Here is a 57,671-nt window from a genome sequence, read left to right as displayed (position 1 = left end):
TGGGCCATGACGAGAGCCTGATCGTATTTATCGGCCCGGATGACGAGCGCATTGATTTCTATCCGCCGGAATTCAGAACACACGGTTTTCTCAGATTCAGCGTCGGGCTTGAAAGCGCGAACGATCTGATCGCCGATCTGAAGCAAGCCTTTCACACCGCAGGATTGTAAGATTTTCTGTAATCCCGGCCTGGTTTTACTGTTAAACAGAACTTTTGACATAGCCTGTCAGAATTTGTACGATTTACACGATGAAGTTAAATCGTTGAAGGCTGGTGACTGAATTGAAACAGGTAACGATCGGGAAAACGGATATTGACGTCAATCCTCTGGGACTGGGTACGAATAAAATCGGCGGTTATAATCTTTTCCCCAATCTGGATGACGAGACCGGGAAAAAGGTTGTTCAGACAGCGATTGATCATGGTGTCGAGCTGATCGACACGGCGTTCATGTACGGACTGGGCCATTCAGAAGAGCTGATTGGTGAGGTGCTGCAGCATAATGACCGTCATAAAGTGATTCTTGCTTCTAAAGGCGCGCAGCAGTTGGCACCGGACGGTACGGTGACGCTGAACAACACGCCGGAATTTCTGACTCAGGCGGTGGACGAGAGTCTGAAGCGTCTGAAGACAGACTATCTTGATATCTTTTATATTCACTTCCCGGATGAAGCAACACCTAAAGCTGAGGCTGTCGGTGCTTTGCAGAAGCTGAAGGAAGCCGGAAAGATCCGGGCGATCGGTGTATCCAATTTTTCACTGGAACAGGTGAAAGACGCCGATCAGGACGGTTATGTGGATCTGGTAGAGAATCAGTACAATTTGTTTCAGCATTCCGATGCTGAAAAACTCTTTCCATTCTTGAAAGAGCATAAGATTACCTTTGTTCCCTATGAACCTTTTGCGGCAGCGCTGCTGACCGGACGCTATACGGCAAATGACCTGCCTCAGTTTGGTGAGGATGATCATCGTCATGAGATTGATCTTTACGCCCCGGATCAGCTCAAGAATAATGTAGAAAAAGTGGATCGGCTCAGGCCGATTGCCAAAGCAAATCATGCCACTGTCGCGGAGCTTGTTCTCGCATGGTATCTGAAAAATCCGTCGATCGGGCCGGTAATTCCCGGAGCCCGGACACCGGAACAGCTGCTCAGCAACCTCAAGGCTTATGAGGTTGAGCTGAGTGACAGCGACTACCGGTCGGTTGAAAACATTTTTTCCTGATTCCAGGTACATGAGTCGAACGCAGGAGCCCGGGTGAAACAGATCCGGGCTCCTGTTCGTACCTGAGGGGGGTGTTCCGGTGAATCACTTGACATCGACACAAATTTGGCTCAGATTAATTTGAAGGGTAAACTTTTAAGAAAAGATGGTATACGGATGAAGGAGATACGTTCCGGATCTGGAACAAGCAGCGCGAAAATCATACTGATTGGGGAACACTCTGTGGTTTATGGCCAGCCGGCGATTGCCATGCCGGTGCCGGCGGTGAGTGTGACAACCCGTACCGTTTTCAGGCATGGTCCGGTTTATTTAAAATGTGCCTTCTATGAAGGCGAACTCGTTCATGGATCGGAAGAAGTTGCCGGCTTAAAAAAGATCGTTCCGCTCATTCTCAGGCAGCTGAACCAGCCCTGTGCGGACTTACTGCTGACGGTGTCCAGTGACATTCCTGCAGAACGGGGCATGGGCTCAAGTGCGGCAGTGAGTATTTCGGTGGTTCGCAGTCTCTGTGATTACTTCGCTCATCCGATGGACCGCCGGACGATGCTGTCGCTGGTGAATTTGTCCGAGCAGTGCTACCATGGGGCGCCCAGCGGCCTGGATGCCGAAGCGGCGAGCAATTTCCACCCGCTTTATTTTGTGCGCGGCAAAGAAACAGCGCCGATTCATACCCGTATTCATTCGACACTCGTCATCGCCGATACGGGCATCAAGGGGCAGACCAGTAAAGCCGTCGCTGCTTTAAAAAGACGGCTGGAGCAGGACCCGGGTCTGAAGGAAGACCTCAGCAGACTGGGACGGCTGACCGATTCTGCCCGCCGTGCGCTTCAGACCGACCAACCGGAAATGCTGGGACGCGTGATGCTCGAGGCCCACCATGTTTTGAAAGATCTCGGTGTCAGCCATCCCGCGCTGGACCGGCTGGTTGAATTGGCCATGACCGGCGGCGCGCTCGGGGCCAAAATGACCGGCAGCGGATGGGGAGGATGCATCATTGCACTGGTGCGTCATCACGCTCAGGGTGTAACGCTTGCAGACCGGTTGCGTCGGGCCGGCGCTTCAGGCACATGGATTCAGCCGCTGGATGAACAGCCGGAATTTGTGAACCAGTAAACCGGAATGTCAGAATAACAGTTAAAAAAGAGGTATCTGGAAATGTTTGCGGCCGTACGGGCACATACGAATATTGCCCTGGTTAAATATTGGGGAAAAAAGAATGAAGCATTGATTCTGCCGATGACCGGCAGTTTGTCGCTGACACTGGATGCTTTTTTTACAGATACACGTGTGGCCGTGGCGAAGGACTTGACCGAAGACGAGATCGTGATGGACGGCAAACGTCCGGATGATCGCAGCATTGACAAAATCCGGCGGTTCATGGACCTGGTCAGGGAGAAGTCGGGGAATCCGGCGTATGCCCGGATCCGGACCGAGAACCATGTTCCGGTAGCTTCAGGACTGGCTTCTTCCGCTTCGGGATTTGCCGCGCTGGCGGCCGCAGCGTCAAAAGCCTACCGGCTGGACCTGTCCGCCCCGGCGTTGTCACGGCTTGCCCGCCGGGGTTCCGGATCGGCATCCCGTTCGATCGACGGCGGGTTTGTTGTATGGCATAAAGGTCATGATGACGCTTCTTCATACGCCGAACAGATCGATCCGGCAGACTGGGACATTCAAATGATTATTGTTGCTGTCGACCGGCAGCGTAAAAAGATATCCAGCCGTGAAGGCATGAGACGAACCGTCGCTACGTCTCCGTATTACCCGGCATGGGTGGATGCTGCCGAAAGCGACCTGCTGAAGATGGAGCAGGCGGTGCACCGGCACAGTCTTGAAGATGTCGGCCGGATTGCCGAGGCTAATGCGCTGAAGATGCATGCCGCGATGCTCGCCGCCGATCCGCCGCTTTGTTACTGGGAAGCAGGAACAATGACGGCGATGCAGCGTGTCTGGGCGCTCAGAAATGATGGCGTGCCCTGTTTCTTTACCATTGATGCCGGTCCGAATGTTAAAATTATCTGCAGGAAGAAAGATACGGATCGAATCGTCAGTGATCTGTCGGATTATTTTTCAGCCGGAGCACTGACGGTTTCCGGACCGGGTTCAGGAATCCGGTTCCGCGAACATTTCTGAGAGAAGCAGGAGACGAGTTGTGAAATCAGTTGTCAAAACACCGGGAAAACTATACATAGCAGGAGAATATGCGGTCGTCGAAGCAGGTTGTCCTGCGGTGATTATCGCGGTTGATCAGTTTGTAACGGTACGTATTGCCCATCATGAAAAGGAAGGAATTATTTTTTCCCCGGGTATTTCTGAGACACCCTTGAGCTGGACAAGGGAAAATATCCTGCCGCTTATTGCCGCTTCGGAGCCGTTCCGGTTCATTTTATCGGCGATCCGATATGCAGAGGCCTATCTTCTTCAAAAAAACCGGCAGCTGACTTATTATCATCTGGACATTCGCAGTGAACTGAACGGGGAAGACGGCAGGAAATACGGCCTCGGATCAAGTGCGGCGGTGACCGTGGGTACAGTTCAGGCACTGCTTCGTTTCTTCGGCGAGCCGGCCACGAAGCAGACCGTTTTTAAATTGGCCGCCATGGCGCATCTGGCGGTTCAGGGGAATGGTTCATGCGGGGACATTGCAGCCAGTGTATATGGCGGCTGGCTGGCCTATACCTCGTTTGATCATGAATGGCTGAAAGGGCAGAAGCGTTCAGGGAAGAGCTTGTCCGAAATCATCGCTGAGCCGTGGCCGGGACTGTCGGTTGAGCCGCTGACTTTACCGGCATCACTCAATCTGCTGGTCGGCTGGACGGGCCGTCCGGCGTCAACCCGCCGGCTTGTCTGCGATGTGGCGAAAGTGAAAAAGAGCAGGGCGGCGGATTATCAGGATTTTTTGTCCGCAAGTTCGGCATGCGTCAACCGAATGATTGCCGGGTTCAGAAAGCAGCGTCCGGACTGGATCCTTGAGGGAATCCGCAGAAACAGGCGTCTGCTGCATACCTTGTCCGGTCTGAGCGGCGGAACGATTGAAACAGAGCCGCTCCGCCGGCTTTGCGAGATCGCTGAAAGCTATCATGGTGCGGCCAAATCTTCCGGAGCAGGCGGCGGCGACTGCGGCATTGTCCTTTTCAGCCGGAACGTCGCTGCAGACAGCATCCGAAGAGAATGGGAAAAGGCCGGAATTGTGCCTCTGCCGCTTCAGGTATATCACGATCCGGAAGATCAGGAAGGAGGGACGGACGTGAAGGAATCACGTAAAGATGAGCATGTCCGGTTATTCCGGGAAAATGATAGTGTCAATCCGTCCAATGATTTTGATTCTGTCAAGTTCGTTCATCATTCCCTGCCGGGGCTGGACCTTGCGGATATTGATTTAGCCGCAAGGTTGCCGCTCGGCACATGGAAACTGCCGTTTTATATCAATGGAATGACCGGGGGCAGCGAGAAAACAAAGCGAATTAATGAGCAGCTGTCGCGTGCTGCTGCAGCGACCGGGGTAGCGATTGCGTCCGGTTCACAGAAAGCGGCGATTAAGAATCCGGAGCTGCGCGATACTTTTCAGGTGCTGCGGCGTGTGAATCCGGACGGGTTTATTTTTGCGAACATTGGCGCCGAACTGGACGTTGACGACGCCCGGCAGGCTGTCGATATGCTGGAAGCAGACGGTCTCCAGATTCATCTTAATGCCCCGCAGGAAATTGTCATGCCGGAAGGCGACCGGAATTTTTCGCACTGGCTGACTCATGTGGAACATATTGCCGCGGCTCTTGATCTGCCGATTGTTGTCAAGGAAGTCGGCTTCGGAATGAACCGCGATGTCATGCGCCGGCTGATCGACGCGGGAATTCGTTATATTGATGTCAGCGGCCGCGGCGGGACCAATTTTATCACGATTGAAAATATGCGCCGCGGGAAGCATGAATTCGATTATCTGAAAGACTGGGGTCAGTCTGCGGTTGTTTCTCTGCTCGAAGCACAGAAGTATCTTGGGTCAGCTACGCTTCTCGCATCGGGCGGTGTGCGCCATCCGCTCGACGTCCTTAAGGCGCTGTCGCTCGGGGCAGGTGCGGTCGGCGTATCCGGTACATTTCTCCGCGCTGTACTCGACGGCGGTGCGGATCAACTGATCGGAATCATTGAGAGCTGGAAACAGCAGCTCTCGCAGCTGATGCTGATGATGGGCGTCCGTAATCTGGAGCAGCTGCGCCGCCAGGATGTGATTCTGAGCGGGGAACCGTACCATTGGGCGAAGCTCAGAGACATTTCCGCTGAAAAGCTGGCGACGCGGTCATGGACGGAACACTAAAGTATGTATGAGACACCTTTTCAGGTGCCTTTTTCTGTCATCGAATTAATAACAGAAAGCGGTGCCGACAATAATCAGGAGAATGAACAGAACCACAAGCAGTGCAAAACCGGTATTGTGGCCGATGCCTCCGATTCCGCCGACATTTCCTCCGTCGCAGGGAGATCCCATGCAGAACACCTCCTCACCGATTGAATAATCCATTATATGCGTTCAGCAGCACGGCGGTCTGGGCGAACGTCCAGCAAATGATGAAGACCGAAAGACCGCGCCTGAAGACCGAAAAACCAATGATAAAGATCGATGACCCCGTTCAGGCAGTTTGCAGGACAGGGTTCCGGAGAACTGATAAAATAAATGTGAAGAAACGGAAAGAGGAGGCTGACCTTTCATGGCCGAAAAGCGCATATTGATGATTACGAAGCAGATCTGTCCCTATTGTGAACGTGCCAAAAGGGTCCTTAACGACGGTCTGGATGGTAAATATAATCATGAAATTGAAATGTTTGTCCGCGAAGATGATGAAAAACGGTTTAACGCGCTAAAAGAAAAATATCAGTTTCTGACCGTCCCTACATTTATCGACAAAAAGACGGGAAAATTACTGAGCGATTCGCATGAAGAGACGATCACATCATTTTTGAAGCAGGCCGTCGGCTACTGAATTTGTTTCGACGCTGCAGGCAGCTCTTTTTTAATCAAAGAGCTGCTTTTTTGCAGTTTTTCAGAATCCCTTCAGAAAAGTATGGTATCGTCATTTTCTGGAAGCTGAATCGTCCGGTGGGGCTTCCCATTTCATGATGAATTCGTTAGGATAGAAAAAGATCGTTCATTTTAATTCGGTGAAGGGGATTGTTGAATGAATACGCTGTCTTGGGTTATTAATCTGTTCCTGCATATTGATAAATTCCTGCTTCAGATTGTCAATCAGTACGGGGTCTGGACTTACGGAATATTGTTTGTCGTCGTTTTCATCGAAACAGGGCTGGTGATCTGCCCGTTTCTCCCCGGCGACTCACTCCTGTTCGCGGCCGGAGCGATTGCAGCGCACAGCGCCTCAGGCCTGAATCTATTTGCACTGATCCTGCTGATTCTGATTGCTGCGGTCCTAGGTGATACAGTGAATTACTGGATCGGGCGGGAAATTGGGGAGAGCCTGGAAAAGCATCATTTGTTTTCGCGGCTGATTAATGAGGAGAAGATGGACAAGGCACAGGCGTTTTTCAATAAATATGGCGGCTTTGCGGTATTTCTCGGCAGATTTATGCCGTTCATCCGTACCTTTATTCCATTTATCGCCGGCGGCAGCCGGATGCACTATCCCTACTTTTTTCTCTACAACGTCCTGGGCGGTGCCGCGTGGACGCTTCTCGGTCTTCTGGCCGGCTATTTCTTCGGGCAAATTCCGGTGATTAAAGCCCATTTCTCACTGATTATGATTCTGATCGTATTCATTTCGCTGATTCCGATCATTCTTGTCTGGCTAAAGAACATCTTTTCAAAGAAATCGCTCGATTAACAGCAACGGATGACACAGCCTCTCTGCATGAACCGGGGAGGTTTTTTGATGCAATACAATAAATTTCATCGGTCAGTTGCTTAATTGCACACTTGTTGCACTGGTGAAAAACAAGTGTTACGTTATTCATGGCTAAGCTTTTACAGGGCTTGTGAGGAGATCTTTAATATGGCTAAGAAGTCCAAGGTTGTAAAAGAACTGAAACGTGAGGCAATGGTCGCAAAGTATGCCGACCTGCGCAAGAAATTGAAGGCGGAAGGGAACATGGAAGCGATCAGGAGGCTGCCGCGGGATTCATCGCCGACCCGGCTGCATCATCGCTGCATGCTGACCGGCAGGCCGCGCGGCTATATGCGGAAATTTGAAATGTCGCGTATTGCCTTTCGCAACTATGCCCATAAGGGACAGATTCCCGGGGTACGTAAAGCAAGCTGGTAAGCATCAGGCATAGGTGAAAAAAAGATCTGCGGCGCAGCGGTAAACTGCTTCGCAGATCTTTTTTACTCATATTTATCTTAAGATCCGCTGTTAAGCACCGAAGAACCAGCGATAGAACAGTGCGGCACAAATACCGCCGACAAAAGGGGCAATACCGGGAACGATGATGCCGTACTGCCAGTCGTTGCTTGCTTTTCCTCCGGGAATTGGCAGGATGGCGTGGGCAATTCTTGGCCCCATATCCCGGGCAAGGTTCATGGCAAATCCGGTCGGACCGCCCATCCCCATGCCGATGCACCAGACAAGCAGACCGACGGCGATCGGTACGATACCCGGCGTATGGACTGACGAAATTGCCAGAATGGCCAGGATGAAAATAAATGTATCAATAAACTCGACGAAGAAATTACGCGGCAGATTTCGCACATTCGGGTTTGTTGAGAAAATGTTTCTGATTTTGACACGGTCGATGTCGACGGAAGCCTTAAACTGATCAGCATAGGCGATGTAGACGACAATGGCGCCGAAGACACCGCCGAGCACTTCGGCGACACTCAGCGGAATGACGTTTGACCAGGGCAGATTGCCGAGAACAGCCTGAGCAACCACCATTGCCGGATTGATATTCACATTACCGAAAATAAATAATGAGACCGTGATGCCGAATCCCCAGGTCGTAATCGAAAAAATGTGACCGGATCCCTGGTATTTGGATGTTTTTAACACTTCGCAGCAATGGACACCGACACCGAAGACGATCATCAGTGCGGTGCCCAGAAATTCTGCAACTAATTGATGCATTTTCTGAGTTTCCCCCTGAACAGTAAGTTTGACAGAAAAAGTATACAGGGCACTCCCGCCGGTGTCTTAGCCGTTATATAGGGGAATCTTAACCGAATTTATCTGAATTCGTTTACATCTTGTCCTTGATCTATAACTTTGTTAAACTTGCCGGCTGTTTTATTGCCCCATAGCCGGCTGTAACATTTCTGACATGGCATCCGCTGCCTGAATTTGTTAAACTGAAGCTCTGGAACGCAAAATTTGCAGATCTTGAGGAAGAGAAGGAGCCGACGCGGCATGCAGGATATCTGCTTCTATTTTATTTCGATTGCGCAGCTGTCCCGGAGGCTGAATGCATCACAGGTGAAATTATTGATTCCAATTCATGGTTCCGTCATGATTATCACGCCGGAAGGCAGAAAGTGTGTGGAAGAAACGCAGCTCTGTCTGCTGCCTTTTCAGCATACCTATCTGACTGACTCCTCAGTGTCTAACGAAAGTCTGGTCATCAATCTGCCGGTCGATTATGCAGATTTGTATCTTCATGACATGCCGGTGCAAAAAGAGGGTGCGGTGATCAAAATCAGCCCGAACCTATTGCCGGTCCGTGAACTGCTGATCCGCGAAGTCATTGAGGATCACCGTGAAGAAGCGGTCCTGCTGCTTCATTATCTGCTGCGGAAAACGGCGGTAAAACCCGACAGTTTGTCACTTCGGTTTATCCGTCAGCATTACACGGAAAAGATTGATATCCGCGCACTGGCTGAGATGGAACACTATACACCGTCTTACTATTGCGGCTGGTTTAAACGGAAGATGCAGATGACGCCGCTTGAGTATATTCACTTTTTGAGGATTCATCGTGCCAAGGAACTGCTCAGGGATTCGCATCTGAGCATGCTGACCATTTCGTACCAGCTGGGTTATGAGTATAACGCTTCTTTTACCAGGATGTTTAAAAGATATGAGAAGCAGTCGCCGTCGGAGTACAGGGCATCGTTACAGCAGTAAACCGCGCATACGTCCGTTCAGCAAGAAATATTCCGAGTGTGCTACACTTAATAAATAAGTACATCCTGGAAAGAACGACACGTATGGAGGCATCAGTTCATGATTACGACGAAGTTAACGGTGCGCTTTGCGGACTGCGACGGCATGGGACACGTCAATAATGCCGTTTACTACACCTATTTTGAAGAGGGAAAACGTGAAATTTTCCGGTGGTTCACGCCCAGCATGGACCTGAACGACTGGAAGGTCATTGTGGCGTCGACGCACTGTGATTATATTCATGAGATCAGTTATGACGAAACAATTACCGTTTACACCTGGATCGGGACTATTTCCCATTCCAGTTTCGATGTCGAGCATGCCATTGCCGACGCAAACGGGAACTGGCACGCACGCGGCCGGGTGACCCTGATTGGCTACAATTACCGGACCAAATCGGTTGTTCCGCTTTCAGAGAAGATGAAGGCGATCCTCAGACAGCATCAGGACGGTCCGGCAAATGCACCGGAACTTCGCCAGATCCGCGGGATTGATGTACCGGTTCGCTGAACTTCATTGAGCTTAACGATAAGTGAAAAACGAGTGCTTCGGAGCGGTTCAACTCCGGGCACTCGTTTTTTTCTGAATGCTGGTTCGTGTCGCCCGCTTACAGCACTGGGGACAGCAGGCGGGAGACGGATTCTTTAAACTTGATCAGGTTGGACCGATGCTCATAGTCTTCAATCGTCAGCTCCCGGGACAGGCGGATATCCTTTTTGAAAATATTGGCCAGTTCCCGTGCGGTTTGCTGATGGTAGATAAACGCGTTGACTTCAAAATTGAGACTGAAGCTGCGGAAATCCAGATTCGACGTACCGACCGATGCGATCCGGTCGTCGATGATGATCGTCTTGGCATGGAGAAATCCGTTGGTATAAAGGTATACGCGGGCACCGGCCTCCAGCAGCAGTCCGATATTGGAAAAAGTAGCCCAGTAGACAAATGGATGATCCGGCTTGTTCGGAATCATGATCCGGACATCGACATGGGAGAGCGATGCGATGGAGATGGCGTTCAGCAGGCTCTCGTCCGGGATCAGATAAGGGGTCTGGATGTAAATGTGTTTCTTAGCCGTGAGAATCATCTTGATAAAGCCGTTCTTGATTTGTTCCCATTTCTTGTCCGGTCCGCTGGATACAATCTGAATCCCGACTTCGCCATAGTACGTTTTCGGGTCGATCGTGTAATAATCCTGAAAAGGCACTTGTTCACCCGCAGCCTGATTCCAGTCAAGCAAGAAGCGCGACTGAATACTGTTGACCGCTTCACCGACGATCCGCAGATGTGTGTCCCGCCAGTAGCCGAATTTCTTATTGAGTCCGAGATATTCGTCACCGACATTGAAACCGCCCAGGTAGCCGGTGGTGCCGTCGATGATGACCAGCTTCCGGTGGTTCCGGTAATTGATGCGCAGATTGAGGAGCGGAAGGCGTCCGGGAAAGAAGGTCTGGAACTTGCCCCCGGCGGCGGTCAGCCGGCGAACCAGTTTCTTAGAAAGTTTGCGCGATCCCTCGTCATCAACCAGCAGACGGACGACGACGCCCTGCCTCGCCTTTGCGGCAAGTGCGTCAATAATTTCATTGCCGAGAAAATCGCTGCGGAAAATATAGTATTCGATGTGGATGTGATGCCGGGCCGACCGAATATCCTGAAGCAGCTGTCTGAATTTTTCCTCACCGTCCGTGTAGACGGTCAGCCGGTTATTCAGTGTCAGCGGCGCCTCATCATTATTGAGATTCATATAGATCAGACCGTGATATTCTTTCAGAATCGGCTGGGAGAACGGATATTCCTGATTCACGATCTCAAGCATCTGTTTGCCGACCATTTCCTTCGTCCGCTCATGGACGGCATGATCCCATTTGAAGATTTTCCGCCGGCTCAGATTCTGCCCGAAAATCAGATATAAAATAAAGCCGACAACCGGCATGAAGTTGAGAATCATCAGCCATGCCCATGTCGAACTAATGCTTTTCCGTTCAAGAAAAATAACTGTCGCGCCAAGAAAAATATTCGAAATAATGACAATGCCCAGCAAGACCGTAAGTATACTCATCTGTTCACATCCCCTCGTGAGCCAAACCCCGTTGTTCAAATTATACTGCTAAATCCCGGAAATCGACCAGCCGGCTGTGCTGAGGACGGCCGATAGGGGGAAGCCGCCTGTCTTTTCTTTGCTTAACCGAAGCGCAACAGGGTATAATAATTTAAGGAAGAGTGTCAGAGGAGAATCAGAAGTTCGGAAGGGCGGCGGCTATGTTTAATAAGCATTCAAAAGTGATTTTCTGGACGGTTGAAATGCTGGCCATCGCGCTGCTCATCTTCGTCCTGACGAAAATTTCCTTCATTTTTGAACCGGTCGTGACGCTGTTTACGACGCTTTTTTTTCCTGTCCTTGTCGCAGGATTTCTGTTCTTCCTGCTTAGTCCGTTTGTCGATTTTCTCGGTAAATTTAAGATTCCGAAAGTTCTCGGAATCTTGCTGACCTATATCCTGCTCACCGGGCTGATCGTTCTGCTCGTAACCTCCGTTGGGCCGCCGCTCGTCAGTCAGGTCAAGGCGCTTTTTGCCCAGCTGCCCGATTATATCGGTAACTGGCGCAGGAGTTTTGATCAGCTGGCTGCAACGCGCGGCTTCAAATGGCTGCTGCACCAGAATATTTATTCTATTGATAAAATCCAGCAGTCCCTGCTGTCGATGGTTAAATATTATACGAGCCACGCCGGATCCGGTCTGTCCACGTTCTTCGGTGTGGTCGTCAACGTCGCATTGACCGTTGTGACCGTACCGTTCATCCTTTTCTATATGCTGAAAGACGGCAACCGGCTGCCTCAGGCCGTCACCCGTTTTTTCCCGCATCAGTACCATCATGAAGTCAACACCATCCTGCTCGATCTGAGTACGACGCTGTCCTCCTACATTCACGGGCTGATCATTGTTGCGACTTTCGTCGGTGTCAACTCAAGTATCGGTTTCGCACTGATCGGGCTGCCTTACAGCCTGCTGCTCGGGCTGATCGTCGGCGTGACGAATATCATTCCTTATATGGGTCCGATTATCGGTACCGTACCGGCGCTGATTGTTGCGCTGATGGATTCACCGTTCAAAGCACTGCTTGTCCTTCTGGTCATTGTCATTGTGCAGCAGCTCGACGGCCATCTGATTTCGCCGCTTGTCATGGGCAAACGGATGAATACGCATCCGCTGACGATCATTGTTCTGCTTCTCGTATCCGGTAAGTGGCTCGGTCCGATCGGAATGATTCTGGCCGTGCCTTCGTACGCCATGATCAAGGCGATTGTGCTGCACATTGTCCGGCTGATCCGTCTGCGCCGGAAGAGTAAGGATGATACGCTTCTGAAACCATAGCCTTATGATGGGTCCCTGTTCACAATCTTTTGGGTCAGAGAGATAAACTGTTTCAAAGCCGGATTCTCATTTTTTTTAAGGTGCGCCATGGAAAGGACGGCCCGGAGCGGATGGCTGTCAATCTCGCGGTAAACAACCTCGAGGTTAAACAGCTTTTCCGCTGTAGCGGGAACCACACCGATTCCGATTCCGGCAGAGACCAGGCCGACGACCATCTGGTATTCGGTGGCTTCCTGGACAATTTTCGGCCGGAAACCGGCATCTTTGAAAAGGGACAGGAATTCATCATACAGACCGGGCCAGATTTCGCGGGAGACGACGATAAACGATTTGTTGCGCAGATCTTCAATAGAGATTTTCTTTTTCCTGGCGAGCGGATCGTTTTTGGACAGGGAAAGTGCGGCGAAGCCCTTCTTGACCGGAACACTTTCGATCAGCGTACTGCTGACCGGAGGATGGAGCAGGCCGAGGTCAATCCGGCCGCCGATCAGTGCGCTAACCTGCTGCGGCGTCGACAATTCATGCAGAATAACGGCAACATGCGGGAATTGACGCCGGTATTCGCGGATGAACTGGGGCAGAATATCGTAGGTAGCCGAACCGACAAATCCGATCACGAGCCGGCCGAATTCACCGCGCTGGGCTCGCTGCGCCGTTTCCACAGCCTGATCGAGCTGTGCAATCACTTGTCGTGCCTCAGGAAGAAAGAATTCGCCGGCTGTGGTCAGTTCTACATGACGTTTGTTTCGTTTGAAAAGGACCACACCCATCTCGTCTTCCAGCTGCTGAATCTGTTTGCTCAGCGGCGGCTGAGTCATCTGAAGCCGTTCGGCAGCCCGTCCGAAATGCAGTTCTTCCGCTACGGTAATGAAATAGATCAGGTGTCGCAATTCCATTATGAGATCTCCCCGAAACCATGATAGGTTCATTATATGGGTCAGCGCTGATGAATTCAAATAATATATTTTATGTATGACACAGTGCTCAATAATATATTTCACACTGAAACCCCCGCGTTGTAAACTATTCTTATCAACAGAACTGAATCACCAGATCATCCGGATGACTGGCCGGACGTTCGACTTCAGCATTTCATGTATCTCTGCTGAACGTCCTGCTAACGCTAAACTCAATCCTGTTTGCCAAACATTTATAGGGAGTGAAAAAGTGTGAGCCGTATTGAGAAAGATCCAAAGGAAAAAGTACTTTCAAGCGGTGCGGAACTCGTTGTCGATTGTCTGATCAAACAAGGTGTAAAATATATTTTCGGTATCCCGGGGGCCAAGATCGATGCCATCTATGATGTGCTGAAGGACCGCGGACCGGAACTGATTGTCTGCCGTCATGAGCAGAATGCTGCATTTATGGCTGCTGCTGTCGGCAGAATTACATGTAAACCGGGTGTTGTGCTCGTCACTTCCGGCCCGGGTGCTTCAAATCTGGCAACCGGATTATCCACGGCCAATGTGGAGAATGATCCGGTTGTCGCGCTGGCCGGTGCGGTGCCCCGCGCGGACAGATTGAAGCGGACCCATCAGTCGATGGATAACGCAGCCCTGTTCCAGCCGATCACCAAATTCAGCGCGGAAGTGGTCGATCCGAAGAACGTCCCTGAAGTCGTGACAAATGCATTTCGTGCCGCAGAGTCCACCGAAGCCGGTGCGGCCATCGTCAGTTTCCCCCAGGATGTGCTGACGACGAAGACAGAAGTCGGTGCACTCGGACCGCTGGAAAGCCCGGTTCTGGGAACCGCTTCCGAAGCTTCGATTGACCGAGCCGTTGACGCGCTGCAGCATGCGAAAATGCCGGTCATTCTGGCCGGGATGAGAGCCAATCGTTTTTCGGTGGTGAAAGCGGTACGCTCTTTATTGAAGAAACTGTCTTTTCCGGTTGTTGAAACATTTCAGGCTGCCGGGCTGATTCCACGCGATATGGAGGATCACTTCTTCGGCCGTGTGGGGCTGTTCCGCAACCAGCCGGGCGACCTGTTACTGGAGAAAGCGGATGTGATCCTGACGATCGGTTATGACGCCGTGGAGTACGATCCGAAGTTCTGGAACAAGAACGGGAAACGGCAAATCATCCATCTGGATGAAGTCCGTGCGGATATCGACCATTATTACCAGCCTTCGATTGAGCTGGTCGGTGATATTCCGGCAACCGTCGGCCGGATCAAGGAAAAACTCGGCGGGTTGAATCTCGATGCCGAGCATCTCAACTTTCTGGATGAGATGCGCCGGAAACTGGATTCACGCGATGAACCGCCGAAAGAGACAAAAGGAAATCGGGTTCATCCACTCAGTCTCATCCACACTTTGCGCAGCCTGATCAGCGACGATACCACAGTCACCTGTGACGTCGGATCTCATTATATCTGGATGGCACGCCATTTCCGTTCTTATGAACCGAAGACGCTGCTGTTCAGCAACGGCATGCAGACGCTTGGCGTTGCACTGCCATGGGCCATGGCGGCCAGCCTGATTCACAATCATGCGAAGACGATCTCAATGTCCGGTGACGGCGGGTTCCTCTTCTCTGCGATGGAACTTGAGACAGCGGTTCGCCTGAAACTGCCGATTGTGCATATTGTCTGGCGCGACGGTACTTACGATATGGTCGGCTTCCAGCAGAAACTGAAATATAACCGGACTTCCGGTGTTGATTTTGGCAGCATCGATGTTGTGAAATATGCCGAGGCTTTCGGCGCCAGGGGCATGCGGGTCAATCATCCGGATGAACTGGAATCTGTTCTGCGTGAGGCGCTGGCCGTCAAAGACGGACCGGTGATTATTGATGTACCCGTCGATTACAGTGATAACGTGGCTTTAGGAAAGACACTGATTCCGAACCAGCTGAACTGATGCGTTTTTGCAGTCGTCATCAAGTCTGTTAAAGAGTGAAAGGGAGTTTCAATTATGGCAAATGAAGCAAATGAGAAAGACACCGGCGCTGTTTTCCAGTTGTCGACAATGACCTCGCTTCTGGCCGGTGTTTACGACGGTGCGATGAATTTTGATGAGATCAAAGAGCACGGCGATTTCGGTATCGGCACGTTCGATCACCTGGACGGAGAAATGATCGGTTTTGACAACCAGTTTTATCAGCTGCGCGGTGATGGTACCGCGACGCCGCTGACCAACAAGAACCGGACGCCGTTTTGCTCACTCACCTATTTTCGCCCGCAGATGACAAAAACTTTTGACCGACCGATCGGCAAGGAAGATTTCGAGAAAGAACTGCATAAACTGGTACCGAGCGACAATCTCTTCTATGCATACCGGATCGACGGCGTCTTTAAGGAAGTCAGCACCCGGACCGTGGCATGGCAGGATAAACCGGTGCCGATGACCGAAGCCGTGAAAACGCAGCCGGTATTCCATTTTGAAAACCTTAAAGGGACGATCGTCGGTTTCTGGACACCGGTTTTTGCCCAGGGTATCGCGGTTGCCGGCTACCACTTCCATTTCATTGATGAGGAACGGACCGGTGGCGGGCACGTGCTCGATTATGTGCTCGACCACGGAACCCTCCAGATTGACCGGAAGACGCACCAGAGCCTTTATACTCCGGATACTGCGGCTTTTTTGAATGCCAATCTGTCGCGCGGCAATCTTGAAAAAGAGATCAAAGTCACAGAAGGCTAATCCCTCAATCTGGTTTTTTGAATGTAAAAACTGTCCTGTCGGCTGTTTCATGGCTGCGGGGCAGTTTTTTTGTGCGGTGGTCGTGAAGGTGCCCGCTTAGAAGGGCAGAGACAGCATGGTGAACAGTCCGATGGCAATCAACAGGATCGATGCGGCGACTTCTGAGACAGATCCCAGCTGGGTACGGATGCTTTTCAGACCCATCCATTGGCCGGCGGCAATGGACAGATAAGAAAGCAGTCCGATGAAGATCGATACTGAAAGCGGATCCATCCCGCCAACTCCGGCGCCGAATGCCGTGCCAAGCGCATTGAACGAAAGTGCAAAACTCAGCCAGACCACCTCTCCGGACGTGATCAGATTGTTATGATCACGATCCACAGTATCCGCTTCCGGAATGGTGGTTGATGACTTACGATGGTGTCTGATCGATTCTACAAATGAACCGATGCCGATCAGCAGGATCAGTGAACCGCCGCAAAGCCCGGCCAGACTTTCAGGTATGGTAAAGCCGATCAGTCTTCCGGCAATCAGCGCCGCCAGCGAAATCAGTGTGGCCGTCAGCGCGATCCAGACATTTGCGGAGCGGGTAATTCTTTTCCCCTGCACGCCGTAACTCAGCCCGACGGCGAGATTATCCAGACTTGATGCCATGCCGATTAAAATAACGACAATCCAGTGCACATGAACCATCCTCCCCTGTTTCGATTCGGTAAATCAACCGGTCGGGAGGTAGTTTATGCGGCGCCCGGCAGTTGGTGACTCACAGCCGGGGGAGGACCGGATTGTCTGCTCTGATGATTTTCAGGTATACTCAATCTGTCACTGGAAAAAAGATCTGCAGGAGGGCACGCATATGAATAATCACGACATTGACTACCGCATCGAAGGCCAGGAGATGCAGTTTGTTACCGTTGAGCTCGATCCTGGAGAAACCGTCATCGCTGAAGCGGGGAGCTTCATGATGATGGATGAAGGGATCGGCATGGAGACGCTTTTCGGCGACGGCAGCAGCAGCAGCGGAGGGCTGATGGACAAACTGTTTGGTGCCGGGAAACGGCTGCTGACCGGCGAGAGTCTGTTCATGACGGCATTCACGAATAATGGGTCCGGAAAGAAGCATGTATCGTTCGCTTCACCTTATCCCGGAAAAATCATTCCGCTTGATCTCAGTGCACTCGGCGGACAAATGATCTGTCAGAAAGATGCCTTTCTGTGCGCGGCAAAAGGGGTTTCAGTCGGCATTGCCTTTCAGAAAAAACTGAGTACCGGTTTCTTCGGCGGTGAAGGCTTCATCATGCAGAAACTGGAGGGGGACGGCCTTGCGTTTGTCCACGCCGGAGGGATGATCAAGGAAATCGATCTGGCAGCAGGCGAGACACTGAGAGTCGATACCGGCTGTCTCGTCGCGCTGACTCAGGAAACCGATTATGATATTGAATTCGTCAGAGGGGTAAAAACGGCACTGTTCGGCGGGGAAGGGCTGTTCTTCGCCACCCTGCGCGGACCGGGCAAAGTGCTTGTTCAGTCTCTGCCGTTCAGCCGCCTGGCGAGCCGCGTCTTCAGTGCGATGCCGGGCAACCCAGCCGGAAAGAGGCAGGACGAAGGCGGCATCGGCGGCCTGTTTGATCTGTTTGACGGCAGATAAGAAAAGAAGAGCCAAGACCGGATATACTTAAATGACCGTCCGGATCGTCTGGATTGATCCTGTCCCTCTGTAACCGTTAAAATGAACGTAGACAGAAAATTTGTTTTGGAGTTGTCACGTATGGAAAAAAACAATGCATCTCATGACCATTCGGACCGGAAGAGCTTTGCCCTGCTGTTCTGGCTGTTTCTTGCGAAGATCGGTCTGATCCTTCTGCTGGTCGTGCTCATCATCTGGCTGATTCAGTCCGTTCGCACGGCAAATCAGGGGAATAAAGCCGGTGTAACTTTCGGAAAAGTACTCGGCGCAGCCTATTCCTCAGACGGGAACCAGCTGCGGATCGGTACGGGCAAGGGCATCGCGGCCTATGAAAAGGGGCGCTGGAAAACGAAGACTGTTTCGCTGCCGGGGGCGGTTCAGCTCGTGCCGGTTGAGGGCGGCTTTTTTACACTGAATACGCATCAACGTGCAGTTTTGCGCACAGATAATAATAAGATCATCACCTCCGTCCGTTTGCCTGCCCAGCCACGCGCAGGCTTATTTACCGCTGCTTATGCGACACGTCATCTCTATTTCCTGAACGGAAAGCAGCTCTATTCCTCGGAAAACCTGGGAAAGTCATGGAACCGGACATTCCTGAAAGGGGTTCAGGGCGCGCCGCAGATGCTCGCCGCGGATCCGAAGAAGTCCGGCACTCTTGCGGTGGCAACGCATTCCGGGTTATATGTGACCGAGGATCAGGGCGTGCATTTTAAGGCGTTTCTGAGAGGCAAATCCGTCACGGCCGTGTCATTCGGGCCAGGCGGAAAAACCACATTGTTCGCCGGCCTCTATGGAAACCAGACGATGCTTTACTCGATTCTGCCTCAATATAATAAGGAAATTAATCTCGATCTGGATACAGTAAAGGGCGACCGGCTTGTCCAGATTGCCCGGAATCCGAAGTATCCGCAGACAACAACGGTGATTACGGCAAACGGCGATGCTTACCTGACGGAGAACGGCGGTCAGAACTGGACGATCATCGCGAAAAACGGACGCGGGCTGTCACAGAGGTAAAACCGGCAACTGGTTTCGGTGAAACAGGATCTATGGTAAACTGGTTAGAAAACAGCAGGAGATTCGGTGACATTTATGCTTAAAACCATTCTTTTTGACGTGGACGGCGTGTTCCTGAGTGAAGAGCGCTATTTCGATGCTTCGGCGCTCACCGTCCGGGAACTGCTGCTCAGCAACCATTACCTTGGTCTGGGACGTGATGCTTCCTTCCGGACCACGTACAGTGATCAGGAGATTGCCGAAATACGTAAGAACGTATTCCGTAATGATCGGGTTCTGAACTTTTTAAAATCACGAGGGATGAATGCCAACTGGGACATGATTTATATTACCTTTTCGGTGCAGCTGATCCATCTGGCAGCCCAGTTGCCGGAACCGTTGAAGGCGCAGGCGGCGGCACTTTTGCAGAAGCCGATCGACCGGGGGACACTGGATCAGCTGCGGGAATGGTTCCACAGTCATCCGGTGACGATTGATTTTGACATGATGCTGAAAGATTATTCGGGAACCAAGGCGACCCGTCAGGATCTGATTCTGTTTCTGAACGATCTTGCCGGTCATTACCTCGGTGTTCAGACCGCGCCATTTAAGCCGAAAAGCAAACTATGGCACATCGGCGAGCATGCATCGCAGGAGTGGTATATCGGTGATGACAACGTATTGCCGGCGACCGGCATTCCCTCTGTCCAGACCGGGAAAAAAGGGTTTATGAATGAAGAAGTGACGCTGGCCGATCCCGATACGATCCGGGCGATGTTCCGGATGCTGAGGGAAAAAGGCGTTCAGATCGGTATTGCTACGGGCCGGCCGCATCTGGAGACGTACCGGCCGTTCGGTTATCTTCACTGGCTGGAACTTCTGGATGAAAACCACATGGCGACGGCAGATGACGTTCTTACTGCAGAAAAGAAGTTTGATGCAGCGCCGCTGGCCAAGCCGCATCCGTTTACATACCTGCTGTCTTATTATGGAAAAGACAGCGATGTGCGGAAACTGACTTCCAGAAAGCCGGAGCCTCTTCCGGATGGGGAAGAGACACTGATCGTCGGCGATTCACTGGCCGATCTGCTCTGCGCCCGTCAGATCGGCTGCCGGTTTGCCGGTGTTCTGACAGGGCTTTCCAGCAAAAAGGCACGTGCGGAACTGGAGGCACACCATGCCGATTTTATTCTGGATTCTGTTGCAGATATTCCGGAACTCGCCAAAAAACTGATCCTGGAATCGTGACATTTAATTCGAAGCGCATTTTTCAACCTTACAGAATACAAAAAGGCACCGCAATGTGCGGTGCCTTAGTCATCCCTGTAAAGGATTCAGTTCTGTTCTTCAGGGACATCGATTTCGGCAAACTGAATATCCTTGAGATTGGTTATGGATAAGACTTCCTGCCGAATATCGCGGGGAACAGGTTTATCGACCGTGAGGATCATGACGGCCTGTCCGCCGACGGCACGGCGGCCAACGTACATGCTGCCGATATTAATGTTGCTCTTTCCAAGGATGGAACCGACCTTGCCGATGACACCCGGAACGTCGAGGTGACTGATATAGAGCAAATATTTTTCCGGTTCCATATCGAGCCGGTAACCGTTCATAGAGACGATCCGTCCGCCGAATCCCGGCAGATAGGTGCAGGCAATAGTCGCCGTATCGTCACCGTTTACGATTTCGAGTTCGATGAAATTTGTGAATCCTTTATGTGCTGCATTTTTCTGAACGCTGTAGGCAAGACCGTGTGCCTTCAGTACCTGCATGACATTCACGATGTTAATCGCCGAATCCAGATAGTAGGAGAGCAGAGCCTTAATCATCTGCCGCGTCAGCAGTCCGGTATCCTCCAGGAAGAGTTCGCCGTAATAGTTGATCTTGATCTTCTCAGGGGCTTTCTGGAAAACCTGCATCAGAAGTTCGGCCATCTGTTCACTGAGCGTGAGATAAGGCTGAATCTTCTGCTGGACACTGGCGGAGATATGCGGCAGATTCAGGGCATGCTGCACACTGCCGGTTTCAAAGATTCCGACGATTTCTTCACTGACCGACTGGGCAACTTTTACCTGCGCCTCGGCTGTAGAAGCGCCCAGATGCGGTGTGACGATGATCTTCGGGTTCTGCGTGAGTCCGGGATTTTCCGGCGGCTCGTGAACGAATACGTCAAGTGCCGCACCGGCAACGTGGCCGCTGTTCACAGCGTCGACCAGTGCCTCTTCGTCGATAATGCCGCCGCGCGCGCAGTTAACGAGCCGGACACCGCGCTTCGTTTTTGCCAGAAAATCTGCGTCGATCAATCCGCGTGTTTCGGCCGTGAGCGGGGTATGTACCGTAATGAAATCCGCCTGCTCGGCAATTGTTTCCAGGCTTGCTTTAATAATCCCCATCTTTCTTGCCCGGTCATCCGTCAGAAAGGGGTCGTAGCCTAATATATTCATCCGGAATCCTTTGGCGCGCTTTGCAACCTCACTGCCGATCCGGCCCATGCCGACGATGCCGAGTGTTTTCTGATACAGTTCCACGCCTTTAAAGAGCTTCCTGTCCCAGTGTCCGGAAGTCAGCGACTGATAGGCCTGGGGGATATTGCGGGCCAGCGCCAGCATCATTGCCATCGTATGTTCCGTGGCGGCGATTGTATTTCCTGCCGGGGCATTGATCACGATCACGCCCTTTTCCGTAGCTGCTTCAATGTCGATATTGTCGACGCCGACACCGGCGCGGGCAATGACTTTCAGATGAGCGGCCGCTTCAATGACTTCCCGGGTTACCTGTGTCCGGCTGCGGACGATCAGTGCCTCATAGTCTTTAATCTCATCGATGAGTTCCGCCGGCGAGAGTCCGGTTTTCTGTACCACGTCAAAATTGGGATTACCGATCAGTGCGTGAAGACCCGTTTCGCTGATCGCGTCGGTAACGATGACCTTATGCATTTTTCATCCAGACCTCCTCAGCTTTTTTTACGGCGGCACCCAGCCGCGGTTCTGCTCCGAATTTTGCGAGTGTCAGTTCCAGAGCAGTCAGTACTTTAAGCACATCGAACGGCGTGCAGTAGCCCATATGGCCAATGCGGAAAATCTTTCCCTTGAGCTTCTTCTGGCCGCCGGCGATGGTGATTGAGAAGTCTTTCTTGAGCGCCTTCTGAATGTCCGGTGCTGCGATCTGTTCCGGTTTCACTGCGGTGACCGTAGGAGAGGCATCCGCTTCACTGGTCAGGAGGGGGAGGCCGAGTTCGCGGATCCCGGCGCGGATCATGTCTCTGAGCAGACGGTGGCGACGGATCACATTCTCCCAGCCTTCTTCTTCAATCATCGTGCAGACTTCACGGGCGCCGGCCAGCAGAGAGACGGCCGGTGTAAACGGCGTCGACTTCTGTTTTTCGAAGGAGGCCGCATAGCGGTTCAGGTCGAGATAAAAGCGCGGTGCCGTACATTCCTGAATGGCACGAAGCCCGCGGTCGCTGAAGGCCACGAAGGCGAGTCCCGGGGGAAGCATCAGTGCTTTCTGCGAACTGGTGACGAGCAGATCAATCCGATCGGCGGCCATGTCGACCGGGACAGCACCGATGCAGCTGACACCGTCGACAATAAACAGGGCATCTGTCCTGCAGCCGACAACTTCGCCGAGTTCGTGGATCGGATTCAGCACACCTGTAGAGGTTTCGTTAAACGTCGCAAACACTGCTTTTATTTGAGTGCCGGCCAGTCCGTCAAGAAATGTTTCGAGCTGATCCGGCGCGCAGGCTTTGCCCCATTCGATGTTCAGACGATGGACATGCACGCCGTACTTCTCAGCAATCGATGCCAGCCGGTCACCGAAAGATCCGGCAACGATGACAACGGCTTCGTCACCTTCAGAAACGGTGTTGACGACAGCAGCTTCCAGCGCTGAAGTGCCGCTGCTGGTCAGTGCGAGCACAGGATGGGTTGTTCCGAAAACCGGTTTGAGCCGGTTCGCTACATCTTCGAACAAAGCGGAAAAGTCCGGGCTGCGATGACCGATCATCGGCTGCGCCATTGCCGCATTGACACGATTTGGAATCGGTGTCGGCCCCGGAGTAAACAAATACGTCTGATCTAGAAACATGTCTCTGTCATCCCTTCTGTTGTTTGCCTGATCTGCCGGAGGATTTATCCCCCGGCAAGACTGAAAGACATAATAAAAACGCCCCTTGCAGCAGAACAGATCTGCTGCAAGGGGCGTGGATATCGCTGTGCCACCCTTATTCACCGGTCCATGAATCGGACCGGCCTTCATTTTTCGATAACGGCTGACGCCGAACCGGCCTACTTGACGTCTTTCAGCCGGTCTGTTCCGAAGTGCTGAAGCCCGGGGAAGCAATACCAGCTCACACCTTCCGCCGGCTCTCTGCAGCTTGTTTCCCGGAACTCCCTGTCTCCATCATGACAATTTTTTGTGATCATTGGTTTGTGAGTACATAATACCAACTGTCCTGACATTTGTAAAGAATAATATTTTGATATTTTCTGAAAGTCTTGAAAAAAGAGCATTCCGGCTGCTCAAATACTGGGCTCCGCCGGTGCCTCGGAAAAGATGCGGCCGAGGAGACGCAGCAGCACCGTCATATCGTCTTTTTTCCCTAAAGTCACGCGGATTCCGGTTTCGAACGGGTTGATCAGGAAACCGTTCTTTTTACATGTCTCGGCGACCTCTTCAGGACGATCTGTCTTGATAAAAATAAAGTTAGCCTGAGTCGGGTAATAGGGGATCTTCTTCTCATCCAGAAATTCCGAGACCATATCGCGGACTTCACGGTTTTTGCGGACACATGTGTCTTTAAACGCCTGATCCTGAAGCGCCGCAAAAGCGGCAATCTGACTAAGCCGGGGATTATTGAAAGGCGGCCTTACTTTATCAATTTCATCAATAATCCGGCGGCTGCTCAGCGCATAACCGATTCTGAAAGACGCCAGACCATAGGATTTGGAAAAAGTCCGGAGCACGACCAGATTCGGGTGCGCCGCCATCAGTTCCGTCGAACGCGGGAAATCATCAGCGGTGACGAAATCAATATAGGCTTCATCCAGTACGACAACCACGTCATTCGGGACCTGATCCAGGAAATCGGCCAGTTCGCGGTGCGTGAGGTATGTTCCCGTGGGATTATTCGGATTGCACACCCAGACCACTCGCGTCGTTTCATCGATGGCAGCCAGCATTGCCTTTAAGTCATGACGTCCGGATGCATCTACCGGAATTTTCCGTGTCGCTGCCCCTTCGATCTGTGCATGACAATAGTATTCATAGAATGTCGGCCAGGCCATGACCATTGAATCACCGGATGCCAGGAAAGCCCGGCTGATCAGAACGATGATCTCATCCAGCCCGAGCCCGAACAGAAACTGGTCTTCAGGCACGCCGAGTCTTTGGGACAGATCGCTGCGCAAGGCCGAATCCCGGCAATCCGGATAAAGTTCCGGCAGCAGCGTGTCATTCAGAATTGCCTTACGGACTTCCGGTGAAGCGCCGTACACATTTTCATTGGAATCCAGTTTCACAAGTCGGCGGAGACCATATGCTTTCCGGATTTCTTCCGGAGAAGGGCCGGGCTGATAGGCTTTGAGATCTGCTAAATTCTTTTTGAACACAGGGAAACACTCCTTTAATTCAAATGTCGGTCTACAGGATTGGATGGATTGCTTAAACACGCCTTGTGCGATCGTTCGGGTATCTTTTTTTCAGTCTATGTACGTAAGGGTTGAACGGTATTCTGTCCGTCCGATATGGATAAGCCGGTGCTTCCTGAACGAAGAGATCCTTGCGGATGCAAGGATCTCTTTACACCGGTGCCTGCCGGACGGGATCCATCTACCGAACCGGCTGAAAGCCTGCACGTCACACCGAATAGGATTCAATTACCGGAAAGCCGGCTGAACCGGCAGCATCAGACGATGGTCACTTTAGGCAAGCAATCTGATTCTGATGTAAATAAATCTGACTTTATTTAAACATGATTGTCCTTTAATGTAAAGACGGCTAACATGATTTATGTAAACCATCATCAAAAGATGTGCCTGCCGGCATGTTCCGGATCAGGTGCAATTAACCTTTCAGGCATCGAAGCTGCAGATCACCGGACAGCCCGAAAAAGGGCGAGAATCGTCGAAATAGATAATTTTTCTTTGTCACGAGGAAACGGTTACAGAAAATTATTTTCAAATGTAAGCGTTTGATGTACAATGAAGCTGTACGAATAGAGGAGGGGAAAGTCCTATGACAGAACGTCAATGTATGATCCGCATCGAGTCTGCGTATCCGCATCTGAGTGACAAAGAAAGAAAAATAGCCGATTATATCCTGAATCATCCGGAAGAGACGATCCACAGCAGTATTAATCAGGTTTCGGCACGGATCAATGTTGCTGATGCTACCGTCTTTCGCTTTTGCCGGCGGCTGGAGTTCAAGGGATTTCAGGAAATGAAAATTGTGCTGGCTGCAGATATTGCAAAAAATCGCCAGATGGAGCAGGAGAAGAGCAAATATCAGGATGATGAGACGATGAACCTGGCGGAGCGGGTCTTCCAGGACAACATCCGTACATTGGAAAATACCTTTCAGATCCTGAGCAGCAGCGCGTTCAATAAAGCAGTTGATCTGCTCAGTACGGCGGAACGTGTTGCCTTCTTCGGAAGCAGTGGTTCCGTCACCATCGCCCAGGAAGCACACCGTAAGTTTGTCCGGGCAGGGATTATGACCTACGCCCCGAGCGACGGTGAATTTCAGATGTTATCCGCGTCTCAGCTCTCGGCAAAAGATGCCGCTGTATTCATTTCTTATTCGGCCAGCGACAAACATCTGCTTCAGGTCGCCCGTGCCGCCGAAGCAGCAGGCTGCCCGACCATCGGGTTGACCGGATTTATGAAATCGACGCTGGGGGACATGATGGATGTCTCGCTTCATACGGTATCGGTTCCGACGGATTTCCGGTCCGAGTCCTATGTCGCCAGGGCGGCGCAGATGACACTGATTGATGCGCTCTATGCCAATGTCATCAGCAGAAAGCATGCAGCCGGACATGAAGCGCTGACGCAGCATTTAATGGCACAGAACTGAATTTTGCATACAACAAATTGAAAACGATTACAAATCAATTGGCTGCCGGCATCAGCGTGAATGAAGAAACAGGAAGAGAATGTAAAGTGATCCAAGTAATACGGCAAAAAAACAAATCAGTCCCCAGCCAATTTTCACTCTCATAGAAAAAGCCCCCTCATTTGTTTCAGTATGGACAAACAAGGGAGCTTTTATGTATTCGTGGATTAGTGATTTGCCGGATGCTGTTCGTGGGTGAACAATGTCACACGCACGCCTTCGGAAACAGGCGACAGCACCACGCATTCATAGTCGGGAAAAGCATCGGCAAGCCGTTCTCTGATCAGCGCGCTTTTGCTTCGGGAAGCCAGCGACATGACGGTCGGTCCGGCACCGCTGAGGAAAGTACCATAGCCGCCCGATTCATGAGTGATCCGGATGATCTGCGGCATCTCAGGAATCAGTGCTTTCCTGAAAGGCTGATGAAAGCGATCCGATTCCATCATTTTACCGGCCAGTTCGCCATTATGGCTCAGCAAGGCACAGATCAGCACATTGGCGACGCTGCTGCCTTCAATCGCCGACCGGAAAGACAGCGAGGTCGGCAGCACGCTGCGGGCTTCACTGGTTTTCAGATTATAATTGGGGATCACCGTTACAAAATCAAAATCCGGTGCAGGCAGGCGGACACTGTTCACTTCTTCGGTCGACTGGCTGGAAACAACCAGGCCTCCGTAGAGTGACGGGGTCACATTATCCGGATGGCCTTCGGCTTTACAGGCCAGCCATGCTTTTTCATCCTCACCGAGCTGAAGGCCGAGCGCATAATCGGCCAGTTCGATGCCGGCAACAATGGCTGCACCGCTGCTGCCGAGGCCGCGGGCCAGCGGAATAGCGCTGCGTACATCGACAGAATAGCAGGGAAGCTCAGTCTGGTGCGCATCGGCGACCTGTTTTGCCGTCTGATAAATGAGATTTTCTTCGATCGGAGGACAAAAATCAGGCTGGTCCAGATAAGTAAACGCCCACTTATCTGAATGCACTGCATTGAGCGTGAGAAACCGGTTCACAGCCATTCCGATCGAGTCGAAACCCGGTCCGAGATTGGCCGTGCTGCCTGGAACTTTGATTTGAAAAGCGGCCGGGTAAGTCATTTTGTCACCTGCTGAAGATGATCGACAACTGCTGTTTTCTCCGCTCCGATGACCTCTGGTTTAATGGCGAGTGTATCCATTGCCGTAGCCGGATCCTTAAGTCCGTTTCCTGTCAGGATACAGACGATTTTTGATCCTTTTTTGATTTTTCCGGCATGAATATGCTTGATCAGGCCGGCGATCGATGCACAGGAGGCCGGTTCGGCAAAGACGCCTTCGGTAGAGGCGATCAGTTTATAAGCGGCGAGAATTTCATCGTCCGTGACATAATCGATTTCACCGCCGGACTCTTTTTCCGCAGCCACAGCCAGTTTCCAGCTGGCCGGGTTGCCGATCCGGATCGCTGTAGCAATGGTCTCCGGGTTTTTGATGACTTTATTTTTAGCAATGGCTGCGGCACCCTCTGCTTCAAAACCGTGGATTTCAGGCGGAGCGACCTGCTGGTTGTCCCGCAGTTCCTTGAAGCCCATCCAGTAGGCGGAGATGTTCCCGGCATTGCCGACCGGAATGCAAAGTACATCCGGAGCAACGCCGCCAAGCTGGTCGACAATTTCGTAAGCTCCTGTCTTCTGACCCTGAAGCCGGTAAGGATTGATCGAGTTGACGATGGTGTAGTCAGAGTGGGCACCGGTGTAGCGAACAATGTCGAGTGCCTGATCAAAGTTTCCGTTGACTTCGAAAATCCGGGCTCCGTACATTACCGACTGAGCGAGTTTTCCAAGCGCAATCTTACCTTTCGGGATGACAATGATGCAGTCGAGACCGGCCCGGGCACTGTACGCAGCCGCTGAAGCCGATGTGTTTCCGGTTGATGCACAGATGACGCCCTTACTGCCGCTTTCCATTGCTTTTGCGACAGCGAGGAACATGCCGCGATCCTTAAAACTTCCGGTCGGATTCAGGCCTTCAAATTTCACGCGAATGTCACAGCCCATTTTGGCGGACAGTTTATCCAGAGGGATCAGCGGTGTATTTCCTTCCATTAGAGTCAGCCGTGGGGTTTTCTCCGTTACCGGCAACACATCGTGATACTTTTCCATTAGACCTTTCCAAGCCATTTGTTTTTATCCCCTTTCGACCCTGAAATACTTGGCATTCAGGACAACGTCGAGTTTCTTCATGATATCAAAAGATTTTTCAAACTGAATCTTATTGGTGAGGTGAGTCACGATCGACACTTCGGCAGCATTCTGACCGACCATCGGCTCCTGATACAGCTTTTCCAGGCTGATGCCCTGGTTTTTAAACAAGTCCGTCAGCCTGGAAAAAGAGCCGGGCTGATCCATGATGTGGAGCCGGACAAAGAACTGACTTTCAACGAGGTTGTCTTTTCTGGCATGCATTTCCCGTTTCGGCAGGAAGATGTGCGTGCCGGTGATCCCCAGCTTCATGTCGTGAATCACCAGAAGCAGGTCGGACACGACGGACACGGCGGTAGGACCTTCACCGGCGCCCGGACCGTAATACATTGTCTCGCCGAGTGTCGATCCGTAAACATAGATTGCGTTGTTTTCATTTTCAACGGAGGCCAGCGGATGCGCATTCGGGAGCAGGGTCGGCTCGACACGGACATCAATGGTTCCGTTATTGACTTCGGAGATGCCGACAAGTTTGATGGTATAACCCAGCTTCTGGGCGTAGGCGATGTCTTCTTTTGTGACATCCGTGATCCCGGTAATCCTGACATCATCCAGTTTAACGGGAATGGAGTAGGCAAGATGGCTTAAAATAACCATTTTCCTGGCCGCGTCGAGCCCGTCGACGTCCGAGGTCGGGTCGGCTTCCGCAAAACCCAGTGCCTGCGCCGAAGCAAGTGCTTTCTCGTAAGACAGGCCGTCATGGCTCATTTTACTCAAAATGTAGTTGGTGGTTCCGTTGACGATGCCGATCATTTTCTGAATACGGTCGGCCGCCAGACTGTCCGTCAATGTTCTCAGAATTGGAATTCCGCCGGCAACGCTTGCCTCATAGCAAAGATCGCATTTGTTCTTCCGCGCTTCAAGGAGCAGTTCATCACCATAGGAGGCCATCAGATCTTTGTTCGCGGTAATCACATTTTTCTTATTTTTCAATGCACGGAGAATATAGCGGTAAGCCTGATCGATACCTCCGACCAATTCGATGATGACATCGATTTCCGGGTCATCCAGGATATCTGAACTGTTGGTCGTCAGTTTCCGGTTGTCGATCAGAACTTTTCGCGGCCGGTTCTTATTACGGACGAGTACTTTTTTCAGCTGAATCGTGCAGCCGGTCCGTGATTCCAGTCGTTCCCTCTCCACGGTCAGCAGCCGCACGACACCTGTGCCGACGGTGCCGAATCCAAGCAGACCAATGCACACCTTTGCCAAAGCCATCATTTCACTCCCTGTCAGAAAAATCAGCCGATCAATCGCCGGGACAAGGAATGCTCCCGGCGATTGATCGGCAGCAATCCCTTTTTTTAGTTCCTGGTCCGTACAAAATGACGTATCTCTATATGTATCTAGCATTATAACCCGAACACTGGATGACAACAAGGCTGTTAAAGTTCAGAAACCGGCGAAAATTCTGCGACATGCATTCACGCATCACTGAAAAGCAAAATATTTCGTCATCTGCCGGATTCGGGATCGTCATGCTGCGCACAAAAAAACCGGCTGACAGAAGAGCCGGGTTAGTGTTTATTGTTTTGATTTTTATCTGCAGCGTGCACGGCACGGATCACCCGTTCGGCATGAGCGGCCGCTTTCTGCTGCAGATCCGGGCGGGTATTCAGCGCGGCCGGATTAAAACGCGCAACCGCCGGCGGAGCATTGCCGGCCATCTGGCGGAGCTTGTCGAGTAAGATCCCGAACAGCACATCATCCTGATCGGGAACGGCGGCCGGCTGAGTCTTCCGGTCCGTGTGCCATTTGTTATCCAGTTCGAGAATCCGATAGATGACGACCGCGCAGACATGGGCGCAGGGCATTCTTCCCCCGCAGCTGCAGGAGCAGTTAAGGTCGGCTGACGGATCAGGAAGGTGCAGTGCGGCGTTGGCCGGATCGCCGGCAGCACGCCAGCTCACCTCAGCATCGAAAAAGATATTCTGCATGTCTTCGACGCTGGCATGAACCGCTGCAGCGGAGAAGTGGTAATCCCAGACACGATTGTTGCGACATAAAAATACGGCGCGTTCAAAGGTCGGCCGGCTCACTGACTGAGAAAACCGGATCAGCCAGTCGCTCAGTTCAGGATGACGGATACGGATTGGTGCCATCTCAGACGACTCCCTTCCGAAGTTTTATCAGGTTAAAGAGTTCCGAATCACTCAATTCGGTCAGCCAGGCATCACCGCTGCCGAGAATCTGCCGCTGCAGATTCTTTTTCCGGTCAATCAAAAGATCGATCCGTTCCTCCAGAGTTCCCTCACAAATCAGTTTGTAGACGTGGACATTTCGTTCCTGCCCGATCCGGTAAGCCCGGTCGGTGGCCTGTTCTTCGACAGCCGGATTCCACCAGCGATCATAATGAAAGACATAACCTGCGGCCGTCAGGTTGATCCCCAGCCCTCCTGCTTTGAGTGACAGGATGAACAATGTTTTCCGGTGCGTCTCCGACTGAAAACGCTGAATCAGTGCGGACCGCTGTTCGGCGTTCAGCCCGCCGTAAAGAAAGAAAACATCTGCATCCGGATAACGCTTCCGTGTCTCGCGCATCAGGAGCTTGCCCATTTTGACATATTGTGTAAACACGAGCACTTTTTCCTGATGTTTGAAGAGCGGATCAAGCAAACTGAAAAACAGCTCCAGCTTTCCGGATTTTTTATCTTCACCCGCTTCACCGGCAAGCAATGCGGGATGGTCGCAGATCTGTTTCAATTTTGTCAGCGCCGAGAGAATCAGCCCTTTTCTCCGTATTCCCGAAGAGGCAGTCACGCTGCGTGCGAGCCGGTCGACCACGTTCTGGTAGAGCGATGCCTGATCTTTACTCAGGAAACAGGATTTCTTTGCTTCAAACTTGTCCGGCAGATCGCGGATGATCCGCTTATCCGTTTTTTCTCTGCGCAGGAGAAACGGCTGGATCATCCGTGTCAGCTCGTTCATTTTCACCCGATTGTCTTTTTTTTCAACCGGACGGACATACTGCCGGCGGAAGTGATCGAGTGACCCAAGATAGCCGGGATTCAGGAAATCCATGATCGACCATAGTTCTTCCAGGTGGTTCTCAATGGGTGTGCCGGTCAGGACGAGCCGATGGGCACAATGGATTTTTCTCAGTGCCCGGGTCTTCTGAGCCCGCGGATTCTTGATGGCCTGCGCTTCGTCAAGAATGACACTTTTCCAGTACACCGGATTCAGAAATTCAGACTCTTTGGTATACAGGGCGTAGCTGGTGATCATGACGTCACATTCGCCGAGCCGGTGAATCAGTTCTTCTCCGCGGAGCCGGGAAGATCCGTGATGAATATACAGCCTGAGTTCCGGTGAGAAGGTGCCGCATTCATGTTTCCAGTTGGCGACAAGTGAGGTCGGACAAATGACCAGTGCCGGCCCGACGATGCCGCCTTTCGGCATCCCTGCAAGGGGCAGATTCCGGCAATAGTCCAGATAAGCGATGGCCTGGACCGTTTTCCCCAGCCCCATATCGTCGGCGAGACAGCCGCCGACACGCTGACGACGAAGATTGACCAGCCAGGTGAATCCCTTCTTTTGATAGGGGCGCAGTTTTCCGATAAATTCAGCCGGGACGGCGATCGATTTTGCCGGCTTACGGATGATTCGATTTATATAATTCTCCAGATCCGGCGTTAACTGAATGCGAATCCGGGGATCTCTTTTTCTACGGTTGAGGGTATCCAGGCGAAGAGCACCGGCGACATCCGCTTTCCCATGGAAAAGGTGCAGTGTATCGTCCATTTCCGTATAAGCCCGGACCATCTGGCTGATCGGCAGGTGAATCCACCGGTTGCCGCGCCGGATGAATGACTGATTTTTTTGGACGAGTTGTCGAAATTCCTCCGCGGTAAGGTTGATTTCTCCGACCGAGATCCGCCAGTTATAGTGAATCAGGGCGTTCAGTGTGAACAGAGACTTTCCGTCGGGTTTGTCGGGTTCCAGCTCGAGACTGACCGATACCGGCGACGCTTCCTCATCAATTTTCAGGTCGTTGGCGAAAACAAGGTCAATTCCGGCGGACGCCAATGGCTCACGACTGGCAAGCAATTGTGAAAATTGGTCGGTGGACAGCAGCCGCTGCGGTTTCTGATCCAGCAGATCCAAAATGAGATCCGGGACCGAACCGTTTAGCTGATGGATCTTTTTATCCAGCCAGATCCGGCTTTCAATCGGCGACCGGACAATAAAATCGTGCAGCGGCCGCTTCTGCTTTGTCCTGTTCTGCTCGCCGGCGACGACTGTTTCACACTCCCAGACGGCGTCCTCTGAAAAAGGATCATCTTCGTCGGATGGGTTCAGGAGCACCTGAACACGATCCGGGGAGAAATGATCGGTGAGCCATGCCCGCCGGTCGTCCAGCAGCGCTCTGGTCCAGGCGGGGTACTTGCCGCCGGCGGCAGGGTGTACCCATGCCGTCAGTTCTGTTTCCAGCGCGTTGGCTTTTTTCACAGATTCCGGGTCGCTTACGATCAGCCAGGGTGATCCGTAATACGCAAACGGCAGCCGTTCACGCAATACGGCCTCAGTTTCTTCCTTTGAAAATGAAAGATTTTTTTCCAAAATAGTATCGGGAACCGCCGGAGCTCCGCCGCGGACCAGTTCACCGGTCCAGAAGATGATCAGCAGATAGAGCCATTGGCTTGTCTTTTCGTCCTGCAGCGCATCTAATGTAAATGCCAGGTGCGGCAGTGAATTCAGCCATCCGGCAAACAAGCCGCTTTCTATAAGAAAATGCGCTTCGGGCATCCACTGGCAGAAATAAAGGACATCATGATGATGATCGTCAAGATGATAAAAATAGGGATAGAAATGTCCGCCCTCCAGCAGTACTTCAAGTGCAGATGCGATCCGTTTGAGCCACTGAAAAGTCCGTCCGGGACGGATATCGCTCTCACCGCATTCGCCGTTCTGTTCCTGAATCAGATGAAAGACACTTTGCATGGTCATGAGCCGGCCGGATACGAAAAGATCGTTCGACTCGCCGGTCAATTTTACACCTACTGGCAAAACTGAATCATCGGCTTCACCGGCCGGACGCTCCTGCGGTTTGTTGCTGCTGTCCGGGAAGGGAAGTGCTGACCCGGCTTCATCCGTCAGCCAGATGAAGAAGTTCCATCCGTTTTCCATGTGCGGTAAAAATGTAATTTGCAGATAACGCACCATTAATGAGACGCTTCCCTTCACGCTGGACAATCCTTTTTTGCTTCGTTCATGACGCAGAAAAACGGAATGACTGCGCCAAAACGCCATCCTTTAATTGTAGCATACCGCCGGTTACAATGGTATCAATCCTTGCAGAGACGGAAGTCTGTTCTGAGACCGGCTGAGGGAAAATTAATCGGACTATTTCCCCTCTCAACCCTTACACTGTAATCGTTTTCCTGATATGATAAAAGCTGAAGTTACAGATTCACAGAAACAAAACAGCCGTCCGCGACCGCATTGTTTCGAAAGACAGCAGGGGGGCAAAACATTATGCGTCAAAGGACCTGGCTTTTCATTGATTCCGGTTGTCACACGCCGTCCTATAATATGGCGCTGGACGAGTATCTCCTTGACCGGGAAGCTTCCGGCAGCAGGCGGCCGATCCTGCGCTTTTATCAGTGGGATCCTCCTGGACTGTCCATCGGCTATTTCCAGAAAACCCGCGGCCGGATCAGCCGTGAGGGGCTGAAAAAGCGTGGGGTCCGTCTGGTCCGGAGGCTGACCGGAGGACTCGCTGTACTTCATGATCATGAACTGACCTACAGTGTTATTCTTCCGGAAGACTACCCCGACATGCCGACATCCGTAGTCGGTGCTTACCGCGTGCTGTCGGCAGGACTGCTTGAAGGGTTCAGGGCGCTGCATCTGCATGCGGAACTGGCGATACCGGAGCGTAAGAGTCAAAAATCTCATTCGCCTGTATGTTTTGAAGAAGCCTCATGGTATGAACTGGTCGTTGAGGGCCGTAAAGCTGCGGGAAGTTCCCAGACCCGGCGAAAGGGAATGATCCTGCAGCACGGATCGATCCCGTTATCTGTTGATGACGGAAAATTATTCGACTGCTTTTCTTATCCGTCGGCAAGGGTCCGGGACAGGGCACAGCAGGCTTTTGGCGGCAAAGCAGTTACACTTGAGGAACTGACCGGTCGAAAACTGACGCTTGAGGAAGTTGGAAAAGCCTTTTATCATGGATTTGAGAAAGGGCTTGGTATCGAACTGAAAAAATCAGAACTGACCGTGGATGAAGACCGGTCGGTGAACGCGCTGGCCCGGTCAAAATATGAATCAGAATCCTGGAATTTTTCACGTTGAAGTTCCAAAACGGCTGAGGAGGCACAGGCAATGGAGAGACATGGCAAATATCTAAGAAAACCCGAATGGCTGAAAATCAGGCTGGATACTAACCAGGATTACCGCGAGATTAAGACACTGATTCGCGAAGAACGGCTGCACACGGTCTGCGAAGAAGCCAGATGCCCGAACATTCATGAATGCTGGGCCGCCCGACGAACCGCGACATTTATGATTCTCGGCGATATTTGCACACGCGGCTGCAGATTTTGCGCAGTGAAAACCGGCCGCCCGACGGAACTGGATCTAAGGGAACCGGAGCGTGTGGCGGATTCAGTGAAAAAAATGGGGCTGCGCCATGTCGTCGTCACAGCGGTTGCCAGAGACGATCTGAATGACGGCGGTGCCGGCGTGTTTGCGGAAACCATCCGGGCGATCCGCAGAAAAGTGCCTTATTGCACGATCGAAGTACTCCCTTCGGATATGAAAGGGGACGACGACAGTATCAAGACGCTGATGGATGCCAAACCGGATATATTCGACCACAATATCGAAACGGTCCGGAGGCTAACCAGGAGGGTTCGCGCGATTGCCACTTATGACCGCTCTCTGTCGGTACTCAGAAGAGTCAAAGAAATCAGTCCTGATACACCCGTGAAATCGAGCATCATGGTCGGGCTCGGTGAAACGAAAGAGGAAATTCTTCAGACGATGGACGACCTGCTGGAAAACCATGTCGACATCATGGTGATCGGGCAGTATCTTCAGCCGACCCGGAAGCATCTTGATGTGGTTCGCTACTATACACCGGAAGAATTTAATGAACTTCGCAAGATTGCCCTGAAAAAAGGCTTTAAATTTTGCGAAGCCGGTCCACTTGCCCGTTCCTCTTATCATGCGGATGAACAGGTCGGTGCGGAGTCACGCCGGAGACATGACCGGCTGATCACCGAAGAAATGAAAGCTGAAAACTGAAATTCAATGGCGCAACCTGTCGAAAACAGAATGTCCCGGGACCTCAAATCAGGGGTCGCGGGACGTTTTTAGGTCTAATTATTGAAAAAAGAGGGGCAAAAAGTGTAAAATATAATTACCATACTTTTCGGACAACAGGAATACAAACATAGAAAATGTTTTCTGAAAAGTGGCAATGATGAGACAATCGATGACGCGGGACTGAGAGAAGAACAGACAGGACAGAGGGAAGGATGACATTTTAATGATGGCGAACAGTAAGGCGAAAGTCAAAGCTGCAGAAGGCCTTTATCGGCCGGAGTTTGAGCATGATTCCTGCGGGATCGGTCTCTATGCGGATATTAAGGGCCGGGCATCGAATGATGTGGTGAAAACCGCCCTGGAAATGCTATCGAGGCTTGACCACCGTGCCGGTAAGGCGGCGGATGGAAAAACAGGCGACGGTGCCGGTATTCTCGTGCAGATCCCGGACCGCTATTTTCAGGCAGTCTGCACTTTTCCGCTTCCTGAATCCGGACATTATGGCGTCGGCATGTTTTTTCTGCCGCAGGACCGATCGAGCAGACTTGTTGCTATTGGGAAAATCAAAGCATGCATTGCATCACGAAACCTCCGGCTTTATGGAGAACGTGAAGTCCCGGTGAATGAAAATGAAATTACACCGCTTGCCCGCAGCAAGGCGCCGTTTATGTATCAGATGTTTATCGGAACAGCCAGTCATGATGCGGGGCATACGCTGGATATAGAGCTTTTTCATTTAAGAAAAGCCATTGAAGCCAAACTGAGAGATGAAATATATGTTGCCAGCCTGTCCAGTCAGACGCTGGTCTACAAGGGCATGCTCCGGGCCAAAGAAGTTTCGGCCTTCTATACCGATCTGCAGGATCCGCGTTTTGTGTCGGCCGTGGCGTTAGTCCACTCACGGTACAGCACAAATACATTTCCCAGCTGGCGGCGGGCACATCCGAACCGAATGATCGTGCACAATGGCGAAATCAATACCATACGCGGCAATATGAGCTGGTTTAATGCAAAGGCAAAACGTCTCGCCGGCGGCCGATTGCCGCAGATTATCGATCCTGACGGCAGCGACTCGGCCATTTTCGATAATGTGCTTGAGTTTCTCACCTATCATGGCTATTCGCTGCCGCATGCCATTATGATGATGGTTCCTGAACCATGGGAGAAACAGTCCGAATTGCCGGATGATCTCCACGATTTCTACGAATTTCACAGCCGGATGATGGAACCGTGGGACGGCCCTATGGCGCTGGGCTTCTGTAACGGCAAACAGATCGGTGCCATTCTCGACCGCAACGGTCTCCGTCCGGCACGTTACTATATAACGAATGATGACAAAGTTGTTTTCTCTTCTGAAGTCGGTGTCGCCGACCTGGAAGCTTCCGATATTCGCGAGCGATGTCATCTCAAACCCGGCCAGTTGCTGCTGATTGATACGGAAAAAGGCCGGATCATACCCAGCGATGAACTTAAAAAACAGATTTCCGCCGAAGAGGACTACCGCCGCATTCTTGATGATACGGTGATCCGGATTAAAGAGGCACCGGCCGAACCTGAAAAAGTACAGGGCGCTCTCCGGCTTTATCAGCAGAAAATGCACAGCTATACGTACGAAGATCTGATTAAGGGTATCCTGCCGATGGCGGAAACCGGGAAAGAATCAACCGGTGCGATGGGCAACGACACGCCGCTGGCTGTGCTTTCAAAGAAACAGCAGCTGCTCTTTGACTATTTCAAACAATGGTTTTCTCAGGTCACGAACCCGCCGATTGACGCGGTTCGTGAAGCCTGGGTCATGTCGACCATCTCCTGGATCGGTCCGCAGGTCAATCTGCTTGATCCGCTGAAACATGTAACGAAGCAGATCCGGCTCAGTCAGCCGGTTCTCGACCGCGCCACATTCCGGGCGATTCAGCACCAGGGCATTAAGACCGTGGTCGTCAAGACTCTCTTCCCGGCGGATCAGGGCAGGAACGGGCTTTCCGTCGCTCTGGATCAGTTGATTCTGAAAACGGATCAGTTGATCCACAACGGTGCATCGATCATTATTCTGTCGGATCGCGATGCCAATGAACAAGAAGTGCCGATGCCGTCGCTGCTTGCCATCAGCGCCGTACACCACCATTTAGTTGAGAGCGGCACGCGGACACAAGTCAGCCTGATCGTTGATTCCGGAGAGCCCAGAGACAGCCATCAGGTGGCGATGCTGTTTGGCTACGGGGCCGGAGCCGTGCATCCTTATCTGGCACTTCAGTCGGTTTCTGAGCTAAAGGAAACCGGTCACCTCAAGATCAGTGAGGCAGAAGCAGAGAAAAATTATATCAACGCGCTGCTGCGCGGCATTATTAAAATCATGTCGAAGGTCGGTATCTCCTCCATTCAGAGTTATCGGGGGGCGCAGACATTCGAAGCGCTTGGCCTGTCTGACAAGGTGGTCAATAAATATTTTAAAGGCACCGTTTCGCAGATCGGCGGCATTGGGCTTCCGGAAATCGCGGAAGAATCCCTGCTGCGCCATCATCAGGCGACAAAAGAACTGAAACTGGGCAATCTGAAGACGCTCGATCCAGGCAGCAGCATGCAATGGCGCCAGGGCGGAGAGCAGCATAAAATCGAACCTTTGATTGTTCATATGATTCAGCAGGCAACGCGCAGAAATGATTATAAACTTTATAAAGATTATGCGGAAATGGTGAACGATGCACCGTTTTCGACAATTCGCAGCCTGTTGACATTCGAACGGGACCGCCAGCCGATCCCGCTTGACGAAGTAGAACCGGTAGAAAGCATTATGAAAAGATTTAAGACCGGTGCCATGTCTTATGGTTCCATCAGCAAAGAGGCACATGAAGCACTGGCAATCGCCATGAATCGGATCGGCGGGAAGAGCAACAGCGGTGAAGGCGGCGAAGACCCCGACCGCTTTATTCCCGAAAGCAATGGCGACTGGCGCCGCAGTGCGATCAAACAGGTTGCTTCGGCACGCTTTGGTGTCACGAGTTATTACCTGTCTGAGGCAGCGGAGCTGCAGATTAAAATGGCTCAGGGTGCCAAACCTGGAGAAGGCGGGATGCTGCCGGCCGGAAAAGTGTATCCGTGGATCGCGCATACGCGCCGCGCGACAACCGGTGTGGCACTGATCTCGCCGCCGCCGCATCATGATATTTATTCAATTGAAGATCTGGCGCAATTGATTTACGACCTGAAGTCGAGCAATCCGAAGGCAAGGATCAGTGTGAAACTGGTTGCCAAGGGCGGCGTCGGCACGATTGCCGCCGGTGTGGCCAAAGGCAAGGCGGATGTGATCCTGATCAGCGGCCATGACGGCGGGACGGGTGCCGCAGCCAAAACGAGTATCCAGCATGCCGGACTTCCCTGGGAACTCGGCCTTGCGGAAGCTCACCAGACTTTGATGAAAAACGGTTTGCGTGATCGAGTCCGGCTGGAAACCGACGGGAAACTGATGACGGGACGCGACGTGCTGATTGCCGCCTGTCTCGGTGCCGAAGAATTCGGGTTTGCCACCGTACCTCTGATTGTGCTTGGCTGTGTGATGATGCGTCAGTGCAATCTGGATACTTGTCCTGTCGGGATCGCAACTCAGAATCCGGAGCTGCGCAAACATTTCAGCGGCAGTCCCGATTATATAGTTCATCTGATGCGCTTTATCGCTCAGGATATCCGCGAACAGCTGGCTAATCTCGGCTACCATAAACTTGAAGATGTTGTCGGAGAGGCTCATCTCCTTCGCATTAAGAAGAATGTGCACAGCCACTGGAAAGCGAAATATCTTGATCTTTCCGATCTTCTCTATCAGGCGGAGAGCGACGTTTCCAAACGCCATTTTGCCCGCGCTCAGGATCATCACCTCGAACGCCGCTTTGACGAGCGCAATCTGATTTCTCAATGTCTGGAAACCATCGGGAGCAAAAAGCCGATCACACTTTCTTATAAACTGAAAAATTCAGACCGGACGGTAGGAACAACGCTCGGCTATGTTATTTCCAAGTCCACGGCGGGGAGAGGACTTCCCGAAGATACGATTAATCTGTCATTTACAGGCAGTGCCGGCCAGAGTTTTGCTTCGTTTATCCCGAAAGGCGTGACGATGTTCCTGACAGGTGATGCCAACGACTATGTAGGAAAAGGCCTGTCCGGAGGCAAAGTGGTCATTAAGTCGACGGAAGTTGTCGGGGTGCCGATGGATTCCCAGGCAATGATCGGGAATGTTGCCTTCTTTGGGGCGACATCCGGCGAGGCCTATATCCGCGGTACGGCCGGCGGACGGTTCTGCGTGCGTAACAGCGGTGCAAATGCCGTCGTTGAAGGCGTCGGTGAAAACGGGTGCGAATATATGACCGGAGGCAAGGTGGTCATTCTCGGGGCGATTGGCAGAAACTTCGCTGCCGGCATGTCGGGCGGAACCGCCTATATTCTGCCCGACGGCAAAGCCGATCCGGTGCTGGCACACATCAACAGGGAACTGGTCAATATTGAACAACTGACGGGCAAGACGGAACAGGCAGATGTCTATACACTGCTCAGCCGCCATCTGGATCTTACCGGAAGTCCGAAAGCCAAGAAGGCGCTGGACAACTGGCAGGATACGGCCAGACGGATGATTAAGATCATTCCCCGTGATTATGAAGCCATTCTTCGTCAGATCAGCAGCTACGAGTCTGAAGGATTCAGCGAAGAGAAGGCGACGGAAGCGGCTTTCTATCTGAAAAAGGCAGGGAAACTGACCGCCAGAACAACGGATTATCAGCCGGTATGAACAAAGGGATCAAGTTTGAAAGGGTGTCGCAGAAACAATGGGACAATTAATGGGTTTTCTGAATATAGAGAAACGCAATCAGAGTGAACGCAAGCCGCTGAAGAGAATTCAGGACTGGGATGAGTATCGGCTTGTCATGCCGGAGGCGGAGGTCAGGCAGCAGGCTGCCCGGTGCATGGACTGCGGCACGCCTTATTGTCAGATCGGTACGGTTCTGAACCGGGGGACAACAGGGTGCCCGATTCATAACCTGATTCCGGAGTGGAACGATCTCGTTTATCGTGGCCTCTGGCGGGAAGCTTATGATCGGCTGATTAAAACGAATAATTTCCCGGAATTCACCTCCCGAGCCTGTCCGGCCCCCTGTGAAGGGTCCTGCACGGCCGGAATTGTCAGTGACCCGGTATCGATCAAGTCCGTGGAGCGGTCGATCATTGAACACGCATTCGCCGAAGGATGGGTGGTGCCTAAACCGCCGCTTCGCCGGACGGATAAAAAAATTGCCGTCATCGGTTCCGGACCTGCCGGTATGGCCTGTGCCGATCAGCTGAATAAGATCGGTCACAATGTCACGGTTTTTGAACGGTCGGACCGTGCCGGGGGTCTGCTCATGTACGGTATTCCGAGCATGAAAATTGAAAAGGATGTGGTTGATCGCCGGGTTCGTCTTCTGGAGGATGAAGGCATTGTCTTTAAAACCGGCGTCGATGTCGGTAAGGATATCACGGAATCGGAGCTCCGGGCAGAATTTGACGCCGTTGTGCTCTGTACGGGTGCCGGAAAGCATCGGGATGTACCGATTGAAGGCCGCCAGCTTTCAGGCGTTTTGCCGGCTATGGATTATCTGACCGCGAGCAACCGCCACCTGCTCTATCAGGAACCTCTGCTTCCGGATCTGGATGCACACGGTAAAAAAGTCATTGTGATCGGCGGCGGCGATACGGGTGAAGATTGTGTAGCGACGGCGATCCGTCAGGGCTGCAAAAGTGTCGTTCAGTTCGGGAAACACGGACAGCTTCCCGGCAAACGGGTAGAGAACAACCCGTGGCCGGAACATCCGAATGTATTCTCACTGGATTATGCGTATCATGAAGCTGAGGAGCTATTTGGAAAAGATCCGCGTGCCTACTATGTGGAAACAAAGAAATTCCTCGGAAATGCCTCTGGCCATGTTACTTCACTGATGACGGGATCTTTCAAGTCCGAAACCGTTGCGGAGAAGAAATGGGATGCCGATCTGGTGCTGATCGCCATCGGGTTTAAAGGAGCTGAAGACCGGCTGTTCGACGATTTTCAGATTGACAGGGATCCGAGCGGCCGCAAGGTTCAGGCCAACGATCAGGATTATCAGACCAGCGAGGATGGGGTCTTTGCGGCCGGCGACGTCCGGCGCGGGGCGACATTGATTGTCTGGGCGATTGAAGAAGGCCGTCGTGCCGCCGCTTCAGTCGCCATGTATCTGGATCGCAAACCGTCACCGTTAGTGAATGAATAACACCGATAAAGCATAATACGGATAATGATAAAGGAGCAGCCACAGCAGGCTGTTCTTTTTTTTACCGATACAGCATCCTCAATGTAATCTTTTTGTAAAGAAAGAGGATTCCATTTTCACCGGCATGCGGAATGTTTTATAATATGGTGTAATATGTCTGGCCCCGGCGTATCCGCAGTGAGACATTCATTCAACAAAAAATGGTTTCTTCCATAAAAATACAGATTGTCGATTTGGAAATTGGGGTGGGGACGACGAGAATTCACAGGCTTTTTGCCTCCATTACTGTCGGACTTCAGGTTATCGTGCTGAAAATCGCGGATATGACCAGTCTGACGGTGGTTGAAAGTGTGAGCGCTGATGTAACGATTGGTGCGGACATCTATAATCACAATATGATCGCATTCCGGACGGTGGATCAGGCTTGCAAAGTTCTGGCCGGTTTTGTCCAGATCATGAACGATTACGGTGTCAAAGAGTATCGTGCTGTTGCCGCCAGTTCGGTCCAGGAGGCGGCAAACGCAGAATATGTCAAAGAACAGATCCGGATTAAGACAGGACTGAACCTTGAATTACTGTCGAATGCGGAAGAACGCTACCTTCACAATCAGGCCGTTTCTTATAAGACAGAGGGCTTTGACAAACTGATTGAAAAAGGGACGATGCTGCTGGATATCGGCTCCGGCAGCATGCAGCTGACCGTCTATGATAGAGGGCACTTTGTTTTTTCACGGAACATTAAACTGGGTCCGCTGAGAATCCGGGAGATGCTCGGTGATCTGGAAAATCACGCCGGTAATTATGTCGATATCATGGAAGACTATATCATCAGCAAAATTGACGGCTACCACCAGTTCGCCCCGTCCGATGTCCAGTACAAACACTGCGTACTCGTCGGAACCGACCTGCTGGCCTTTAAGCATGCCTTTATGAAGTCTAGCAGCGATACGATTAACCGGCAGTACTTCGAAGACATGTATCGGCATATTCTTGATATCCCGGTGCAAGTGCTGGCCCGGCAGTACGGTGTGCCCTACGACTCCGCCAGTCAGCTGCTCCCGTCGGCCATGATTCTGAAGATTATGCTGGAGATGACCGGCGCTAAAGACATCTTGCTGTCGGAGGCGGATCTTGCGGACGGTCTGTTGATCAATGATGAACTGGATCATCACAAGCGGCGGATTGACCATTCTTTTCTCGAAGATATCATCATCTCAGCAAGAAACATCGCCCGCCGCTATAATTGCGATCCGAGCCATATTGCCATTGTTGAAAAATTTTCGCTTCACCTGTTTGACCGGCTGAAACCGCTTCACGGATTGGACAGAAGGAGCCGGCTGCTGCTGCAGCTGGCAGCCATTCTCCAGGACTCGGGAAGCTATGTTGATATGAACGCCCATTACATACATTCCTATTACATCATTCAGGCTTCGGAAATTATCGGCATTTCCGACGAGGACCGGGAAATCGTCGCGAATATTGCCCGGTACCACAGTGTGGAAACCCCGACAAGCGACTCGTCGGCGTTCAATCGGTTGCCGGTGAACAGCCGCCTGGTTGTGGCCAAACTGGCAGCGATTCTTCGGCTTGCCGATGCGCTGGACGACAGCCGTCAGCATAAAGTGAAAAAGATTACTGTGTCGCTCAGACATGACAAGGTAGTCATCACCGCCAAAGCGGACGATGACCTGTCCCTGGAAAAACTGACGTTTGAAGAAAAATCAGCCTATTTTGAAGAAGTCTTCGGATTGAAACCGATATTACGAGGATAAGGTGAATGGAGCATGACAGATTTCGGCAAAAAGGAATACTTTTATAATCGTGAACTGAGCTGGATGAAATTCAACGAACGGGTCCTAGAAGAAGCAAGGGATAAAGAAAATCCACTGCTGGAACGGATCAAGTTCCTTTCGATCACAGCGAGCAACCTGGATGAATTTTTCATGGTCCGAGTGGCATCACTGAGCGATATGGTCAAAGTCGGCTATGAGAAACCGGATCCGGCCGGTCTTAAGCCCAGTCAGCAGCTGGTGAAGATCAGTGAAGCGGCGCACCAGATGATCAGCCAGCAATATTCAACATACAGCAGAATTCTGAAAAAGCTGCTGAATGAGCATCACATTCATGTGCTGGAACTGGCGGAGCTTTCCCGGAAACAGCTTGATTTTGTCGACCATTATTTCAGCCGGGAAGTCTATCCGGTACTGACACCGATGGCCGTCGATTCATCACGTCCTTTTCCGCTGATTCTGAATAAGAGCATCAATATTGCCGCCTTTATCCATAAATCCGGCGAAGAACAGAAGAATCACGAGTTTGCGACGGTTCAGGTGCCGAATGTGCTGCCGAGAGTCGTCAAAATCCCTTCTGCAGACGGAGAATATGACTTTGTCCTGTTAGAGAGCATTATCCGGCGCCATCTTCAGAAACTGTTTGTCGGCTATATCATCGATGAAGCTTCGTGCTACCGCGTCATGCGTGACATGGATCTGGAAGTTGATGAGGAGGATACAGAAGACCTTCTGAAAGAAATTGAAAAGCAGCTCCGCAAGCGGGAGCGCGGGAATGTCATCCATCTTGATGTGGAATCAGGGATCAGTGACCGTTTGCTCCGGACGCTGACGAAACGGCTGGATGTCAGCAAGGACAATGTCTATCAGGTTAACGGTCCGATCGATCTGACCTTTTTATCCAGGCTGGCGGGGGTGCTGGATGATCTGGATGATCTCAGGTTTCCGCCGCACCGGCCGTTTGTTCACTACGAGCTGATGGACCATCCGATCTTCGATACATTGAGGGAAAAGGATGTCTTTCTCCATCATCCCTATGATTCTTTCGACCCGGTGATTGAGATGGTGCGCCAGGCTGCTGTCGATCAAAATGTGCTGGCGATTAAAATGACACTGTACCGTGTATCGGGGAATTCGCCGATCATCCGCTATCTTGAACGCGCGGCAGAGAACGGGAAACAGGTTACGGTGCTTGTTGAGCTCAAAGCGCGTTTCGACGAGGAAAATAATATTAACTGGGCTCAGAAGCTGGAGAAGACGGGCTGTCATGTCATCTACGGACTTGTCGGGCTGAAGACGCACTGCAAGATGATGCTGATTGTCCGGCGTGAATCCACAGGCATCAAACGCTACATGCATTTCGGTACCGGGAATTACAACGATATTACAGCAAAATTCTATACCGATATGGGTCTTTTGACGAGCAATGAGCAGATGGGAATTGATGCTTCCAATGTGTTCAACATGCTTTCGGGTTATTCTGAACCGCCTTATTTTCATAAGCTGGTCATCGCTCCGCTCTGGCTGCGGGATACGATGCTTCACCTGATCGACAACGAGATTCATGAGGCAGAGGCGGGAAAGCCGGCTTACATTCATGCCAAAATGAATTCTCTTTCCGATGAACAGATGATTAAGGCTCTGTACCGGGCTTCTGCTGCCGGTGTGAAGATCAAATTGCTCGTCCGCGGGATCTGCTGCCTGCGGACGGGTATCCCCGGGATCAGTGAGAACATTGAAGTGCATTCGATTGTCGGCCGGTATCTGGAACACAGCCGGATCTATATTTTCGGAAATGGCGGGGAGCGGAAAGTTTTCCTGGCCAGTGCCGATCTGATGACGCGAAATCTGAATCGGCGGGTAGAACTGATGTTTCCGATCGAAGACGGGCAGATTCAGTCCACCATTGTCGATCTATTTGATATCATGATGAGCGACAACGTGAAAACACGCGTTCTGAAACGCGACGGGCAGTATGTGAAGGAGGACAAACGGGGGAAGATCCCGGTAAATGCCCAGGAATATTTTGCCCGGCTTGCGGAACGGCGTGCGGCCACCCGGCAGAAATCGATCCGTGAAAAACGGACATTCACGCCGATCATGGGTCACGAAGATGAGGATGAAGACGACCGTACATCAGACTGAAGCACGGTGCAGCGGCCCGGCCGTCGCTATTTGATTAAAATTAGGGGCTTCTTAAACGTGTACGCTCCATTCATTCGGGGTGACAGAAAGCCGCAGTATTTTAAGCAGGTCTGAACAAACTGGGGGATCCGAACAATGATTCCGGAATGGGTAAAGAAGATTCTGGTTGCCCTTGTGGCGATCCTGACTTTTGGCACAGTCATTCCGTCATCTCCGGCGCATTACGTCGATAAACCAGACAATAATGAGCCTATTTATAAAGAAAAAAGTCCTGACGAAGCGTTTAAACCTGCTGCGTCCGATCGATCCGGCATTCCGGATCACACAGAGCAAACGTCATGGACGGAGACTGTTTCGGCAAATGCCTCGAAAGAAAAGCTTGTTCAGGCCTTTTCAGACTATACGCTTCAGCAGCTGAGGCAGCAGGGCAGTCAGAAATTCGGCCCCCGCGTTGCGAAAGAAATCAGCAACGTTTACAATCAAGACATTGCGCCTGCATTTCTTATGGAGGTGCAACGGGTCAGTGACCGCCATGATGCCCGCTGGATCCGGCATCTGGATGTGACCCATTCCCCGTCTTCGGGCATGGGTGAACGCATTCTTCATGTTTACCAGACAGATTCAGGCAGTGAGGTACTGAAGCTGCATGTCCGCCGGGATCATCCGCCGAAAAATGGTTACTGGTTTGACTTCCACTATCACACGGCTCAGGACGGTTTTCAGAAACACCATGAATTAAAGAAAATCTACTGGGGGAAAAATATGCCTCCGAAGTGGCGGGCTTAACACGATAAAGGACCTGGAACAGATCAGTTCCAGGTCCTGTTTCAATTCTGCGGTTCCTTGTTTTCGGCGAATCCCAGTCTGCCGACGGTCCGGGCGATCACCCGGTAACCGACCGGATTGGGGTGTGTGTGATCGATACTGAGCAGATAAGGTTCATAACCGTAGAAGGCTTGACAGATATCCGCAACGCGAACCGCCGGATGATGCTCAAGCCGGCTGAGTTCACGATTGTATGCATGAAGCCAGCCATAAGACTCAGGAACCCGGTAAAAGGGATTATACAGATTCAGCACACGGATCAGGGGCGCACGATCATGGACGGAATGAAGGCGGATCAGCAGCGATACAATCTGCTGCATATTTTCCAGACAATTTCGGATCGCTGCAGCGACTGCCTCACGATCACCGGTTTTCATCCAGACCTTCCCGGCGCGGAGCAGATCGTTGCCGCCGCCGGTCACCGTGATGACATCCGCTTCCTGCACACCTTTCATGACTTCCGGACGCGACAGCGAGGCGAGAATCTCTGCCGTGGTCGCCCCGTTTTTCGCAAAAACGCGTTTGTCTACCGGATGTCTGAAGTAGTACTCAAGTTCCTGCTGATAAAGCCGGACAAAGTTCGGCTGAAAGAAGGTCGACCCCACACCGACGGTCAGTGAATCACCGATTGCAGTATAGAGCATAGGCAACACCTTCCGGAATATAAATCTGTAATCAGCATATGCGACAGGTGCGGCACAGGTGACGCAACGGATAATTTGACGACAAAAAGCAGTGCCTCGCAGCAATTGTCTGCGAGGCACTGCGCCGATATGAATGAAGGATCATTAATTACCGATAAATTCCTGTGTCCAGTAGCTTCCGTATGAGCCGCCTGTCACATAACCGACACCAATGGTTGTATAATTCGCATTTAAAATATTGGCACGGTGTCCCGGGCTGTTCATCCAGCCATTGACGACTTCTTCAGGCGTTTTCTGACCGGCAGCGATATTTTCTCCCGCTGCGCGGTAGGTGATGCCGTATTTTTTCATCATATCAAACGGCGAGCCGTAAGTCGGGGACTGATGATCAAAATAATTCTTGTCCCTCATATCGGCGGACTTATCGCGCGCCATTTTCGACAGGGTCGCGTTATCTGATTTCAGCGGGCTCAGTCCGGCTTTCGTCCGTTCCTGATTCGTCAGGTCGACGACTTTTTTCTCAAAAGCGTTTAACTGACTTCCAGTCTTCGGATTTGCCTTTGCTTCTGAGTTGTTATTCGCAGCCGGAGCTGGCTTGGCCGGCTGTTTCGGTTTAGCCGGCTGTGCCGTCTCAGGTGCCGGCTTCTTGGCTGCCGGTGCACAGTTGGCCGGAACCTTGACCTTCTGGTAAACACCGTTATTGACTTGTGACAGATCCAGTTTCAGGCCAAGCTGCCGAAGAATGCCCTCCAAATCGGATACCTGGCTGCCCTTCAGTTTCTGCCCGTCAAAGAGTTTGGTGTAGTTGACGGAAACAGGTTTTGATGCAGCCTGTGCGTTTCCTCCGGAGACAAACGGCAGGGCCAGTGCCCCGGCAAGTGTTAAAGCAAGTAACTTCTTAATCATTTCTGCAACTCCCTCCTTGGTTCATAGGTTTCGAGATTATGAGACTTTCGGAGGGGTGCAAAAGGAATTGCATGATGTTACCATATTTCTGGAAAAGCTAACCGGTATCCTGGAAAGCCTGACCGTCAGATCGACTTCTGAAGCGCTGAGCAAACACAAGAAGCCCCGGCAGACCGGATCAATTGTCCGGCCTGCCGAGGCTTCTGGTAAAGCTCTTTATTGCGGGAACTGCTGCTGCGCGTACTGACTGAACTGCTGGTGCGTCTGCTGAATCTTCTGCGGATCCTGGGATTCAACCTTGTACCAGCCCTTGTTAAACATCAGGTTGAACAGATCGCGCTGATGGTCGCAAGTCGCATCGGACACTTTCTTAATGTCCTGGTATAATGTCTGGTGGCTGGCTTCCTGCAGCGCGTGTACATAAGAGGTGCCCAGATACTTTTCAGTCAGCAGGATGTCGTTCAGATAGTCCCGGTCGTTCATCTGCGGCGTTTTCGGGACCTGCGTCTCCGTATTCTGGATCATTGTTGCCTGCATCGGCTGCTTCATCATGGCATCATCCCTCCCGCCATCGTCGCTGTCTGGATATGTTTGCCGAGATGATTCAGAATATCCTGATAGTGACGGATATGAAGCTGGCAGGTCCGGTTCATCGCCTGAACGACATCACGGTCCTGGCACAGTGCGGCATACGCGTGCGATTTCTTGATTACCTCAAGGTTCCATGACAGCATGTCTTCAATGTAAAGAAAGTCCTTTGTGGAGAGAATGTCCGGTGGCTGGACAAAAGTCATCGGAGTCTGCCCGTCCTGTGGCTGCATAACCATGTGTGCTTCACACTCCTGTAGTTTTTGGTGACGGCGCTCATTGGTATTATGTCCGCAGCATGGGAAATCATTTCATATAAGGACTGGAAAAAAGTCGGTTCGTTGGCCCGCAGGTATCTGCTTTTGTTTCTTTTTAGGATATAATGGATAATGAAAAGATCATAAAGGAGCATGCGGCTCCAAAATCTGAAGCGGAGGCATACGGCGAATGGGTGTACCTAAAGATTTGCTTTATTCAAAAGATCATGAATGGGTGAAAAAAGGATCAGACGGAACATACAAGGTGGGCATTACTGAGTTTGCACAGAAGGAACTGGGCGATATTGTTTTTGTTGAACTGCCGGAAACGGACACTCAGATTAACGCCGGGGATTCTTTCGGCAGTGTGGAATCGGTAAAGACGGTCTCCGAGCTTTATGCACCCGTGGCCGGCACTGTTGTCGAAACCAATAAGGAACTGGAAGACGCACCGGAGCTGGTGAACGAGTCGCCTTATGAAAAGGCCTGGATGGTTGAACTGAAGGACATTGACAGCAAAGGCCTTGATGAGCTGCTGGACGCGGCGGCCTATGAGAAACTGATCGATGAGAACTAAGGAATAACGCTGCATTTCAGCGGATTCTCTCTCTGGAATTTTGTGGATGGTAAAATTAGCGCGAAAAATAACAGTTCCTGTCATCTTTTTGTTACCAGAATGTCGCTTCCTCTGAAACGGCAGCCATGGTATAAAAGAGAACAGGGACTATTTTTTATTTTTCGATTAAGGGAATTCCTGCCGACTTTAACAAAAATTTTTGACATTAAAGGTACAGTCAGGCAGACCATGCTATGTTTATTACAGGCTAAAGTTACCAGAAAAAAGCGAGAGGTGGAACCGTGATGAGCGTCAGCCAGCTTGCAATGGGCGGCAATATCAATTATCCGCTGGAAATGAATGTTTTCCGTGCGCAGCAGGGCGATGAATCACTGCGCAATAAAATTATTGAATCCTATCAGCCTTTTATTAAAAAGGTTGTTTCTAAAGTATGCAATCGTTTTATCGATCAGACAATGGACGAGTTCAGTGTCGGGCTTGTCGCTTTTAATGAAGCAATCACCCAATACCGCAAGGGGCAGGGAAGCAAATTCCTGACTTTTGCCGATATGGTGATCCGTCGCAGAATTATCGACTTTATCCGCAAGGAATCCCGTCAGGTCCGTCATATTTATCTCGATCAGACCAAAACGGATGAAGACAACGAAATGGAAGAGAGCTATGTGGAGCAGCGGGCGGCCATCGATTATTATGAAGAAAGCTGCAAGATCAGCGAGCGGATGGACCAGATCGACAGTTACAGGAAACTGCTTCTGGAATACGGAATCACTTTTGATGTGCTGAGCAGACATTGTCCGAAACATGCCGATGCCCGTGAAAACGCCAAGATTTCGGCGAAGATCCTCGTCGGTCATCCGGAACTGATCCGTTTTCTGAAAAAGAAAAAGCAATTACCGATAAAAGATTTGCTGCAATTTGTGTCATGCAGCCGCAAAACGATCGAAAGGAATCGAAAGTATATAATAGCACTGGCGTTGATCTATATCGGCGGATTCAGCGCACTGACGTCATATATTGAACCGGAGTCCGTACCGGTTCACTGACGGATGAAAGGTGGGGAAGAGAGCTGAATAGTCGGGGCGTCCTTGTGTCCAGAAAAGGACGGCGTGCGGTTATTCTGACGAATGACGGTGATTTTCGGTCCGTCCGGCTCAGAAGATCGGCACAGCTGTCCATTGGACAAACAGTCCGAACCGAACATCTTTCTCACTTTGCGCATATTGTGCGCCGGCTGATGGCTCCGGTTATCGCCTTCAGTTTTTCCTTGTTGTGCTTTGCTCCGTTAACGCAGAGTGCCATTGAATCCGAAGAACCGGTCGCTTATGTGAACTTTTCTTTTGCCTCGCATGTTGAGGCAGCGGTCGATCGGAATTTTAATGTTGTTTCCTTCCGGGAACCGGATGGAAGGCAAATTGCCGTTGGTTCGGATACTCGTTATGCGCACAGCCTGTCTTTCGGGCAATTTACGGAGGCGCTGATCAGCAGAATCAATAGTAACGGTGAATTCCAGGAGCGCCATTCACTGCTTTTTTCGGCTGCCGTCACGAAACAAGTTACCGGCAGGGAACGGAAAGTATTGCATGACCGGCTGGTGCAGACTTTCGTCAGCCAGACACTGAAATACATTCCCGGTGCCCGTTTTCATACGGTGACGGAACCTTTATCGGGGCGCACGGGCGCCGCAGACACACAGACATTTACTGCAGTGAAAAATCAGCTGCATCCCCGGGAAAGCCTGCAGCAAACGATCGTCTCTGTAAAAAATATGAAGATTCTCTCCGTTTCAGGTATCGGGATTTCGTCCTTCAGCACACCGCTGCAGAAACTGGTCGAGAAGATTAAAGATACCGGTGAGACGTCGCGCCGCCCACGGCTCGAAGGGCTATCCTACCCGATCCGGACGGTTCATACCCTGTTCCAGAATCCATTCGGCAAAATACAGCAGAATGACCGGGGTACGCCCAGCAGCTATCTTTTTCCGGGCAGGAGGATTGCGGCTTCCATCGTTTGCGGTTAATACCTGTGCACGTACCTTTACCGGCCGGACTAAAAAACGGGATTGACACAGAAACGGGCAGATGGTAAATTAAACATACGCGAACTGAACAGAAAAACTCTTATCCAGAGCGGCGGAGGGACTGGCCCGATGATGCCCGGCAACCCTCGGTTTTCTCCTAGAAAACCGGGAAGGTGCTAATTCCTGCGAATGTACTGCATTCGACAGATGAGAGAGGATCCACCCCTCTCTCATACTGAGGGGTTTTTATTTTGGAAAGAGCGCGCGAAAAGGGGAGGGGTATTCAGGCAGACGCACCTAAAAATGTGAACCAACCAGAATCGAGCGGGAAATAAAGAGCACTAAATCCGACTAAAAACAGGGCAATACATAATTTTAGCGGCAGTGTTTCCCGAAAGAGAGGCCATTTTTTTGATTGAATTAGAGCATGTGAAAAAAACTTATCAGACGGACACAGGGCCTGTTGAAGCCCTGACAGATGTCAGCATCAACATCAACAGCGGTGAGATTTTCGGCGTGATCGGCTACAGCGGTGCTGGAAAGAGCACACTCATCCGGCTAATTAATCTTCTGGAGCGGCCGACATCCGGACTCGTTAAAGTTGACGGACAGACCATGACTGAGCTGTCTGAAAAGGAATTGCGTGAAGCACGGAAGCAGATCGGCATGATTTTTCAGCATTTCAATCTGCTCTGGTCAAGAACGGTGGAGGAAAATATCTCATTTCCTCTGGAACTGGCGGGCATTCCGAAGAAAGAGCGCAAATCGCGGGTCGAAGAACTTGTTCGCGTTGTCGGCCTTGAGGGCCGCGAATCTTCCTATCCGTCTCAGTTAAGCGGCGGACAGAAACAACGGGTCGGGATTGCCCGGGCACTGGCCAGCAATCCTAAGGTGCTTCTTTGTGATGAAGCGACATCGGCGCTTGACCCGAAAACAACTGATTCAATCCTTCAGCTGCTTCAGAAAATCAACCGCTCAATCGGTATCACGATTGTCATCATCACTCATGAAATGCAGGTGATCCGGAAAATCTGTGACCGTGTAGCTGTACTGGATCACGGGACGATTGTCGAAGAAGGGCTTGAAAAGGATGTGTTCGCACATCCGGAACAACAGATCACAAAAGAGTTCATCGGGATAAAACCGGAGTCGGATGATGCATCCGGCAGTCTCGACAGATTTCGCACGATTTATCCGGACGGACAGATCATCCGGATCACTTTCGACGGGCGGACACGGCAGGAGCCGGTTCTCTCTGCGTTCTACGGTCATGAAGGGATCGAGACTGACATTATTGAAAGCAAACTGATCCCCGGTGCGGTTAAGGGAACTAAAGGAGAAATTGTATTACGTGTTGCCGGTCCGGAGGCGCAGATCCAATCCGTTCTTCATGCCGCGAACCTGAAGAACGTCAGGACCGAGGTGCTGTCCTCATGACCCAACTGTTTCCAAATGTGGACTGGTCGGGCATGCTTCTGGCGACAGGCCAGACACTGTATATGACACTGATCTCCGGCGTCTTCACTTTTATTATCGGACTTTTTCTTGGCCTTTTGCTCTATCTGACCGCAAAAGACGGGCTCTATGAAAATATAACGGTTTATCGGATTACATCTTCAATCGTTAATGTTTTTCGGTCCATTCCTTTTATTATCCTGATCATTTTACTCATCCCGCTGACCGTAATTATTGTCGGTACGATGATCGGCGCTTCTGCGGCATTGCCGTCGATTATCATCGGCGCAGCTCCCTTCTACGGCCGGCTGGTGGAAATCAGCTTAAGGGAAGTCGATAAAGGGGTCATTGAAGCTTCCGAATCGATGGGGGCTACCCGGCTGCAAATTATTTTTAAGGTTCTGCTTCCGGAGGCTCTTCCGTCTCTGATTTCCGGTATGACGGTCACTCTGATCGCACTGATCGGCAACACGGCAATGGCCGGTGTCGTCGGTGCAGGAGGCCTGGGTACCGTGGCGTATAATGAAGGATTTGAAGCAAATAATAACGATGTGACCTTTGCCGCAACAATCATTATTCTGGTCATTGTTTTTATCATTCAGTTCATTGGAGACCGTGTGACACGGAGAATTGATAAGAGATAAAGAAGATTTACAGATGGCATCCTAAAAACAAACATTTAACCGGGGGAAACTGCACATGAAAAAAATACTTGTGTTCTCATTGATTTTATCACTGGTGGTCGTTCTAGCGGCCTGCGGAAAGAGCAGTGCCGGTACGAACGGGCAGACAACACTTGTTGTCGGCGCGTCAGCGGTACCGCATGCAGAAATTCTGAAAAAGGCAGCGCCGATTCTCAAGAAAAAGGGCATTAATCTTAAGGTGAAAGTATTCAATGATTACGTTTTGCCGAACAAAGCTCTGGCAGCAAAACAGCTGGATGCGAACTATTTCCAGCACATCCCGTTCCTGGATCTCTACAATAAGCAGCATCATACGAATTTAGTCAGTGCCGGGAAGATTCACATCGAACCGTTTGGCATTTACTCTAAGAAATATAAGAAAGTCAGCGAAATCAAAGATGGTTCAACGATTCAGATCAGCAATAATAAATCCGAACAGGGACGTATTCTGATTCTCCTGGAATCCGCAGGACTGCTCAAAATCAAACCTGGCGTCGACAAAATCAACGCCACGCTGAATGATATCATTAACCCCAAACATCTGAAATTCCTGCAGCCGATCGATCCGGCGATCCTGCCGAAAGCCTATTTGAACAATGCGGCTGATCTGTTTGCTATTAATACAAACTTTGCGCTTCAGGCAAAACTTGATCCCCAGAAGGATGCACGGATTCTTGAAGGCGGCAAATCGCCATATGCCAACATCATTGCTGTAAGAAAAGGCGATCAGAACAAAAAGGCGATCAAGACCCTTGTTCAGGTATTACAGTCCAAGGACATCCAGAACTTCATTACTCAGAAATATAAAGGTGCCGTTCTCCCTGTCAAAGACTGAGCAACTGAGTCAGTCACAGCATTGCAAGGCATTCTCATTAAAAATCCGTTTCCCGCTCGTTATGGGTTGCGGATTTTTGGCTATTCCGGTGAGATACTAACCGAAGATGTTGTGCACACGGTCAGCAGAATGCTTTTTAATTATCTCTGAATCAGCGTTATAATAAAGGCATTGTTCCTGTGGCGGAATACCTTTCCATATCCCGATCCGGCGACGAGTTTTCTTCAGTTGCTATCGATTTACATCTGATATAATATTGTAATGAGAATAGATTGAGAATGGATTTCAGTCAAATATAAGGCAGGAACAGGAGAATCTGCCGAAGCTCGGCATTTTTCCTGGAGCCTGTGATCCGAATAATACTGGAGGCAATGAGATGGCGATACCGGAACTGAGAATAAAAGATCTTCATGTGTCGGTCGAAGACAAGAATATCGTGAAGGGTTTTGATCTTGACGTCAAAGGCGGGGAAATTCATGCCTTGATGGGGCCGAACGGGACAGGAAAATCAACTGTTGCGTCGGCGATTATGGGCCACCCGAAGTATCAGGTGACTTCAGGAAGCGTGACACTGGACGGCAAAAATCTCCTGGATATGACCGTGGACGAGCGTGCCCGTGCCGGACTGTTTCTGGCGATGCAGTACCCGAGTGAAGTCAGCGGCGTCACCAATGCCGATTTCCTCAGAACCGCGATCAATGGGAAACGCGGTGAAGGCAACGAAATTCCGTTGATGAAGTTCATCAAATTAATGGATAAAAAGATGGACCTTCTGGAGATGGACCATCACTTTGCAGAACGTTATGTCAACGAAGGATTCTCAGGCGGTGAAAAGAAGCGCAATGAAATCCTGCAGTTGCTGATGCTGCAACCGAAATTCGCCATACTGGACGAAATCGATTCCGGGCTGGACATTGATGCCCTGAAATGGGTGGCAAACGGTGTGAACGCGATGCGTTCGGAAAACTTCGGCTGTCTGATTATCACCCATTACCAGCGGCTCCTGAATTATATCAAACCGGACAAAGTGCATATCATGATGAACGGCCGCATTGTCACCACAGGCGGACCGGAACTGGCCGTACGTCTCGAAAAGGAAGGCTATGACGGCTTGAGAAAAGAACTTGGCATCAAAGACGACGAGACCGTTGAAGCCTGATCAGCCACCATACGGAGAACAGGAGTGAGAATATGGCAACAGAAGTGCAGAGCCTTCCGTTTGATGCGGAAGCATTGACACGCTTTTCTGAAGAGAGAATTGAACCGAAATGGTTTACCGATAGACGCATTCAGGCACTCAGTCTTGCTGAGGAGCTTCCGCTTCCGAATCCTGAGAAGACAAGGATCGACAGCTGGAATTTTACCCGCTTCGACTATAATGCGGTGGGGAAACCGGTCCATGATCCTGCCAAACTGCCGGGGAACGCAGGACAGTTAATCGGTGCTGAAGAAAAAGCCGGGAATGTTCTTGTTCACCACAACGGCACCCCGGTCTTTCGCAGCATTCGCCCGGATCTTGAGGAGAAGGGTGTTATTTTTACCGATCTTGCGACGGCGATACGGGAACATGGCGACCTGGTCGAAAAATATTATTTCAAAACGACGCAGCTTAAAAAGCATAAGCTGACGGCATTAAACGCGGCGCTTGTCAACGGCGGCACATTCCTTTATATTCCGAGAAACGTCGCGATCGAAACACCGGTTCAGACCGTTTATTATCAGGACGCTCCTTCATCAGGACTGATCGCTCACACAATTATCGCTGCAGAGCCGGGCAGCTCAGTGACCTATGTCGAAAGCTTCCTGTCAGGCAGTTCGGTCGGTGAGGGCGTTGCGAATCTGATCAGTGAGGTCCGCGTCGGAGAAAATGCTCACGTCAAGTATGGCGCTGTGGATAACTTTTCCGATAAAATCGTTACCTATGTAAACCGGACGGGGAGCGTTGCTCGTGACGGCAGTCTTGAGTGGGCACTCGGTCAGATGAACGATGGAAACACCCTTTCGGAAAACGCCACTGATTTGCAGGGTGACGGTTCTTCGGCCGATACGAAAGCGGTCAGTATCGGCAGCGGGGAGCAGAAACAGAACTTTGACAACTATATCCGCCATGTCGGCAAGGGAACGATTAGCAGGATGCTTGTCCGCGGTGCGCTGAAGGATGCATCGAACTGCATTTTCAATGCCCGGACAAAGATTGAGCATGGTGCTTCCAAAGCCGACGGGGAGCAGACACAGCGTGTCCTGATGCTCAGTGATCAGGCTCGCGGCGATGCCAACCCGATTCTGCTGATTGATGAGTACGACGTTATTGCCGGCCACGCCGCGTCGGTAGGCCGGGTAGATCAGGATCAACTGTATTATCTGATGAGCCGCGGCATTCGCAAGGAAACCGCTGAGAAACTGATCGTTGAGGGATTTCTGGAACCGGTAGTCGATCTTCTTCCCGTCGCCGGAGTTAGAAATCAACTGTCCGGTCTGATTGAAAGGAAGGTTGGCTGATGATTGACGTACAAGCGATACGCAAAGATTTTCCGATTTTGGATCAGGAAGTAAACCGGCATCATCTTGTCTATCTGGATAATGCGGCGACTTCCCAGAAACCCAATTCGGTAATCGACACGATTTCCGATTATTACCGCAGGGACAACTCAAATGTCCACCGCGGAGTACACACGCTCGGCACGCGGGCCACAGAACATTATGAAGATGCCCGTGAGAAGATCAGAAAATTTATTAGTGCAAAAAGTACAAAAGAAATCATCTATACAAAAGGTACCACCGATTCGCTGAACATGATTGCCTATGGTTACGGAATGGCCAATCTGAAGCGCGGCGATGAGATCATCATCACCAAAATGGAACATCACGCTAACCTGATTCCATGGCAGCAGGTCGCCCGGGCGACCGGTGCGGTATTGAACTATTTTCCGATGGAGCCGGACGGCACACTGGACCTGGATAAGGTCAGGAATGCGATTACCGAACGTACCAAGATTGTCTCCTGCACGGAGGTCTCCAATGTGCTGGGAA

Annotated in this window: 50 protein-coding genes and 1 riboswitch (2 of these 51 cut by a window edge); of the genes, 33 read left to right on the top strand and 17 right to left on the bottom strand. The window is 51.2% G+C overall.

The features are described 5' to 3' along the window. The 5 genes from D889_RS0102000 to D889_RS0101980 form a co-directional block, all read left to right on the top strand. Window positions 1-170 carry the 3' portion of a trans-sulfuration enzyme family protein gene (locus D889_RS0102000; RefSeq protein WP_010631432.1) on the top strand. The gene continues 1,012 nt to the left of window position 1, outside the view, so only the last 170 of its 1,182 coding nucleotides appear in the window; the start codon falls outside the window, past its left edge; its stop codon occupies window positions 168-170. Window positions 171-283: 113 nt separating this feature from the next. Then, entirely contained in the window at window positions 284-1,225 is a 942-nt protein-coding gene (locus tag D889_RS0101995) for an aldo/keto reductase (protein WP_010631431.1), read from the top strand. A 156-nt stretch (window positions 1,226-1,381) separates the two neighbouring features. Beyond that, on the top strand, window positions 1,382-2,338 hold the full coding sequence (gene mvk / locus D889_RS0101990) for a mevalonate kinase (RefSeq protein ID WP_010631430.1): 957 nt from the start codon (window positions 1,382-1,384) through the stop codon (window positions 2,336-2,338). 42 nt (window positions 2,339-2,380) lie between these two features. After that, a complete protein-coding gene (gene mvaD, locus D889_RS0101985) occupies window positions 2,381-3,355 on the top strand; it encodes a diphosphomevalonate decarboxylase (protein WP_010631429.1) in 975 nt (324 codons plus the stop codon). Window positions 3,356-3,374: 19 nt separating this feature from the next. Then, window positions 3,375-5,534, top strand: a complete 2,160-nt coding sequence (locus tag D889_RS0101980) for a phosphomevalonate kinase (RefSeq protein WP_010631428.1) — start codon at window positions 3,375-3,377, stop codon at window positions 5,532-5,534. A 45-nt stretch (window positions 5,535-5,579) separates the two neighbouring features. On the opposite strand, the gene D889_RS15325 is transcribed toward D889_RS0101980, so the two are convergent. Next, window positions 5,580-5,705 (bottom strand): YjcZ family sporulation protein, encoded by a 126-nt coding sequence (locus tag D889_RS15325; RefSeq protein WP_018962102.1) that lies wholly within the window; start codon window positions 5,703-5,705, stop codon window positions 5,580-5,582. A 220-nt stretch (window positions 5,706-5,925) separates the two neighbouring features. Here D889_RS15325 and D889_RS0101965 point away from each other — a divergent pair, with 220 nt between their 5' ends. From D889_RS0101965 to rpsN, 3 genes are all read left to right on the top strand, one after another. Then, window positions 5,926-6,198, top strand: coding sequence for a glutaredoxin family protein (locus D889_RS0101965; RefSeq protein WP_010631427.1), 273 nt, complete (start codon window positions 5,926-5,928; stop codon window positions 6,196-6,198). Between the two features lie 195 nt (window positions 6,199-6,393). Continuing rightward, window positions 6,394-7,053 (top strand): VTT domain-containing protein, encoded by a 660-nt coding sequence (locus tag D889_RS0101960; RefSeq protein WP_010631426.1) that lies wholly within the window; start codon window positions 6,394-6,396, stop codon window positions 7,051-7,053. Window positions 7,054-7,221: 168 nt separating this feature from the next. Next, window positions 7,222-7,491: a 30S ribosomal protein S14 gene (rpsN, locus tag D889_RS0101955; protein WP_010631425.1), complete on the top strand. Its 270-nt coding sequence runs from the start codon at window positions 7,222-7,224 to the stop codon at window positions 7,489-7,491. A gap of 90 nt (window positions 7,492-7,581) precedes the next feature. Here rpsN and larD read toward each other — a convergent pair whose 3' ends face one another. Further along, window positions 7,582-8,292 (bottom strand): D/L-lactic acid transporter LarD, encoded by a 711-nt coding sequence (gene larD / locus D889_RS0101950; RefSeq protein WP_010631424.1) that lies wholly within the window; start codon window positions 8,290-8,292, stop codon window positions 7,582-7,584. Between the two features lie 279 nt (window positions 8,293-8,571). Here larD and D889_RS0101940 point away from each other — a divergent pair, with 279 nt between their 5' ends. Both D889_RS0101940 and D889_RS0101935 read left to right on the top strand, forming a co-directional pair. Next, window positions 8,572-9,285 (top strand): helix-turn-helix transcriptional regulator, encoded by a 714-nt coding sequence (locus D889_RS0101940; RefSeq protein WP_010631422.1) that lies wholly within the window; start codon window positions 8,572-8,574, stop codon window positions 9,283-9,285. A gap of 99 nt (window positions 9,286-9,384) precedes the next feature. Then, the gene (locus tag D889_RS0101935) at window positions 9,385-9,834 is read left to right on the top strand and encodes an acyl-CoA thioesterase (RefSeq protein ID WP_010631421.1); all 450 of its coding nucleotides are present in this window, start codon (window positions 9,385-9,387) and stop codon (window positions 9,832-9,834) included. Between the two features lie 97 nt (window positions 9,835-9,931). Here the strand turns inward: D889_RS0101935 and cls are convergent, their stop codons facing one another. Then, window positions 9,932-11,380 (bottom strand): cardiolipin synthase, encoded by a 1,449-nt coding sequence (gene cls, locus D889_RS0101930; RefSeq protein ID WP_010631420.1) that lies wholly within the window; start codon window positions 11,378-11,380, stop codon window positions 9,932-9,934. Between the two features lie 200 nt (window positions 11,381-11,580). On the opposite strand from cls, the gene D889_RS0101925 reads away from it, so the two are divergent. Further along, window positions 11,581-12,693: an AI-2E family transporter gene (locus D889_RS0101925; RefSeq protein ID WP_010631419.1), complete on the top strand. Its 1,113-nt coding sequence runs from the start codon at window positions 11,581-11,583 to the stop codon at window positions 12,691-12,693. Between the two features lie 2 nt (window positions 12,694-12,695). Here the strand turns inward: D889_RS0101925 and alsR are convergent, their stop codons facing one another. After that, window positions 12,696-13,589 (bottom strand): acetoin biosynthesis transcriptional regulator AlsR, encoded by an 894-nt coding sequence (gene alsR / locus D889_RS0101920; protein WP_010631418.1) that lies wholly within the window; start codon window positions 13,587-13,589, stop codon window positions 12,696-12,698. 273 nt (window positions 13,590-13,862) lie between these two features. On the opposite strand from alsR, the gene alsS reads away from it, so the two are divergent. Further along, complete coding sequence (gene alsS / locus D889_RS0101915) at window positions 13,863-15,554, top strand: acetolactate synthase AlsS (protein WP_010631417.1); 1,692 nt, start codon at window positions 13,863-13,865, stop codon at window positions 15,552-15,554. A 54-nt stretch (window positions 15,555-15,608) separates the two neighbouring features. After that, entirely contained in the window at window positions 15,609-16,337 is a 729-nt protein-coding gene (gene budA, locus D889_RS0101910) for an acetolactate decarboxylase (RefSeq protein ID WP_010631416.1), read from the top strand. Between the two features lie 96 nt (window positions 16,338-16,433). Here the strand turns inward: budA and D889_RS0101905 are convergent, their stop codons facing one another. After that, the gene (locus D889_RS0101905; RefSeq protein WP_018962100.1) at window positions 16,434-17,030 is read right to left on the bottom strand and encodes a manganese efflux pump MntP; all 597 of its coding nucleotides are present in this window, start codon (window positions 17,028-17,030) and stop codon (window positions 16,434-16,436) included. A 163-nt stretch (window positions 17,031-17,193) separates the two neighbouring features. Between D889_RS0101905 and D889_RS0101900 the strand changes: the two genes are divergently transcribed. The 3 genes from D889_RS0101900 to D889_RS0101890 all read left to right on the top strand — a co-directional run bounded on the left by D889_RS0101900 (window position 17,194) and on the right by D889_RS0101890 (window position 20,271). After that, the gene (locus tag D889_RS0101900; protein WP_010631414.1) at window positions 17,194-17,985 is read left to right on the top strand and encodes a TIGR00266 family protein; all 792 of its coding nucleotides are present in this window, start codon (window positions 17,194-17,196) and stop codon (window positions 17,983-17,985) included. Between the two features lie 120 nt (window positions 17,986-18,105). Then, on the top strand, window positions 18,106-19,044 hold the full coding sequence (locus tag D889_RS0101895) for a hypothetical protein (RefSeq protein WP_010631413.1): 939 nt from the start codon (window positions 18,106-18,108) through the stop codon (window positions 19,042-19,044). Window positions 19,045-19,119: 75 nt separating this feature from the next. Beyond that, window positions 19,120-20,271: an HAD family hydrolase gene (locus tag D889_RS0101890; RefSeq protein ID WP_010631412.1), complete on the top strand. Its 1,152-nt coding sequence runs from the start codon at window positions 19,120-19,122 to the stop codon at window positions 20,269-20,271. A gap of 86 nt (window positions 20,272-20,357) precedes the next feature. On the opposite strand, the gene serA is transcribed toward D889_RS0101890, so the two are convergent. From serA to hisC, 3 genes are all read right to left on the bottom strand, one after another. Further along, window positions 20,358-21,962 carry a phosphoglycerate dehydrogenase gene (gene serA / locus D889_RS0101885; RefSeq protein WP_010631411.1) on the bottom strand — a complete coding sequence of 535 codons (1,605 nt, stop codon included), beginning with the start codon at window positions 21,960-21,962 and terminating at the stop codon, window positions 20,358-20,360. Continuing rightward, entirely contained in the window at window positions 21,955-23,115 is a 1,161-nt protein-coding gene (locus D889_RS0101880) for a pyridoxal-phosphate-dependent aminotransferase family protein (protein ID WP_026039052.1), read from the bottom strand. The genes serA and D889_RS0101880 overlap by 8 nt, the downstream gene beginning before the upstream one ends. A gap of 434 nt (window positions 23,116-23,549) precedes the next feature. Beyond that, window positions 23,550-24,638, bottom strand: coding sequence for a histidinol-phosphate transaminase (hisC, locus tag D889_RS0101875; protein ID WP_010631409.1), 1,089 nt, complete (start codon window positions 24,636-24,638; stop codon window positions 23,550-23,552). Between the two features lie 625 nt (window positions 24,639-25,263). On the opposite strand from hisC, the gene D889_RS0101865 reads away from it, so the two are divergent. Next, complete coding sequence (locus D889_RS0101865; protein WP_010631408.1) at window positions 25,264-26,103, top strand: MurR/RpiR family transcriptional regulator; 840 nt, start codon at window positions 25,264-25,266, stop codon at window positions 26,101-26,103. A 206-nt stretch (window positions 26,104-26,309) separates the two neighbouring features. Here D889_RS0101865 and thrB read toward each other — a convergent pair whose 3' ends face one another. The 5 genes from thrB to D889_RS0101840 form a co-directional block, all read right to left on the bottom strand. Next, window positions 26,310-27,236, bottom strand: a complete 927-nt coding sequence (gene thrB / locus D889_RS0101860; RefSeq protein ID WP_010631407.1) for a homoserine kinase — start codon at window positions 27,234-27,236, stop codon at window positions 26,310-26,312. Continuing rightward, window positions 27,233-28,294, bottom strand: coding sequence for a threonine synthase (thrC, locus tag D889_RS0101855; protein WP_010631406.1), 1,062 nt, complete (start codon window positions 28,292-28,294; stop codon window positions 27,233-27,235). The genes thrB and thrC overlap by 4 nt, the downstream gene beginning before the upstream one ends. A gap of 6 nt (window positions 28,295-28,300) precedes the next feature. Beyond that, complete coding sequence (locus tag D889_RS0101850; RefSeq protein WP_018962097.1) at window positions 28,301-29,593, bottom strand: homoserine dehydrogenase; 1,293 nt, start codon at window positions 29,591-29,593, stop codon at window positions 28,301-28,303. A 299-nt stretch (window positions 29,594-29,892) separates the two neighbouring features. After that, window positions 29,893-30,477, bottom strand: a complete 585-nt coding sequence (locus D889_RS0101845) for an SWIM zinc finger family protein (RefSeq protein ID WP_010631404.1) — start codon at window positions 30,475-30,477, stop codon at window positions 29,893-29,895. Window position 30,478: 1 nt separating this feature from the next. Further along, on the bottom strand, window positions 30,479-33,559 hold the full coding sequence (locus D889_RS0101840; protein ID WP_238537597.1) for a DEAD/DEAH box helicase: 3,081 nt from the start codon (window positions 33,557-33,559) through the stop codon (window positions 30,479-30,481). Between the two features lie 291 nt (window positions 33,560-33,850). Here D889_RS0101840 and D889_RS0101835 point away from each other — a divergent pair, with 291 nt between their 5' ends. From D889_RS0101835 to D889_RS0101805, 7 genes are all read left to right on the top strand, one after another. Continuing rightward, entirely contained in the window at window positions 33,851-34,672 is an 822-nt protein-coding gene (locus D889_RS0101835; RefSeq protein WP_010631402.1) for a lipoate--protein ligase family protein, read from the top strand. Between the two features lie 30 nt (window positions 34,673-34,702). Beyond that, a complete protein-coding gene (gene lipA / locus D889_RS0101830; protein ID WP_010631401.1) occupies window positions 34,703-35,626 on the top strand; it encodes a lipoyl synthase in 924 nt (307 codons plus the stop codon). A 244-nt stretch (window positions 35,627-35,870) separates the two neighbouring features. Continuing rightward, window positions 35,871-40,424 carry a glutamate synthase large subunit gene (gene gltB / locus D889_RS0101825; protein ID WP_010631400.1) on the top strand — a complete coding sequence of 1,518 codons (4,554 nt, stop codon included), beginning with the start codon at window positions 35,871-35,873 and terminating at the stop codon, window positions 40,422-40,424. A gap of 37 nt (window positions 40,425-40,461) precedes the next feature. Continuing rightward, window positions 40,462-41,919, top strand: a complete 1,458-nt coding sequence (locus D889_RS0101820; protein ID WP_010631399.1) for a glutamate synthase subunit beta — start codon at window positions 40,462-40,464, stop codon at window positions 41,917-41,919. A gap of 233 nt (window positions 41,920-42,152) precedes the next feature. Then, window positions 42,153-43,691 (top strand): Ppx/GppA phosphatase family protein, encoded by a 1,539-nt coding sequence (locus tag D889_RS0101815; RefSeq protein WP_026039050.1) that lies wholly within the window; start codon window positions 42,153-42,155, stop codon window positions 43,689-43,691. A gap of 12 nt (window positions 43,692-43,703) precedes the next feature. Continuing rightward, window positions 43,704-45,854, top strand: a complete 2,151-nt coding sequence (locus tag D889_RS0101810; protein WP_010631397.1) for an RNA degradosome polyphosphate kinase — start codon at window positions 43,704-43,706, stop codon at window positions 45,852-45,854. A gap of 135 nt (window positions 45,855-45,989) precedes the next feature. Next, window positions 45,990-46,640, top strand: coding sequence for a YpjP family protein (locus D889_RS0101805; protein ID WP_010631396.1), 651 nt, complete (start codon window positions 45,990-45,992; stop codon window positions 46,638-46,640). Between the two features lie 41 nt (window positions 46,641-46,681). Here D889_RS0101805 and D889_RS0101800 read toward each other — a convergent pair whose 3' ends face one another. The 4 genes from D889_RS0101800 to D889_RS0101785 form a co-directional block, all read right to left on the bottom strand. Beyond that, window positions 46,682-47,323 carry a GDSL-type esterase/lipase family protein gene (locus tag D889_RS0101800; protein ID WP_010631395.1) on the bottom strand — a complete coding sequence of 214 codons (642 nt, stop codon included), beginning with the start codon at window positions 47,321-47,323 and terminating at the stop codon, window positions 46,682-46,684. A 144-nt stretch (window positions 47,324-47,467) separates the two neighbouring features. Further along, window positions 47,468-48,229 carry a CAP domain-containing protein gene (locus D889_RS0101795; RefSeq protein WP_010631394.1) on the bottom strand — a complete coding sequence of 254 codons (762 nt, stop codon included), beginning with the start codon at window positions 48,227-48,229 and terminating at the stop codon, window positions 47,468-47,470. A 216-nt stretch (window positions 48,230-48,445) separates the two neighbouring features. After that, entirely contained in the window at window positions 48,446-48,766 is a 321-nt protein-coding gene (locus D889_RS0101790; RefSeq protein ID WP_026039048.1) for a spore coat protein, read from the bottom strand. Between the two features lie 11 nt (window positions 48,767-48,777). After that, window positions 48,778-49,056 carry a hypothetical protein gene (locus tag D889_RS0101785; protein ID WP_010631392.1) on the bottom strand — a complete coding sequence of 93 codons (279 nt, stop codon included), beginning with the start codon at window positions 49,054-49,056 and terminating at the stop codon, window positions 48,778-48,780. A 208-nt stretch (window positions 49,057-49,264) separates the two neighbouring features. Here D889_RS0101785 and gcvH point away from each other — a divergent pair, with 208 nt between their 5' ends. The 9 genes from gcvH to D889_RS0101740 form a co-directional block, all read left to right on the top strand. Next, window positions 49,265-49,651: a glycine cleavage system protein GcvH gene (gene gcvH, locus D889_RS0101780; RefSeq protein ID WP_010631391.1), complete on the top strand. Its 387-nt coding sequence runs from the start codon at window positions 49,265-49,267 to the stop codon at window positions 49,649-49,651. Window positions 49,652-49,935: 284 nt separating this feature from the next. Next, window positions 49,936-50,694 carry an RNA polymerase sigma-I factor gene (gene sigI, locus D889_RS0101775; protein ID WP_010631390.1) on the top strand — a complete coding sequence of 253 codons (759 nt, stop codon included), beginning with the start codon at window positions 49,936-49,938 and terminating at the stop codon, window positions 50,692-50,694. 44 nt (window positions 50,695-50,738) lie between these two features. Further along, window positions 50,739-51,668 carry an anti-sigma factor domain-containing protein gene (locus D889_RS0101770; protein ID WP_010631389.1) on the top strand — a complete coding sequence of 310 codons (930 nt, stop codon included), beginning with the start codon at window positions 50,739-50,741 and terminating at the stop codon, window positions 51,666-51,668. 97 nt (window positions 51,669-51,765) lie between these two features. Next, window positions 51,766-51,882, top strand: a riboswitch (SAM riboswitch). A 197-nt stretch (window positions 51,883-52,079) separates the two neighbouring features. Then, complete coding sequence (locus tag D889_RS0101765) at window positions 52,080-53,105, top strand: methionine ABC transporter ATP-binding protein (RefSeq protein ID WP_010631388.1); 1,026 nt, start codon at window positions 52,080-52,082, stop codon at window positions 53,103-53,105. Next, the gene (locus D889_RS0101760; RefSeq protein ID WP_010631387.1) at window positions 53,102-53,767 is read left to right on the top strand and encodes a methionine ABC transporter permease; all 666 of its coding nucleotides are present in this window, start codon (window positions 53,102-53,104) and stop codon (window positions 53,765-53,767) included. The genes D889_RS0101765 and D889_RS0101760 overlap by 4 nt, the downstream gene beginning before the upstream one ends. A gap of 55 nt (window positions 53,768-53,822) precedes the next feature. Next, entirely contained in the window at window positions 53,823-54,641 is an 819-nt protein-coding gene (locus D889_RS0101755; RefSeq protein WP_010631386.1) for a MetQ/NlpA family ABC transporter substrate-binding protein, read from the top strand. Window positions 54,642-55,017: 376 nt separating this feature from the next. Beyond that, window positions 55,018-55,800 carry a Fe-S cluster assembly ATPase SufC gene (gene sufC / locus D889_RS0101750; protein WP_010631385.1) on the top strand — a complete coding sequence of 261 codons (783 nt, stop codon included), beginning with the start codon at window positions 55,018-55,020 and terminating at the stop codon, window positions 55,798-55,800. A gap of 32 nt (window positions 55,801-55,832) precedes the next feature. Further along, the gene (gene sufD, locus D889_RS0101745) at window positions 55,833-57,140 is read left to right on the top strand and encodes a Fe-S cluster assembly protein SufD (RefSeq protein ID WP_010631384.1); all 1,308 of its coding nucleotides are present in this window, start codon (window positions 55,833-55,835) and stop codon (window positions 57,138-57,140) included. After that, window positions 57,140-57,671: the 5' end (the start) of a cysteine desulfurase gene (locus tag D889_RS0101740; RefSeq protein WP_010631383.1), read on the top strand. 692 nt of this gene lie beyond the right edge of the window; 532 of the gene's 1,224 nt are visible here — the first part of the coding sequence; it begins with the start codon at window positions 57,140-57,142; its stop codon lies off the right edge, out of view. The genes sufD and D889_RS0101740 overlap by 1 nt, the downstream gene beginning before the upstream one ends.

It is taken from the genome of Sporolactobacillus vineae DSM 21990 = SL153 (genome assembly GCF_000377985.1).
Taxonomy (GTDB): Bacteria; Bacillota; Bacilli; order Bacillales; family Sporolactobacillaceae; genus Sporolactobacillus; species Sporolactobacillus vineae.
This window is presented reverse-complemented; position numbering and strand designations above follow the sequence as displayed.

Bases quoted from the DNA above. Each gene is read 5' to 3' on its own strand.
- D889_RS15325 (WP_018962102.1), bottom strand. From the start codon at position 5,705: ATGGGATCTCCCTGCGACGGAGGAAATGTCGGCGGAATCGGAGGCATC.
- alsR (WP_010631418.1), bottom strand. From the start codon at position 13,589: ATGGAATTGCGACACCTGATCTATTTCATTACCGTAGCGGAAGAACTG.
- larD (WP_010631424.1), bottom strand. From the start codon at position 8,292: ATGCATCAATTAGTTGCAGAATTTCTGGGCACCGCACTGATGATCGTC.
- sigI (WP_010631390.1), top strand. From the start codon at position 49,936: ATGAGCGTCAGCCAGCTTGCAATGGGCGGCAATATCAATTATCCGCTG.
- D889_RS0101850 (WP_018962097.1), bottom strand. From the start codon at position 29,593: ATGGCTTTGGCAAAGGTGTGCATTGGTCTGCTTGGATTCGGCACCGTC.
- D889_RS0101905 (WP_018962100.1), bottom strand. From the start codon at position 17,030: ATGGTTCATGTGCACTGGATTGTCGTTATTTTAATCGGCATGGCATCA.
- mvk (WP_010631430.1), top strand. From the start codon at position 1,382: ATGAAGGAGATACGTTCCGGATCTGGAACAAGCAGCGCGAAAATCATA.
- D889_RS0101760 (WP_010631387.1), top strand. From the start codon at position 53,102: ATGACCCAACTGTTTCCAAATGTGGACTGGTCGGGCATGCTTCTGGCG.
- D889_RS0101935 (WP_010631421.1), top strand. From the start codon at position 9,385: ATGATTACGACGAAGTTAACGGTGCGCTTTGCGGACTGCGACGGCATG.
- D889_RS0101895 (WP_010631413.1), top strand. From the start codon at position 18,106: ATGGAAAAAAACAATGCATCTCATGACCATTCGGACCGGAAGAGCTTT.
- thrC (WP_010631406.1), bottom strand. From the start codon at position 28,294: ATGGCTTGGAAAGGTCTAATGGAAAAGTATCACGATGTGTTGCCGGTA.
- D889_RS0101785 (WP_010631392.1), bottom strand. From the start codon at position 49,056: ATGGTTATGCAGCCACAGGACGGGCAGACTCCGATGACTTTTGTCCAG.
- rpsN (WP_010631425.1), top strand. From the start codon at position 7,222: ATGGCTAAGAAGTCCAAGGTTGTAAAAGAACTGAAACGTGAGGCAATG.
- cls (WP_010631420.1), bottom strand. From the start codon at position 11,380: ATGAGTATACTTACGGTCTTGCTGGGCATTGTCATTATTTCGAATATT.
- D889_RS0101890 (WP_010631412.1), top strand. From the start codon at position 19,120: ATGCTTAAAACCATTCTTTTTGACGTGGACGGCGTGTTCCTGAGTGAA.
- D889_RS0101810 (WP_010631397.1), top strand. From the start codon at position 43,704: ATGACAGATTTCGGCAAAAAGGAATACTTTTATAATCGTGAACTGAGC.
- mvaD (WP_010631429.1), top strand. From the start codon at position 2,381: ATGTTTGCGGCCGTACGGGCACATACGAATATTGCCCTGGTTAAATAT.
- lipA (WP_010631401.1), top strand. From the start codon at position 34,703: ATGGAGAGACATGGCAAATATCTAAGAAAACCCGAATGGCTGAAAATC.
- sufD (WP_010631384.1), top strand. From the start codon at position 55,833: ATGGCAACAGAAGTGCAGAGCCTTCCGTTTGATGCGGAAGCATTGACA.
- budA (WP_010631416.1), top strand. From the start codon at position 15,609: ATGGCAAATGAAGCAAATGAGAAAGACACCGGCGCTGTTTTCCAGTTG.
- serA (WP_010631411.1), bottom strand. From the start codon at position 21,962: ATGCATAAGGTCATCGTTACCGACGCGATCAGCGAAACGGGTCTTCAC.
- thrB (WP_010631407.1), bottom strand. From the start codon at position 27,236: ATGACTTACCCGGCCGCTTTTCAAATCAAAGTTCCAGGCAGCACGGCC.
- D889_RS0101835 (WP_010631402.1), top strand. From the start codon at position 33,851: ATGCGTCAAAGGACCTGGCTTTTCATTGATTCCGGTTGTCACACGCCG.
- D889_RS0101865 (WP_010631408.1), top strand. From the start codon at position 25,264: ATGACAGAACGTCAATGTATGATCCGCATCGAGTCTGCGTATCCGCAT.
- D889_RS0101925 (WP_010631419.1), top strand. From the start codon at position 11,581: ATGTTTAATAAGCATTCAAAAGTGATTTTCTGGACGGTTGAAATGCTG.
- D889_RS0101965 (WP_010631427.1), top strand. From the start codon at position 5,926: ATGGCCGAAAAGCGCATATTGATGATTACGAAGCAGATCTGTCCCTAT.
- D889_RS0101795 (WP_010631394.1), bottom strand. From the start codon at position 48,229: ATGATTAAGAAGTTACTTGCTTTAACACTTGCCGGGGCACTGGCCCTG.
- D889_RS0101755 (WP_010631386.1), top strand. From the start codon at position 53,823: ATGAAAAAAATACTTGTGTTCTCATTGATTTTATCACTGGTGGTCGTT.
- D889_RS0101900 (WP_010631414.1), top strand. From the start codon at position 17,194: ATGAATAATCACGACATTGACTACCGCATCGAAGGCCAGGAGATGCAG.
- D889_RS0101800 (WP_010631395.1), bottom strand. From the start codon at position 47,323: ATGCTCTATACTGCAATCGGTGATTCACTGACCGTCGGTGTGGGGTCG.
- D889_RS0101960 (WP_010631426.1), top strand. From the start codon at position 6,394: ATGAATACGCTGTCTTGGGTTATTAATCTGTTCCTGCATATTGATAAA.
- sufC (WP_010631385.1), top strand. From the start codon at position 55,018: ATGGCGATACCGGAACTGAGAATAAAAGATCTTCATGTGTCGGTCGAA.
- D889_RS0101790 (WP_026039048.1), bottom strand. From the start codon at position 48,766: ATGCAGGCAACAATGATCCAGAATACGGAGACGCAGGTCCCGAAAACG.
- gcvH (WP_010631391.1), top strand. From the start codon at position 49,265: ATGGGTGTACCTAAAGATTTGCTTTATTCAAAAGATCATGAATGGGTG.
- D889_RS0101940 (WP_010631422.1), top strand. From the start codon at position 8,572: ATGCAGGATATCTGCTTCTATTTTATTTCGATTGCGCAGCTGTCCCGG.
- D889_RS0101845 (WP_010631404.1), bottom strand. From the start codon at position 30,477: ATGGCACCAATCCGTATCCGTCATCCTGAACTGAGCGACTGGCTGATC.
- gltB (WP_010631400.1), top strand. From the start codon at position 35,871: ATGATGGCGAACAGTAAGGCGAAAGTCAAAGCTGCAGAAGGCCTTTAT.
- D889_RS0101820 (WP_010631399.1), top strand. From the start codon at position 40,462: ATGGGACAATTAATGGGTTTTCTGAATATAGAGAAACGCAATCAGAGT.
- D889_RS0101880 (WP_026039052.1), bottom strand. From the start codon at position 23,115: ATGTTTCTAGATCAGACGTATTTGTTTACTCCGGGGCCGACACCGATT.
- D889_RS0101805 (WP_010631396.1), top strand. From the start codon at position 45,990: ATGATTCCGGAATGGGTAAAGAAGATTCTGGTTGCCCTTGTGGCGATC.